General features: G+C 52.2%; 51 protein-coding genes (1 of these 51 running past the window's edge). 33 read left to right on the top strand and 18 right to left on the bottom strand.

Features of this window, described 5'->3' with window-relative positions; translation table 11 throughout:
• The first annotated feature begins 9 nt into the window (after nt 1-9).
• Nucleotides 10-90, top strand: coding sequence for a hypothetical protein (locus tag SPM24T3_RS26085; RefSeq protein ID WP_369699980.1), 81 nt, complete (start codon nt 10-12; stop codon nt 88-90).
• Here the strand turns inward: SPM24T3_RS26085 and SPM24T3_RS24225 are convergent.
• Complete coding sequence (locus SPM24T3_RS24225; RefSeq protein WP_009635296.1) at nt 87-620, bottom strand: winged helix-turn-helix domain-containing protein; 534 nt, start codon at nt 618-620, stop codon at nt 87-89. The genes SPM24T3_RS26085 and SPM24T3_RS24225 overlap by 4 nt on opposite strands.
• 918 nt (nt 621-1538) lie before the next feature.
• On the opposite strand from SPM24T3_RS24225, the gene SPM24T3_RS03405 reads away from it, so the two are divergent.
• From SPM24T3_RS03405 to astE, 5 genes are read left to right on the top strand one after another with little or no spacing between them, the layout of a single operon-like run.
• Complete coding sequence (locus tag SPM24T3_RS03405; protein WP_009635297.1) at nt 1539-2747, top strand: aspartate aminotransferase family protein; 1209 nt, start codon at nt 1539-1541, stop codon at nt 2745-2747.
• A gap of 35 nt (nt 2748-2782) precedes the next feature.
• The gene (astA, locus tag SPM24T3_RS03410; protein ID WP_009635298.1) at nt 2783-3856 is read left to right on the top strand and encodes an arginine N-succinyltransferase; all 1074 of its coding nucleotides are present in this window, start codon (nt 2783-2785) and stop codon (nt 3854-3856) included.
• Entirely contained in the window at nt 3853-5334 is a 1482-nt protein-coding gene (astD, locus tag SPM24T3_RS03415) for a succinylglutamate-semialdehyde dehydrogenase (RefSeq protein ID WP_009635299.1), read from the top strand. Before astA ends, astD begins: the two co-directional genes overlap by 4 nt.
• 27 nt (nt 5335-5361) lie before the next feature.
• Nucleotides 5362-6708: an N-succinylarginine dihydrolase gene (gene astB / locus SPM24T3_RS03420; RefSeq protein WP_009635300.1), complete on the top strand. Its 1347-nt coding sequence runs from the start codon at nt 5362-5364 to the stop codon at nt 6706-6708.
• A gap of 35 nt (nt 6709-6743) precedes the next feature.
• Nucleotides 6744-7724 (top strand): succinylglutamate desuccinylase, encoded by a 981-nt coding sequence (astE, locus tag SPM24T3_RS03425; protein WP_009635301.1) that lies wholly within the window; start codon nt 6744-6746, stop codon nt 7722-7724.
• A gap of 21 nt (nt 7725-7745) precedes the next feature.
• Here the strand turns inward: astE and SPM24T3_RS03430 are convergent, their stop codons facing one another.
• The gene (locus SPM24T3_RS03430; protein WP_009635302.1) at nt 7746-8519 is read right to left on the bottom strand and encodes a GntR family transcriptional regulator; all 774 of its coding nucleotides are present in this window, start codon (nt 8517-8519) and stop codon (nt 7746-7748) included.
• 77 nt (nt 8520-8596) lie between these two features.
• Between SPM24T3_RS03430 and SPM24T3_RS03435 the strand changes: the two genes are divergently transcribed.
• From SPM24T3_RS03435 to SPM24T3_RS03470, 8 genes are all read left to right on the top strand, one after another.
• Nucleotides 8597-9865, top strand: a complete 1269-nt coding sequence (locus SPM24T3_RS03435; RefSeq protein ID WP_037377477.1) for a M20 family metallopeptidase — start codon at nt 8597-8599, stop codon at nt 9863-9865.
• Nucleotides 9866-9945: 80 nt separating this feature from the next.
• On the top strand, nt 9946-11541 hold the full coding sequence (locus SPM24T3_RS03440; protein WP_009635304.1) for an ABC transporter substrate-binding protein: 1596 nt from the start codon (nt 9946-9948) through the stop codon (nt 11539-11541).
• Nucleotides 11542-11553: 12 nt separating this feature from the next.
• Nucleotides 11554-12501: an ABC transporter permease gene (locus tag SPM24T3_RS03445; RefSeq protein WP_009635305.1), complete on the top strand. Its 948-nt coding sequence runs from the start codon at nt 11554-11556 to the stop codon at nt 12499-12501.
• Nucleotides 12494-13321, top strand: a complete 828-nt coding sequence (locus SPM24T3_RS03450; protein ID WP_009635306.1) for an ABC transporter permease — start codon at nt 12494-12496, stop codon at nt 13319-13321. The genes SPM24T3_RS03445 and SPM24T3_RS03450 overlap by 8 nt, the downstream gene beginning before the upstream one ends.
• Nucleotides 13321-14988, top strand: coding sequence for an ABC transporter ATP-binding protein (locus tag SPM24T3_RS03455; protein WP_009635307.1), 1668 nt, complete (start codon nt 13321-13323; stop codon nt 14986-14988). The genes SPM24T3_RS03450 and SPM24T3_RS03455 overlap by 1 nt, the downstream gene beginning before the upstream one ends.
• A 15-nt stretch (nt 14989-15003) precedes the next feature.
• Nucleotides 15004-16230 carry a M20 family metallopeptidase gene (locus tag SPM24T3_RS03460; RefSeq protein ID WP_037377480.1) on the top strand — a complete coding sequence of 409 codons (1227 nt, stop codon included), beginning with the start codon at nt 15004-15006 and terminating at the stop codon, nt 16228-16230.
• A gap of 3 nt (nt 16231-16233) precedes the next feature.
• The gene (locus SPM24T3_RS03465) at nt 16234-17349 is read left to right on the top strand and encodes a Xaa-Pro peptidase family protein (protein WP_009635309.1); all 1116 of its coding nucleotides are present in this window, start codon (nt 16234-16236) and stop codon (nt 17347-17349) included.
• Between the two features lie 114 nt (nt 17350-17463).
• A complete protein-coding gene (locus tag SPM24T3_RS03470; protein WP_009635310.1) occupies nt 17464-19152 on the top strand; it encodes a chloride channel protein in 1689 nt (562 codons plus the stop codon).
• 23 nt (nt 19153-19175) lie between these two features.
• On the opposite strand, the gene SPM24T3_RS03475 is transcribed toward SPM24T3_RS03470, so the two are convergent.
• From SPM24T3_RS03475 to SPM24T3_RS03505, 7 genes are read right to left on the bottom strand one after another with little or no spacing between them, the layout of a single operon-like run.
• The gene (locus SPM24T3_RS03475; protein WP_009635311.1) at nt 19176-20528 is read right to left on the bottom strand and encodes an amidase; all 1353 of its coding nucleotides are present in this window, start codon (nt 20526-20528) and stop codon (nt 19176-19178) included.
• Between the two features lie 15 nt (nt 20529-20543).
• Complete coding sequence (locus tag SPM24T3_RS03480) at nt 20544-21938, bottom strand: amidase (protein WP_009635312.1); 1395 nt, start codon at nt 21936-21938, stop codon at nt 20544-20546.
• Nucleotides 21935-22126, bottom strand: coding sequence for a hypothetical protein (locus SPM24T3_RS03485; RefSeq protein ID WP_009635313.1), 192 nt, complete (start codon nt 22124-22126; stop codon nt 21935-21937). The genes SPM24T3_RS03480 and SPM24T3_RS03485 overlap by 4 nt, the downstream gene beginning before the upstream one ends.
• A gap of 57 nt (nt 22127-22183) precedes the next feature.
• Nucleotides 22184-23206, bottom strand: a complete 1023-nt coding sequence (locus SPM24T3_RS03490) for an ABC transporter substrate-binding protein (RefSeq protein ID WP_009635314.1) — start codon at nt 23204-23206, stop codon at nt 22184-22186.
• Nucleotides 23206-24096, bottom strand: coding sequence for an ABC transporter permease (locus SPM24T3_RS03495; RefSeq protein ID WP_009635315.1), 891 nt, complete (start codon nt 24094-24096; stop codon nt 23206-23208). Before SPM24T3_RS03495 ends, SPM24T3_RS03490 begins: the two co-directional genes overlap by 1 nt.
• Before the next feature lie 19 nt (nt 24097-24115).
• Nucleotides 24116-24895, bottom strand: a complete 780-nt coding sequence (locus SPM24T3_RS03500; protein WP_009635316.1) for an ABC transporter ATP-binding protein — start codon at nt 24893-24895, stop codon at nt 24116-24118.
• Between the two features lie 3 nt (nt 24896-24898).
• Nucleotides 24899-25807, bottom strand: a complete 909-nt coding sequence (locus SPM24T3_RS03505; protein WP_009635317.1) for a carbon-nitrogen hydrolase family protein — start codon at nt 25805-25807, stop codon at nt 24899-24901.
• A 472-nt stretch (nt 25808-26279) separates the two neighbouring features.
• Between SPM24T3_RS03505 and SPM24T3_RS03510 the strand changes: the two genes are divergently transcribed.
• Complete coding sequence (locus tag SPM24T3_RS03510; protein ID WP_009635318.1) at nt 26280-28001, top strand: ABC transporter ATP-binding protein; 1722 nt, start codon at nt 26280-26282, stop codon at nt 27999-28001.
• Nucleotides 28002-28050: 49 nt separating this feature from the next.
• On the opposite strand, the gene SPM24T3_RS03515 is transcribed toward SPM24T3_RS03510, so the two are convergent.
• Entirely contained in the window at nt 28051-28965 is a 915-nt protein-coding gene (locus tag SPM24T3_RS03515; RefSeq protein WP_009635319.1) for a LysR family transcriptional regulator, read from the bottom strand.
• 118 nt (nt 28966-29083) lie between these two features.
• Here SPM24T3_RS03515 and SPM24T3_RS03520 point away from each other — a divergent pair, with 118 nt between their 5' ends.
• From SPM24T3_RS03520 to SPM24T3_RS03590, 16 genes are all read left to right on the top strand, one after another.
• On the top strand, nt 29084-29527 hold the full coding sequence (locus SPM24T3_RS03520; RefSeq protein WP_009635320.1) for an ester cyclase: 444 nt from the start codon (nt 29084-29086) through the stop codon (nt 29525-29527).
• Between the two features lie 722 nt (nt 29528-30249).
• Nucleotides 30250-31353, top strand: coding sequence for a porin OmpC (locus SPM24T3_RS03525; RefSeq protein WP_009635321.1), 1104 nt, complete (start codon nt 30250-30252; stop codon nt 31351-31353).
• Between the two features lie 429 nt (nt 31354-31782).
• Nucleotides 31783-33126: a four-carbon acid sugar kinase family protein gene (locus tag SPM24T3_RS03530; RefSeq protein WP_237712968.1), complete on the top strand. Its 1344-nt coding sequence runs from the start codon at nt 31783-31785 to the stop codon at nt 33124-33126.
• The gene (locus SPM24T3_RS03535) at nt 33119-34099 is read left to right on the top strand and encodes a D-threonate 4-phosphate dehydrogenase (protein ID WP_009635323.1); all 981 of its coding nucleotides are present in this window, start codon (nt 33119-33121) and stop codon (nt 34097-34099) included. The genes SPM24T3_RS03530 and SPM24T3_RS03535 overlap by 8 nt, the downstream gene beginning before the upstream one ends.
• A gap of 36 nt (nt 34100-34135) precedes the next feature.
• Nucleotides 34136-34894, top strand: coding sequence for a DeoR/GlpR family DNA-binding transcription regulator (locus tag SPM24T3_RS03540; protein WP_009635324.1), 759 nt, complete (start codon nt 34136-34138; stop codon nt 34892-34894).
• A gap of 146 nt (nt 34895-35040) precedes the next feature.
• Nucleotides 35041-36054, top strand: coding sequence for an N-acetyltransferase DgcN (dgcN, locus tag SPM24T3_RS03545; RefSeq protein WP_009635325.1), 1014 nt, complete (start codon nt 35041-35043; stop codon nt 36052-36054).
• Nucleotides 36051-37016 carry an N-acetyl-D-Glu racemase DgcA gene (gene dgcA, locus SPM24T3_RS03550; RefSeq protein ID WP_009635326.1) on the top strand — a complete coding sequence of 322 codons (966 nt, stop codon included), beginning with the start codon at nt 36051-36053 and terminating at the stop codon, nt 37014-37016. Before dgcN ends, dgcA begins: the two co-directional genes overlap by 4 nt.
• A 29-nt stretch (nt 37017-37045) precedes the next feature.
• Nucleotides 37046-38962 (top strand): ABC transporter ATP-binding protein, encoded by a 1917-nt coding sequence (locus SPM24T3_RS03555; RefSeq protein ID WP_009635327.1) that lies wholly within the window; start codon nt 37046-37048, stop codon nt 38960-38962.
• A 60-nt stretch (nt 38963-39022) separates the two neighbouring features.
• Nucleotides 39023-40567, top strand: coding sequence for a glutathione ABC transporter substrate-binding protein (locus SPM24T3_RS03560; protein ID WP_009635328.1), 1545 nt, complete (start codon nt 39023-39025; stop codon nt 40565-40567).
• A 150-nt stretch (nt 40568-40717) separates the two neighbouring features.
• Nucleotides 40718-41638 (top strand): ABC transporter permease, encoded by a 921-nt coding sequence (locus SPM24T3_RS03565; protein ID WP_009635329.1) that lies wholly within the window; start codon nt 40718-40720, stop codon nt 41636-41638.
• 8 nt (nt 41639-41646) lie between these two features.
• A complete protein-coding gene (locus SPM24T3_RS03570; RefSeq protein WP_009635330.1) occupies nt 41647-42561 on the top strand; it encodes an ABC transporter permease subunit in 915 nt (304 codons plus the stop codon).
• A gap of 91 nt (nt 42562-42652) precedes the next feature.
• Nucleotides 42653-43708, top strand: coding sequence for a P1 family peptidase (locus SPM24T3_RS03575; protein WP_009635331.1), 1056 nt, complete (start codon nt 42653-42655; stop codon nt 43706-43708).
• Nucleotides 43709-43724: 16 nt separating this feature from the next.
• Complete coding sequence (locus tag SPM24T3_RS03580) at nt 43725-44546, top strand: M55 family metallopeptidase (RefSeq protein ID WP_009635332.1); 822 nt, start codon at nt 43725-43727, stop codon at nt 44544-44546.
• Nucleotides 44547-44685: 139 nt separating this feature from the next.
• Nucleotides 44686-44919 carry a DUF4160 domain-containing protein gene (locus tag SPM24T3_RS24495; RefSeq protein WP_009635333.1) on the top strand — a complete coding sequence of 78 codons (234 nt, stop codon included), beginning with the start codon at nt 44686-44688 and terminating at the stop codon, nt 44917-44919.
• The gene (locus SPM24T3_RS03585; RefSeq protein WP_009635334.1) at nt 44903-45175 is read left to right on the top strand and encodes a DUF2442 domain-containing protein; all 273 of its coding nucleotides are present in this window, start codon (nt 44903-44905) and stop codon (nt 45173-45175) included. The genes SPM24T3_RS24495 and SPM24T3_RS03585 overlap by 17 nt, the downstream gene beginning before the upstream one ends.
• Nucleotides 45176-45276: 101 nt before the next feature.
• Entirely contained in the window at nt 45277-46161 is an 885-nt protein-coding gene (locus tag SPM24T3_RS03590; protein WP_009635335.1) for a LysR family transcriptional regulator, read from the top strand.
• A gap of 100 nt (nt 46162-46261) precedes the next feature.
• On the opposite strand, the gene SPM24T3_RS03595 is transcribed toward SPM24T3_RS03590, so the two are convergent.
• The 3 genes from SPM24T3_RS03595 to SPM24T3_RS03605 are packed head-to-tail and all read right to left on the bottom strand — an operon-like array spanning nt 46262 to nt 50046.
• On the bottom strand, nt 46262-47497 hold the full coding sequence (locus tag SPM24T3_RS03595) for a cytochrome c (protein WP_009635336.1): 1236 nt from the start codon (nt 47495-47497) through the stop codon (nt 46262-46264).
• The gene (locus SPM24T3_RS03600; protein WP_009635337.1) at nt 47494-49257 is read right to left on the bottom strand and encodes a GMC family oxidoreductase; all 1764 of its coding nucleotides are present in this window, start codon (nt 49255-49257) and stop codon (nt 47494-47496) included. Before SPM24T3_RS03600 ends, SPM24T3_RS03595 begins: the two co-directional genes overlap by 4 nt.
• An 18-nt stretch (nt 49258-49275) precedes the next feature.
• Entirely contained in the window at nt 49276-50046 is a 771-nt protein-coding gene (locus SPM24T3_RS03605) for a gluconate 2-dehydrogenase subunit 3 family protein (RefSeq protein ID WP_009635338.1), read from the bottom strand.
• A gap of 521 nt (nt 50047-50567) precedes the next feature.
• Between SPM24T3_RS03605 and SPM24T3_RS03610 the strand changes: the two genes are divergently transcribed.
• Nucleotides 50568-52088 carry a YchO/YchP family invasin gene (locus SPM24T3_RS03610; RefSeq protein WP_009635339.1) on the top strand — a complete coding sequence of 507 codons (1521 nt, stop codon included), beginning with the start codon at nt 50568-50570 and terminating at the stop codon, nt 52086-52088.
• Between the two features lie 136 nt (nt 52089-52224).
• Complete coding sequence (locus SPM24T3_RS03615) at nt 52225-53313, top strand: iron-containing alcohol dehydrogenase family protein (RefSeq protein WP_009635340.1); 1089 nt, start codon at nt 52225-52227, stop codon at nt 53311-53313.
• A gap of 129 nt (nt 53314-53442) precedes the next feature.
• Here the strand turns inward: SPM24T3_RS03615 and SPM24T3_RS03620 are convergent, their stop codons facing one another.
• The 5 genes from SPM24T3_RS03620 to SPM24T3_RS03640 form a co-directional block, all read right to left on the bottom strand.
• The gene (locus tag SPM24T3_RS03620) at nt 53443-54726 is read right to left on the bottom strand and encodes an MFS transporter (protein ID WP_009635341.1); all 1284 of its coding nucleotides are present in this window, start codon (nt 54724-54726) and stop codon (nt 53443-53445) included.
• Nucleotides 54727-54943: 217 nt separating this feature from the next.
• Nucleotides 54944-55318, bottom strand: coding sequence for a hypothetical protein (locus tag SPM24T3_RS03625; RefSeq protein WP_009635342.1), 375 nt, complete (start codon nt 55316-55318; stop codon nt 54944-54946).
• Between the two features lie 126 nt (nt 55319-55444).
• Nucleotides 55445-56200, bottom strand: a complete 756-nt coding sequence (fhuF, locus tag SPM24T3_RS03630; RefSeq protein ID WP_009635343.1) for a siderophore-iron reductase FhuF — start codon at nt 56198-56200, stop codon at nt 55445-55447.
• Between the two features lie 175 nt (nt 56201-56375).
• Nucleotides 56376-57281, bottom strand: a complete 906-nt coding sequence (locus SPM24T3_RS03635) for a dihydrodipicolinate synthase family protein (RefSeq protein ID WP_009635344.1) — start codon at nt 57279-57281, stop codon at nt 56376-56378.
• Nucleotides 57282-57447: 166 nt separating this feature from the next.
• Nucleotides 57448-57671, bottom strand: the end of a protein-coding gene (locus SPM24T3_RS03640; protein ID WP_009635345.1) for a gamma-glutamyltransferase family protein. 1378 nt of this gene lie beyond the right edge of the window; only the last 224 of its 1602 coding nucleotides appear in the window; its start codon lies off the right edge, out of view; it ends in the stop codon at nt 57448-57450.

Below are 57671 nucleotides of genomic sequence, written 5' to 3' on the forward strand. Positions count from 1 at the left end.
TCAAATTCAATATACGATAACATGGTGAAAGTTCTATCGAGCACCATTAGTACACTGGCTGAAATGAGCAAGAGATACTTTTCTTTTTAATTATCACCCACCATTGACTCATTAACTTTCTTTTTTTTGCTAAATAACTCATTGGTGGGCAGCAATATTTTTACGTCAATTGCAGCATGCTGTTGCCCTAAAATTTCGATAAAAGATACTCCTTTTCCAAACAGGCTCTCTAAAATTTCCTGATATGAAATACTCGGTTCAGCTTTAACTAATTCTTTTTCAATGGGAAGGTGTTCACAAACTTCTGCAACGAAAATGTAACCCTTTGAATAAATTGTTTGAATGTAGTTATTGCTTTTATTTTGTTTAAATAACTTTCTCAATACATATATACAACGAGCCAGGGATTCCTCTGACACCATTGCACAACCCCAAACCTTGTCGAGCAAGTCATTTTTATCAACAACTGTTCCAGCAGATTCAATTAAAACTCTTAAAACAGATAGCTCTTTAGCTCCTGTTCTTATGAACTTACTGTTTTGTATAAGTTGATTATCTTTTGTGAGGATATAGTCATGAAATTTGTACTCCACATTGTTAACTCCTTTTTTCTTTAACATACTATTCCCTTGTAGTGAGTTAAAAAGTCAGATCGTTTCCGAGCCATAGAGTTTTACAATAATATTCTTTTGTCAAAACGAGTGTTTGTTTTACTCGAGTTAATTATTGCTATCATGGCTGTCAATTGTTTTTAATTAACCTTTGAATTATACCTATAACTATTGGAATATGTGATGGGCTAACGAAAATTATTTGCTTTATTTTTTATTCAGGCCGATAAGTTGTCATTTTGAGAGTTGCATCAATCTTCGTTTTAATTATTTAAAGAATCAAGCTTTCCGGATTTAACTGTAACCTTAGATAATCTTCTCTTTTAACGCTAATTACCAACATCTTGATAAATTCAAAAGGAGTTAATCGCGTTGCAGGCTTCTTTTTGGTGCTTAACTGGCACTATAAGAGTGCATAATTGATTTTAGCTAAACAAGTGCATGAGTTATAGATCACAAATATTGAAGATTTTTAAGTTTTTTTTAGTTGCATACTCATTCTTTAACAATCGCGCCAGTAAAGAGGTTTTTCATAAATATTCACTTTTTATGCAAGTAAAGTGAATAATGGATGCGTTTAACTTGTTGTTTTTCCGTGTGTCGATCGTTTTTATTCACTTTTTTCCTTTGCTGGCATGATGTCTGCACCCTATTATCAATCCAACGGATTCGAATCCCTAGTATTCCAACTTCCTCAAAACTGTGGAAGGGAACGCACATCAGAGCAGTACTTCAGCAGCATTCAAGGACTGTTTATAAATAAATGTTTTCACAGAGCTTCTTTTTCTCATTGTTAAGGTTGGGTGAGCCTAAAGCTGAAATTAGAGCAATTTTGATTTATGACCCCTAACAATGTCTGGCATTGAATTCAGGTGATTTACTGCCAGTGACAGGAAATGACTTAAGCACATTAACGATGAGGTTGATATGGAACAGCGTGTAACTCGCCAGCAGTTTAATGACTACTTAGTCCCAGTTTATGCACCTGCGGAATTTATTCCAGTGCGTGGTGAGGGATCATGTTTATGGGACCAAACGGGGAAAGATTATATCGATTTTGCAGGTGGAATTGCCGTTAACGCTTTGGGCCACCGTCATCCAGAGGTGTTGCGCGCGTTAACTGAACAGGCTGATAAGGTATGGCATCTTGGAAATGGTTATACCAATGAGCCGGTCTTGCGATTGGCCAAACAGCTGGTTGATGCGACCTTTGCCGATAAGGTTTTTTTCTGTAACTCCGGGGCTGAAGCTAATGAAGCTGCCCTTAAACTTGCGCGCCTTGTCGGTCACTCTAAAAAGCCGAATGAAAAAAATGAAATCATTGCCTTTAAGAATGCCTTCCATGGTCGCACTCTCTTTACCGTTACGGCTGGGGGACAACCCAAATATTCTCAAGATTTCGCTCCGTTGCCACCGGCTATAACCCATCTGCCGTTCAATGATTTACAAGCGGTTGCCGAGCATATCTCCGCACGAACCTGCGCCGTAATTGTTGAGCCGGTGCAGGGTGAAGGCGGTGTTGTACCAGCCAATCCTGAATTCCTGGCCGGGCTGCGTGAACTTTGTTCTCAGCATGACGCCGTGCTGATTTTTGATGAAGTCCAAACCGGTGTCGGCAGAACGGGTGACCTTTACGCCTACCAAACTTACGGTGTTGTTCCCGATATTCTGACCAGTGCCAAAGCCTTGGGAGGCGGTTTCCCAATCGGCGCGATGCTAACAGTCGACAGCCTTGCTAGCCATTTCCAACCGGGTACGCATGGCACAACTTATGGTGGCAACCCCTTGGCAACTGCGGTGGCAGGCAAAGTGGTCGAAATTATCAATACTCCGGAAGTTCTCGGCGGTGTGGCTCTGCGCCATCAGTGGTTTATCGAAAGGCTTAATCAAATCAATCACCAATTCCACGTGTTTTCTGAAATACGCGGGTTAGGCCTGCTGCTTGGTGCCGAGATGAGCGAGCGTTATGCCGGACAGGCCAAGCACTTGACCCAGTTGGCTGCTGAAGAAGGGCTTATCGCGCTGATTGCCGGAACCAATGTTTTACGTTTTGCTCCTTCGTTGATTATCCCGCAGGAAGATATCGAAGAGGGACTCAACCGACTGGAACGTGCCGTTGCCAGACTCTGTGCCTGAAGCGGGCGTCATCCATTAGTAATGAGGTAATTATCATGATGTTGATTCGTCCTGTGAGGCTCGGCGATGTTGCCGATATCCTGCTGTTGTCAGGCAAGACCGGCATCGGTTTGACGTCTCTGCCTAAAGATGAAGCGCATTTACGCAGGCGCATCGAACGATCGATTGCAACCTGGAATGGCCATCTGGATAGGTCAGAGCAGGGATACCTGTTTGTGCTCGAGGATGTGAGTCAGCAGAAAGTGGTCGGCGTCAGTGCGCTGGAAGTGGCCGTTGGTCTGAGCGAGCCTTGGTATAATTTCCGGCTTGGTACATTGGTTCATGCCTCAAAAAGCCTGAATATCTATAAACCGGTGCCTACCTTGTTTCTCAGCAACGATCACACCGGTTACAGCGAGCTGTGCACGTTATTCCTTGATCCTGACTATCGGCACAGCAGAAACGGACAATTATTGTCAAAAGTTCGCTTCCTGTTTATGGCCGCGTTTCGCGATCGTTTCTCACCTAAAGTTATTGCCGAAATGCGCGGCGTTTCTGACGATAACGGGCATTCGCCTTTCTGGGACAGTCTCGGGCAGCATTTCTTCGGCATGGAATTCGCTGAAGCCGATCGACTCACCGGCATGGGGCAAAAATCCTTTATCGCCGAGCTGATGCCGAAACATCCGCTGTACACCGATTTGCTTAGCCCGCAGGCGAGAGCCGTGATTGGGGAGGTGCATCCGCAAACCGCCCCAGCGAGGTCATTGCTTGAGACCGAAGGCCTGCGCTATCAGGGATATGTCGATATTTTTGATGCTGGCCCAACCCTCGAAGGAGAGGTTGACCAGCTTAGAGCCGTCAAAGAAAGCCAGCTTATACCGGCGACCATAGCCTCTCGTGAATCCTCGCAAGAGGATGCTTTCTATCTGGTCGCTAATGAAAAGTATGCCGATTTCCGGGCAGCCTTAGTCATGGGGCCTGCCGATATCGAACACCTAACCCTTGATCCGCACACCGCAGAGATACTCGATATTGCCTCCGGTGCCGCCATACGCGTGGTCCCGCTTTTCCCGCAGTCCGGGCAAAGCGCCGCTACCCGACAATTATCACAAGCGAGTGAATTATGACCCATCCAGCGTTATTTATTAATGGACAGTGGCGCAGCGGACAAGGCGCGCTGCTGGAAAAGTCTAATCCTGTCAGCAATGAGAAACTGTGGTCAGCTCTGAGCGCCAGTACTGAAGATGTTGAATCTGCCTGCCTGGCGGCCCGAGAAGCCTTTCCGGCCTGGGCGCGTCAAACCGTGGCGCAACGAGCTGAAGTTATCCAACGCTTTGCTACATTATTAACCGAAAACAAGGCTAAGCTGGCCGAGATTATTAGCCTTGAAACCAGCAAGCCGCGTTGGGAAACGTTAACTGAAGTGCAGGCAATGATAGGTAAAGTGGCAATATCACTGGATGCCAACCAGCAGCGTACCGGTGAAAAACAGACACCAATGCCTGATGGGCAAGCGGTACTGCGTCATCGTCCGCACGGGGTATTGGCGGTGTTCGGACCCTATAATTTCCCCGGCCATTTGCCAAATGGTCATATTGTTCCGGCATTGCTGGCCGGAAATACGCTGGTGTTCAAGCCCAGCGAACTGACGCCTTTCACTGCAGAGGAGACTCTCAAGCTTTGGCAACAGGCTGGATTACCGGCTGGCGTGCTGAATCTGGTTCAAGGTGGGCGCTCAACCGGTGAAGCTCTGGCCGCGTCTTCACAGATTGACGGATTACTGTTCACCGGCAGTGCGAATACTGGCTATCATCTGCATCGCCAACTAGCTGGACAGCCGGAGAAAATACTGGCGCTGGAAATGGGCGGAAATAATGCGCTCATTGTCGAGCCGGTAAACGATGTGGATGCTGCAGTTAATCTGGCGATTCAGTCGGCGTTTATTTCGGCTGGCCAGCGCTGTACCTGCGCCCGTCGTCTGCTGGTGAAGCAGGGAGCGGCCGGTGATGCCTTCCTCAAACGCCTGATTGAGGTCACGGCTACTCTGCGAGTAGGGGCATGGAATGATGAGCCGCAGCCGTTTATCGGTGGCGTTATCTCTGACGGCGCAGCCCGCAATTTACTAAAAGCGCAAGATAATCTGCTGCAATTGGGCGGGAAGTCTCTGCTGACTTTGACCCGTCCTGACCCTCAAAGCACGTTATTAACCCCCGGCATCATCGATCTAACCGATATTAGCGGCGTTCCTGATGAAGAATATTTTGGACCGCTGCTTAGCGTAATTCGCTATAGCGATTTTGATCAGGCGATCGAGTTGGCTAATCAGACTCGCTTTGGCTTGGCAACCGGGCTTATCTCGCAACAGCGCGAACAGTTTGACCGCCTGCTGCTGGAAGCCAGAGCCGGGATAGTTAACTGGAATAAACCTTTGACCGGTGCTTCGAGCAATGCGCCATTCGGTGGCATTGGGGCATCCGGCAATCATAGGCCAAGCGCCTATTATGCCGCAGATTATTGCGCCTGGCCGATGGCTTCTCTGGAAAGCGAAACTTTGGAGTTGCCCGCTGCGCTTTCCCCAGGAATCGAGTTTTCCGCGCAACGTTAACCCTCGCCATCAGCAATGGAGATCATGATGTCTGGATATGAAGTAAACTTTGATGGCCTGGTCGGACTGACACACCATTACGCAGGTCTGTCGTTTGGCAATGAGGCTTCAACTCGCAATCAGAGTGCGGTAGCAAACCCCAAACTGGCCGCCAGGCAGGGTTTGTTGAAAATGAAAGCCTTGGCAGATTTAGGCTTTAAGCAGGGAGTTTTGCCGCCGCATGAACGGCCGCACCTTGCCACTCTGCGCCAAATGGGTTTTCACGGCAACGACGCTCAAATATTGGCGCAGGCCAATGCCTATTCACCTCGGCTGTTGTCCTCTTTGAGCTCTGCTTCAGCGATGTGGGTTGCCAATGCGGCCACTGTTTCCCCTTCGGCTGATAGTGCCGATAGACGCGTGCATTTCACCGTGGCGAATCTGAACAACAAGTTTCACCGCGCGATTGAGGCGGAAACTACCTCTGCTATTTTGCAGGCGACCTTCAAGAATTCACAGCATTTCGCTCACCATTCTGCCCTGCCGCAGGTAGCGAGTCTGGGTGACGAAGGGGCGGCCAACCATAACCGCCTTTGCGCCGAGTATGACAAGCCCGGCGTGCAGGTGTTTGTTTACGGTCGTGACGGGTTAGTCAATGGTGAAAATGAACCCGTGCGATATCCGGCCAGACAAACCCGTCTGGCGAGTGACGCAATTGCCCGTTTGCATCAGCTGGACGCCAGTCAAACGGTGTTTGTGCAGCAAAATCCTACAGCTATCGACCACGGCGTATTTCACAATGATGTGATTTCAGTCAGTAATCGTCAGGTGTTGTTTCATCACCAGCAGGCGTTTGTTAATCAGCAAAGTGCGTTCGACGAGATCCGTCGCAAAATGGCGAAACTGGAATGTGAGTTTCAGCCAATTGAAGTGCCTCAGGCGCGTGTGACTCTTGATGATGCCGTCGCAACTTATCTGTTTAACAGTCAGCTGCTGAGCCGGGCGGACGGTAAAATGACTATCGTGGTGCCAGAGGAATCGCGCCAGCACAAGGCTGTGTGGGATTATCTATCCGACTTGCGTGACAGCGGTGGTCCAATCGATCAGATTCAGGTCTTTGATTTGCGTGAAAGTATGCGCAACGGCGGCGGTCCAGCCTGTTTGCGCCTGCGCGTGGCACTTAACGATGACGAACTGCACGCGGTGAACCGTGGCTCGCTGATCGATGAAACATTGTTTAATCGCCTCAATCAGTGGGTCGATAAACACTATCGCGATCGCATGCAGCAGGAAGATTTGGTCGATCCTCAGCTGTTGACTGAAGTGCGCCACGCCTTGGATGAGCTGACGCAGATCCTGCATCTGGGCAGCATTTACCCTTTCCAGCAGGGCTGAGTGCGGTGAAGTGATTTGAAAAAGGAACCTGTGTGATGTTTGATGTTTTAGCACTAACGCTGGAGGGCAGGCCGCCGTTAAATCCGGTAGGGCAATTGCCGCATCTCGACTGGCAGTGGCATGGCGAAGGGGTTCTTGAACTGTCGCCGCGCCACGCCTGCGAAAAGGCCGTGGTGATTTCAGCTGGCGTTCATGGCAATGAAACCGCCCCAATCGAGCTGCTCAATCAGCTGGTGGCCGAATTGCTCGCGGGGTCACGCCCGTTGAATGTGCGACTGCTGGTGGTGCTGGGCAATCCGCCGTCAATGCGCGCCAACAAACGTTATCTGCATGCCGATATGAACCGGATGTTTGGCGGTCGCCACGCCCGTTTCGACGTTAGCGATGAAACAGTTCGCGCGCAGGAACTTGAGCAGCTTTTAGCCGAGTTTTACCACAATGCTTCGGCGGCGGGCGCGACCCAACGATTTCACTACGATTTGCATACCGCAATCCGTGGTTCACTGCATCTGCGTTTTGGTCTATTACCTTTCCAGCCACGGCCATATTCGGCAGAGATGCTTCATTGGCTTGAACAGGCGGGGCTTGATGCGCTGGTTTACCATCGTTCCCCCGGCGGCACTTTTACGCATTTCAGCAGTGAAGTGTTTCAGGCCGAAAGCTGCACGCTGGAATTGGGCAAAGCACTGCCCTTTGGACATAACGAACTCAGCCAGTTTCGTCAGATTAGACAGGCGTTAGAAGCATTGGTGAGTGACTTGGCGCCTCCACAACGACGCGGAGAATCACTTAAGCACTATCAGGTGGTGCAGGATATTATTCGCGAACAGCCAGACTTCGTGCTCAATATTTCGCCAGAAGCTTTGAATTTTACCGCTTATCCGCAGGGTTATATTCTCGCCGAACAGAGCGGCAAGATTTATCGCGTCGAGCATGCCGAAGAGGTGGTGCTTTTCCCTAACCCCAACGTAGCGTTGGGGCTGCGGGCGGGTTTGATGCTGACGCTGAAGGATTGATAATAACCGTTAAATCAATGACTACCTGATCTCATTAACATAGATATAGTTGTCCGTGCTGAACCGGTGGTGGGCCAATATCACCGGTAAGGCACTTTGATCGAAAGATACCTCATCAATCACCATTACCGCGTGGGGCGCACTCAGTTCCAGCAGTTTAAGATCCTCTTCGTTCGCCAGCACGGCGGTGATTTGCTCACGCACTGCCGCCACCCGCACGCCATATTTCTCCAGCAAAAAACGATACAGCAGCGGCGGCAGATGTTCCGCAGTCGGGAAATCTGGCAACCGCTCGGCGGCCAACACCATTTGCTCGTGCATCGTAGGCGCATCTTTGATTTTACGCAGGCGTTTAAGGCGAATAACCGTTGCTCCAACGGCAATGTGTAGCTTTTCTGCCTCGTACTCGCTGGCTGGACCGGTCTGATAATCCAACAGCGTGGTGTGAGAATGCACCAAAGAGCCGTCGCGCCCGTGCAGGCGAAAATATTGAAAGAAATAGCTCAAATTATGCAGCGGTGCCCAGCCGGTAACGACTGTGCCGGTTTTACGTCGCCGCATTAATAAACCTTCGGTGGTCAGTGATGACAGCGCCTTGCGCACTGTACCTACCGAAACGCCAAAATCTGCTGCCAGCGCATTCTCGCTAGGCAACACCATTCCCGGCGTGAGCTGACCCATCAAGATCGACTCACTGATATGGCGCTTGACCACCTCATGCAATGGGGCACTTTCCCTGTCGCTTAAACGAGCAAAGCTGCTGACTTCTTGCTCACCTTGTTTTTGCTGGCTCATACCTGATTACCTATTGACCTGAAGGGATATCTGTTTTATCTATAAACTATATAGAAATGAGATTAAGCGAGTATAGCATGTCGTGCGCAGGAAGTTTGCCAATAGCATTAGACTCAATCACTCAGGATTCAGAGGCCATTTTAGAGGATCTTGGGCGAATGCTTGCGATCGATACCTGTTTCCCGCCGGGCAGTGGATATCCCGCATTTGCTGACTTGATGCAGAACCTGCTTGAGCCGATGGGCTTCACTTTTTCACGGGTAGTGGTTCCCGAGTCGCTATGGCAAACCCCTGACGGCAGCGCGCAAGGTGAACGCGTTAACCTGATAGCCAGTCTGGATAGCGGGGCGAGCGAAGCCTGCAATCTTTATTTTCATGTCGATACTGTTCCAGCAGGTGACGGCTGGAATTATCCCCCGCTGGCACTGACCCAGGTTGGTGACAAACTGATTGGTCGCGGCAGTGCCGATATGAAGGGAACCATTGCCGCCACGCTGGCGGCCCTGCGCGCAGCACAACGCATGAAACTCGCACTGCAATTTAATCCGGTTTTACTGCTCTGTACCGACGAAGAGGGCGGACTTTATCCCGGCGTGCGCTACCTTGCCGAGCAACAATTATTTAGCGGCCACCTGTTGAGCTTTAACGGTGGCGCAGTGCCGCGAATCTGGGGTGGCTGCTTCGGCAGTATCGACCTGAAAGTCACGGTCACGGGGCGTTCGGCGCATTCTGGAGACCCGGTGGGTGGGATTAACGCTATCGAACACAGCCTGCCGTTGTTAAATGCGCTTAATGTTTTGAAAACAGAAGTTGAGCAGCGCACCTCTGCCATGCCTGCACCACCGCACTTTCAGGGGCAACCGCTGACCTCGCGCCTGACACTGGCCGCTGTTCAGGGCGGCAGCAAAGGGTCAACAATTCCGGCGCGTTTTGACTTGTTGATTAACCGCCGTTATTCGCCGGAAGAACCTTTTGAGGCCGTATGGGATGAGCTGACTTCTTGTATCGACCAAGCCATGGCGGGTTCAGCGGCTTTAAATGTGGAATACCATCTGATCGGCCATCTTGCTCCGGTCAGTGATCCCACGGGTCCTCACTGGCCGCGCTGGCTTGCGGCGCTGAGCCAGGGTTTTGGCTTTGACGCAAACGATTTCGCCGTGTGGGGCTCATCAACCAGTTCAGATATGGGCTGGGTACAGCAGGCGGGTATTCAGGAAATTCTGCTCGGCGGCCTGGCTCGTCCAGAGAATCGAATCCACGCCAGCGATGAATTCACCACCCGGCAAGACGTCGTAGCTTTGGCGCAGTCGATATTGTCCTATCTAGCGGCTGATTTTCATCACTAAGCCGTTTCATCACTAAAAAAACAATAAAACAATTTATTCGACATTCAGGGTATTTCTGACTAACCAGTGAGGAAGCAATCATGTGTGCAATGAAAGACGTAAACCGCCGCCAGTTCATCGCCGGTAGTAGCGCATTAACAGGTGCGGCGATGCTGCCCTGGTCAGCCAGAGCGGCAACGCCAGCGACCAGCTCGACGCCCGCCAGCGGCCAGCCCCGTCGCGGCGGCGTGTTGCGAATCAGTGTCGATCAGGCGGCTAATATGCTCAATCCGCAACAGGCAAGGGTCAATCCTGAATACCTGCTGGCCGAACTGTTGTACAGCGGACTCACGCGCCTCACCCAGGATATGAAAGCCGAGGGCGATCTGGCCGAGTCGTGGAAATCGAACGCCGATCTTTCTCGGTGGACTTTTACTCTGCGCAAAGGACTGACCTTTCACGACGGTTCAAACTGTCGTGCGCAAGACGTAGTCGCCAGCCTGAACGCCATTCTCGACAGCAAAAATGCTTCACCTGGTTTGCGTAATATTGGCCCGATTAAAACCGTGAGTGCCAGCGACGATCTGACCGTAGTCATTGCTACCGACGGCTCATACGCCGATCTGCCAGTAATGCTGGCCTATCCCGATGCCAAAATTATTCCAGCCGCCATTGCCGAAGGACAGCTGTCGCGCTTAAGCAAAGAGGCTGTCGGTACTGGTCCGTTCAAACTGGTCTCTTTTGATCCTGAACGGCTGATTGTGGTCGAGCGCAATCCGCATTATTACGACCCACAACGCCCGTATCTCGACCGTGTGGAGGTGGTGGTCTATCCGGATGCGATTGCCGAAGGTTCGGCGCTGATTTCGGGTGATACCGATCTGATGCAGGCAGTACAATCTACTGAGTTTCCAAGGCTTTCCAAATCTTCAGGCGTTATTCCGCTACGCGTTGCAGCAGGGCAGTTTCTTAACGTGAACATGGCCTGTGACGCCAAACCGTTTAACGACGTTCGCGTGCGTCAGGCGTTGGCATTGTGTGTCGATCGCGCCGCCATGGTCGATTTTGTTGCCAACGGCTTTGGTACTCCGGGCAATGATACGCCGCTTAATTCAGCCTATCAGTATTTCCTGCCACAAACTTTAAAGCAGGCTGACTACGCCAAAGCCAAGGCGCTGTTGGCCGAAGCGGGCTATCCGGGCGGCCTGGACCTGACACTTATCGCTTCTGACAAACCGTCTACTCGCACCCAGCTAGGCGTTGCGCTGCGCGAGATGGCGAAACCAGCCGGATTTCGTATCAATGTGCAGACCATGGCCAACAGTACTTATCTGGATCAAGTGTGGAAAAAAGGCAATTTTTACGTTGGCTTCTACAACATGCAGGCCACGGCTGACGCGGTATTCTCCTTACTCTATACCTCGACGGCGTCATGGAATGAAACCCGCTGGAACAACGCTAATTTCGACAAGGCAGTGCAGGGGGCGCGCGAAACTGACGATGCCGGCAAACGCAGCGCGCTTTACGGCCAGGCGCAAAAACTGATGCACGATCAGGTGCCGTCCATGATCCCGACCTTTTTCGATTTACTGGCCGCCAGCCGCGATTATGTCGCCGGTTATCAGCTTAATCCGCGCGGCGCAGTATTTCGCCTCGACCACGTTTGGCTGACCACAAAAGCGCCAAACCGCAAATAGGCAGGGGGCAGTGTGACGGCGATTTATCTGTTAAAACGTTTGATGCTGGTTGTCTACACCTTGCTGGTGGTGTCGTTGCTGGTTTTCGGCATCACCCAGCTGCTGCCAGCCGATGCGGCAGTCACGCTGCTCGGTCAGAATGCCACGCCGGAAGCGCTGGCCGCAGTGCGGACCCGTTTGGGGCTGGACGAACCCGCATGGCTGCAGTACTGGCATTGGCTGCACGGCGTGTTGCACGGAGATTTCGGCCTGTCGATGCGTAACGGGTTGCCGGTTGCGCCGACTATTCTCGCGGCGTTGGCAAGATCGCTGCTGCTGGCCGCCTGCGCCCTGGTGCTGATGCTGGTGGTTGCTATCCCGCTTGGCGTCTGGGCCGCGGTACGCCGGGGAAAGATGGCCGATATGCTGGTCAGCGTGCTGTCCTACATAGGGATTTCGTTCCCCGAGTTTGTTACCGCCACGCTGCTGTTACTGCTGTTTGCCGACGTTTGGCAAATTTTGCCTGCTACCGGTTATATCCCGCTTGGCGAAGATTTCTGGGGCGGCGTTAGCCACCTGATTTTGCCGTCGATGACCGTAGCGCTCATCCTGGTTGCTCATGTTTCACGCATGGTGCGGTCTGAAATGGTCGACGTGCTGCAAACCGACTATATCCGCGCCGCCTATCTCAAAGGCCTGTCGAAACGACGAGTCTTGTGGCGACACGCGCTGCGCAACGGCCTGTTGCCGACGATTACTATCGTCGCACTCGACGTTGGCTATCTGCTTGGCGGCATTGTGGTGGTGGAGGAAATTTTTGCCATCCCCGGTATTGGGCGCGAGCTTATCGTTGCCGTGCAGGCCAGAGATCTGCCGACTATTCAGGCTGGCGTGTTAATCCTGGCCGCCACTTATTCGATTGTTAATTTCCTGGCCGATTTGGCCTATGTCTATCTCGATAAGCGGATTAGCTATGCGTGATGTTATGAAGCATTTAGTCCGCTCTCCACAGGGTGCTGTCGGGCTGGTTATCTTGATTATTGCCACGCTGATGGTTTTGGGGGGCGCGCATATTGCGCCTTACGACCCAGATGCGTTATCGATTATGTCGCGTTACAAGCCGCCGGGACTTGAGCACTGGCTAGGCACTGACCAGCTTGGTCGCGATATTTTTAGCCGGGTTATGATAGGCGCGCGCGCCACTATTGTCCTTTCACTGCTGGCCACGCTGCTGGCAATGGTGATTGGCGCGGTGGTCGGCACTGCCAGTGCTTATTTGGGCGGAAAAATTGATGAGGCAATCATGCGCACTATGGATGCTGTGATGTCGATCCCAAGCCTGTTATTTGCCTTGTTAATTGTCAGCACGTTGGGGCAGAGCAGTTTCAACGCCGTATTGGCGATTACCATTGCTTTTATACCCGGCATGGTGCGCATCGCGCGCAGCGTATCTCTCGCCGCGCGACAGCAAGATTATGTCAATGCGGCGATTGCCCGCGGTGAATCTACGGCCTATATCATCTTGCGCGAGATGCTGCCCAATATCGTGGCGCCTATTATTGTCGAGGCGACTATTCGCGTGGCATTCGCCATCATGCTATTTGCCACCCTGAGTTTTCTCGGCCTTGGCGCTCAGCCACCTGAGCCTGAATGGGGGCTGATGGTCTCCGACGGTCGCGCCTATTTTTTCAATGCGCCGTGGATGATGCTGGCTCCCGGCATTGCCATTGCTCTGATTGCCATCGGTTTTAACCTGCTCGGCGACGGTCTTCGCGATGCGCTTAATCCAAGGAGCCACTGATGACTCTTGTTGCTACAAAACCTGACCTTGTATTATCAATAGAGGATTACAGCCTCGATTATCTCTTGCCCAAGGGCGGCGTGTTGCAGGTTTTACAGAACATCAATCTTAATGTGAAGCGCGGCGAGGTTGTGGGGCTGGTGGGTGAGTCAGGCTCAGGGAAAACCACGCTGGGTTGGGCAATCATGCGCTATTTGGCGGCCAATGCTCGCGAACGCGGTGGCAAAATCGTGTTGCAGGGCCATGACCTGCGCCAGATACCGCAAAATCAAATTGAAAACCTGCGCGGTGGCAAGCTGGGGATGATATTTCAGGACCCCAGCGCCTCGTTAAATCCGACGTTAACTCTGGGTGAGCAAGTTACCGAGGTGCTGATCCGCCATCGTGGACTCAACGGCAAGCAGGCGCTGGAGCTGGGTATTCAGTTGCTTACCGACGTCGAGCTCAAAAATCCGGCGGCGATGATGCGGCGTTATCCACATCAGGTTTCCGGCGGTGAAAAGCAGCGTGTGTTGATAGCGACTGCATTTGCCTGCCAACCTGACTGCCTGATTTTTGACGAACCGACTACCGCGTTAGACGTTATCAGCTCAGCACAGATTCTTGAACTGTTTGCCCGCCTGCGTGAGGAAACCGGCGTTGCTTCATTATATATTTCTCATGATTTAGCTCTGGTTTCTTCAGTGGCAGAGAGTGTTTGCGTGCTGGAAAACGGCCAGATTGTCGAGCAGGCGGCGGCTAAAAGCCTCTTCAGCGCGCCGCAGCATGCTTACACCAAAAAGCTGGTAGCTGCCGTTCCTGACCCACTGCTGCGGCTGGTGGAGAATAAACCAGTCTCGAACCAGCCTTTGCTTGGGCTGGAAAAATTGTGCATCAATTACGGGCATCACGGCATTATCGGTAGGCTGCTGGGTCGTGAAAATCCTCAGACTCGCGCCGCCTCTGACGTCAGTTTCACCGTTCATCAGGGCGAGATTTTGGGTATCGTCGGTGAATCAGGCTCGGGTAAATCCACGCTAGCCAAGGCTTTGACCGGGTTGGTGCCGTTTAGCGGCAAGCTCGACTTCAAAGGCTATAACCTGTTTGGCAAGGCCGATATGGATAAGGATTACCGCCGCCGGGTGCAGATGATCTTCCAGCACCCGGATGCTTCGTTGAATCCGCGCCAGCGAATCGGCCAAATCATTGCCCGGCCGCTGCGACTGTACGGCTTGCCAAAAGGTGAAACAGAATCGCAAGCCGTGGCCAGATTGCTGAGGGATGTGCGTCTGCCAATCGATTTTGCCAGTCGTTTTCCTCATGAACTTTCCGGCGGGCAGAAGCAACGGGTGGCTATTGCTCGTGCCTTCGCTCATCCTCCCGATTTAGTTATTTGCGATGAAATCACCGCCGCGCTGGATGTCTCGGTGCAGGCCACGGTGATTGAGCTACTGCTCGAGCTACGCCGCCGCTATGGCACCGCCTATCTGTTTATTACCCACGACCTCAATCTGGTGCGGCAAATTGCCCATCGTGTCGCCGTGATGTATCGCGGCGATCTGGTAGAAATATTACCGGGCGAGGCAATGCAACAGCATGCAACACACCCTTATACCCGCGCGCTGTTAGCGGCGGTGCATACCCCCGACGCCAGCCCGGCTGACGCAAACCCTGTTGAAATCTGCTGAATGAAAGGTTTATCGATGAACACTGAACAGCTGTTGGCCTCGATTGATGATGAATATTGCCTGAGTTTTTTGGCGCGTATGGTGCAGCACAAAAGCTACAGCGCCACCGACGGTGAGCGAAAACTGGCGGAATATATGGCCAGTCAAATGCAGATGCTGGGGCTGGAGACTCAACTGCAACCGGTGCCGGGCGACCGCCTGAATGCGATTGGCAAACTGCCCGGCGCAGGAGGCGGCGGCAACAGTCTGTTGTTTAATGGTCATCTGGATACTAATCCGGTGACTGAAGGCTGGACCGTTGACCCGTGGGAAGGGAAAATCGACGACGAGTTTATCTACGGTATCGGTGTTTCAAATATGAAAGCCGGTGACGCAGCCTATTTTTGTGCGCTAAAAACGCTCATTGATGCGGGCATCAAGCTCAAGGGTGATGTGATTCTGACCTACGTGGTTGGCGAGTTGCAGGGCGGCGTCGGCACTATCGCTGCCATAGAGCAGGGTATCAAGGCCGATTATTTTATCAATTCCGAGCCCACCGACGTGCAGGCACTGACCATGCATTCTGGCTCGCTGATGTTCACCATTGAACTGACCGGCGATACTCGCCATCTTTCTAAACGTGAAGAGGCGGTAGATGCCATCGTCGCGGCCATTGAGTTGATCCCGCAGATTAACGCCATGACATTTACCGGCGCTGAAACTGCCGATCATCTGAAAATCAACCGCGGGCATATTGGTTCAATCCACGGCGCGCTGGGGCGTGAGTTGCAGGACTGGCGACCGCCGCAGGTGTCAGATTTTGTGCGACTGAAAGGCTCGGCACGTTTTGCTCCGGGGCAAACGGTTGAGGGCGTGCTGGCCGATATACAGGCCTTGCTCAATGCACTTTGCACCAAATATCCCGGTTTAAAAGCTGAACTTTTTGATGATGGTAAACGCGATCGCCCGACCATGATGCCGTTTGAAGTTTCCCCTCAATCACCGATAGTCCAGGCAGTAGGGCGTGCCTATCGCCAAGTTCGCGGAGAAGATCAGCCTATCGGAGTCATCACTCCTCCGGCTTTTTACGGCACCGACGCCGCGCATTTTTATCAGCTGCTCGGCATGGAAGGTATTGTCTGCGGTCCCGGCGGCAAATTTAATACCATGCCTGACGAGCGAGTGCATATTCGCGACTTTCTCGATATCGTGCGCATCTATTTACTGGCAATCCTTGAGATTTGTCAGCCGGTGGAGGCGTAATTTATGCGCCCTGAGGTTAACGTTGCCGCGCTCGAACGTACTCGCGCCGCTATGCAGCAGGCTGGCGTCGAATTGCTGATTATCGATCACGCCGAAATGCTGGTATGGCTCACTGGCTTTACCGTTTCGGAAACAATGTATCGTGCCTGTATGCTTCCCCTTGGCGGAGAGCCTTGGTTTGTACTGCGCCACCTCGATGCGCCGCCGTGCCGGAAAATGAGCTGGGTAACGGATATTGTGACCTTCAACGACGACGAAGATCCGTGGCAATGCGTTGCCGACAGCATCAAAAATCGCGGTTTTCAATACGCCGTGCTCGGTTGCGACGATAACTCATATGGCATGACGGTATTTACCCGCCAGCGACTGGCAAGCCAATTACCCAAGGTTCAATGGGTAGCAATCAATGGCATCAGCGACCAGCTGCGGCAGGTTAAACTCCCGACCGAACTGGCGGCGTTGCAGCAGGCTGCGCTGATTGGCGACCAGGCGTATCAGGCGATCGCCGAACAGGTCAGTAGTGGTTGGCGGGTGCGCGATGTTGCCGCGTTGTGTGCCTCTATTTTTCTAAAGCAGGGCGCTGACAGCGGTGAAACCGGTCCGATCGTTCGCTCGGCGGGCGACAGCGGTTTTCTTCACGCGCAGAGCCACGATGAAACCTTGGCCCACGGAGATATCCTTCACGTCGAGCTTACCCCCAAGGTGCGTTATTACAGCGCGCGATTGATGCGGCCTTTTGTTATCGGTGGCCCCACGGTGCATCAGCGAGAGGTGGCAGAAAAGCTGATTGCGCTGCAAGACAGTCAAATTGCGGCGATGAAACCGGGCGCCACTGCCGCCGAGGTCGATGCGATTGTACGCAATGGCGTGCTTGATGCCGGTCTGCGCGCTGAATACGGGAATATCACCGGTTATACCTTGGGACTGTATGGCCGCACGCCGCGGCCCAGCGATTTTTCATGCAGTTTCTCGCCAGCGGCTCAGTGGATATTGCAGGAAAACACGGTCTTTCATATGTATATTTCGGCTCAGGGACTGGCCTTTAGCGAGAGCGTGGTGGTGACCGCCAACGGCGGCGTGCGCCTGAGTCAGTTGCCGCGACAGATTTTCTCGTTATAGCTGTTATCGCCAATTTCGATGATGTTTCAAAAGTTCTTATTCCACCATTAGTGAGTAATGCTATGATTTGTTCTAAAGAAATTTGCCATTACTCGCTAATCAATTTGGGAAATAATGAGCTTTAAAGCCCTGCAAAAATCCGATTGGGTGAATCTGTTGATTGCCATTCCTGCCGGGATCATAGCCGCGTTGGTGACAATCGGTTTTCGTCTCGCCATTAGCGGCATTAACGGGCTGATGTTTACCGACGGCAGCGATATCACTCGCGCTTTCAACGAATATCCAAGGCTAGTCTGGCCGATTATCACCACCGTTGGCGGTATCATTGCCGGATTTATTCTCTATTGGGCGCTGCGCTATGAATCCCGCAACGGCAAAATGCCCGACTATCTTGACGTAATCGATAAACGTCTGCCGGGCATTCCGGTCGTCAGCACGCTGCTGCGTTCACTGTCTTCACTGGCCAGTATCGCCAGCGGAGGATCAATAGGCCGTGAGGGGGCGATGGTGCAGCTTTCCGCGCTCAGCGGCAGCCTGCTGGGGCGCTTTACTCGTTTTACTTCGTTACATCAGTCCGACGTGGTGGCGATGGCCGCCGCAGGTGGCTTGGCTGCGGTTTACCACGCGCCTTTTGCCGGAGCGCTGTTCGTGGCCGAGATTGCCTTTGGCGTCACCGCCGTCCAGCGACTGATCCCGCTATTTATCTCTGCCTCGGTGGCAGTGCTTACCGTTCGTTCATTGACCCATTACGCACCGCTGTACCTCTATTCTTCCGCCATTTTCAGCCCAACGCCAGGCGCGATTTTTACCGTGCTGGCCATTGGTGCGGCGACCGGGATCATGGGGCCGATGTTTATTGCCGCTATCGACAGAGTGCGTAAAACTCTGCAGCCAATCTCACATCCGGCGCTGCGTCTCGGGGTGGGGGGACTGGCGGTCGGGCTGGTTGCGATGGTATCACCGCTGGTACTCGGCAACGGTTTTGAAGTAATCGATTTGATTTTGAATAATGGCAATCTTCACACCTCACTGCTGGTATTGCTGGTGCTGAAAATTGTGGCAACCGCGATCACCGTGGGTTCCGGTGCGGTCGGTGGGTTATTTACTCCGTCACTGCTGATTGGCGCGGCAAGCGGGGCGTTGGTCTGCACCTGCCTGCAATGGCTTGGATTTGATCCCGGACCGATGGGGTTGTATGCGGCGATCGGCATGAGCGCGCTGCTTGCCGCTACCAGCCACGCGCCGCTAATGTCGATCATGATGGCGTTTGAAATGACGCTAAACAGTTCACTGCTGTTCCCGCTGATGCTGGCGACTGCCATTTCCTATGTCGTGGCCTCGCGCTTCAAGGCCAGTGGAACCTATCCGGTGCTGACGCGCCACAATGCGCGCTTTATGGCAAAAAGTGATTTTGAGAACGGAACCGTCGAGCTGCTGATCTGCCCGTGCTCCAAGATGTATATCGATTCCTCGCTCGCCGAAGTCGTCAGCGAAGGGTTAAAGCAGCGCACTCGTTATGTCTATATTGTCGATCGCGATGAGCGGTTCCTCGGGGTCGTCGCAACCAACGTGCTGGCGAGCGGCATTATCGAGGGTTGTCTGGATAAGCAGGGCGGAATTGAGACTTATATCGAGCACGAATTTACCGTGCTATATCAAGGGTCAAGCTACGAGCAGGCCTGGGCGGTGTTCAGCACTTCACCGCTTGAGCGCTTGCCAGTGCTGGAAAACGCGCAGTCACGCCGTCTGTTGGGGGTGATTACCAAGGCCTCGCTGTTGAGCAAGGCCAAGGATTTTCTCTAGCTATTGCGGCGCGGAAAATGCGCTCACTCAAAGCCGGGCGGTACGGTTTGCCAATCGCCTTGCCGTTCCAAGGCTTCAGCCAGCGCCAGCAGCGTGCTTTCCCCCTCGGCAGCGGCAATCAGCTGCATGCCAATCGGCAATCCGGCAGAAGAAAGCGCTACGGGAAGCGAAATCGCACAGCCATCAAGATAGTTGACTCCACGGGTGAAGGTTGCAAGTGCGGCCTTTTGCTCGTCAACGTCGGAAAGTGGGATTGCGGTCATGCTTAGAGTCGGGGTCAGAATCGCATCAACGTCGAGCATCATTGTGGCAAAAGCCTGTTGATATTGACGCCGGGTTTCCATCGCGCAAAGGTAGGCCTGACTGCTGGTGGACTGCCCCTGCATCAGCTTGCCGAAAATCACCGGGTCATAGCTTTCGGGATGAGCCTGCAAATCTTGACAATGGTAAGCGTAGGCGTCGGCCGTGATAATTTCTCCGCTCAGGCGTGACAGCTCGGGCAGTGAGAAGGGAGCCTTGATGGTAACAACCTCAATCCCGCACTGACGTAAGTCATACTGTGTCTTTTCAAACGTTTGTAAAATCTCGGGCTCTACCGCAACCCCGTCCATATCACCCTGCAAAATGGCGACTCGCATCCTTCCAACCTGCGGTTTAGCCAGCGTGACGCCACTCATCAACTCAAACAGCAAAGCGGCATCTTTTACCGTGCGAGTTAGCGGTCCGATGGAGTCCAGGTTTACCGACAGCGGAATACAGCCCTGATTGCTGACCCGTCGTTGTGTGGGTTTTAATCCTACCAGGCCATTTAACGCGGCAGGAATGCGTACTGAACCGCCGGTATCGGTTCCCAACGAGGCCGGCACCAGCCCGGCAGCCACGGCGACCGCAGAACCGCTGGACGATCCGCCGGGAATGCGATGGCATTTTTTATCCCACGGATTCCACGGTGCGGTAAAGCGTGGATTGGTGCCCCAGCCGCCGAAGGCAAACTCAACCAACTGGGTCTTGCCGACAATGTTCATGCCACCCGCATGCAGCCGTTTTACCACCTCGGCGGTTTCGTCGGAGATTACCCCTTTCAACAGGTTTGACCCGGCGCTGCACGGTGTCCCTTGCCAATGCAACAAATCCTTGATGCCAATCGGCAGCCCCTGAAGAGGGCCGAGATTGACACCCGCCGCCAGCAAATTGTCCTGACCTTCGGCCGCGTCCAGCGCCCGCTGCTCAAAAACGCTGACGAACGAAGCCAGTTGCGGATCAAAACGGTTGATTCGTTCCAAAAAATGGGCAGCGATAGCGACGGCAGTGATCTCGCCGTCGTCAAGTTGCTGCTTCAATTCAGTCAGCGAGCTAAAAGCGTTAATTATCGGCATGAGGCGAGCAAGCCCTTAATGGTTAAGCAGAGGAGGAAGGCGCAGGTGATGCGTCGAACGGCGCTGGTACTGATGAGCGGCGCGTAAAAGCAGCGCTTCCTGACCCGGCGCGGCCATCAATTGCAGGCCAACCGGCAGACCCAATGAATCGAATCCGGCAGGGAAGCTTATCGCGGGTAGCACCGCCAGACTCGGGATACAGGTAAAAATCAGATTACCCAGCAAGGTTGAGACTTCGCCGTCACCTATTGGCAGCGTTTCCTGACCAATCAACGGCGCGGTAAAGGGCAGCGTTGGGGTGATAATCATATCGACCTGAGTAAACAGCTCGTTGAATTTGTCGCGCAGCCAGGTGCGATAACGCTGGGCCTGCAAATATTCCACTGCGGTAAAGGTCAATCCGGCCTGAAGCAGAATACGCACGTCGTCGCCGTAATCACTGGCGCGATCTTTGAGCCAGGGCCAATGAATGGCGCTAGGTTCGCAGGCGTCGACAATAATCTGCGCATCCACCGCATTTTCCAGCCCCTCGACTTTAAGACTGACAATCTCGACGCCGTGCTGTTTTTCGAAATCGCTTAATGCACCGCGCAAAGTCTTTTCAACACCCGGCTGCAAACTGTAAAAGCTGTAGGGATCAAGCACGCCGATACGCAAACCTTTCAACGGGCGCGCCAGCTGCTGGTCGATATTCGCACGCTGTTTGGCATCGGCACCTGAAAGCGTGGCGTATAAAATGGCGCAATCTGCGGAACGAGCTGCCAGCGGCCCGACGGTATCCATGCTCCAGGCCAGCGGAAATACGCCGTCGGTGCTGATATTGCCCACTGTCGGGCGCAAACCTGTGACACCGTTTAGCGCCGCAGGTAAGCGCACCGAGCCGCCAGTGTCGGTTCCCAATGTGGCAAAGGCACTGCGCACGGCGGCCACGACGCCCGATCCGCCGCTGGATCCTGCGGGCACGCGCTGCGTATCCCACGGATTACGGCACGCCCCAAAGTGCGGATTATTGGTGGTGCCGCCCCAGGCAAACTCGTGCATGTTGGTGGTGCCAAGAATAATCGCCCCGGCCTGCTTGAGAAGGCGAGTCACCGTCGCATCCTGACTGGCGATATTGCCCTGCAAAATTTTGCTGCCGGCATTCATCTCCTGCCCGCAGATATCAATATTAGCTTTCAACCCCAGCGGAATACCCTGCAAGGGTCCCAGGTCATAACCGTTTTCCAGCAGGGTTTGCTGCGCCTGCGCCAGCTTGATTGCCGGTTCGGCGTAAACTTCCAGCCAGCCGTTCAGCTCGCGCGTTTTCTGTTCTCTGTCGAGGCAGGCGCTGACTAATTCGGGAAAACTGGTTTCCCCTGCACGGACTTTGGCACCGGCTTCGGCAATCGATAAATTCAGCAATTCGGTCATGATGTTTTCACCGCCGGAGAGATAAATACGGTAATGGGGGCGACCTCGGGGCCGATATTGGCATTTACAAAATCACTCAGCGCGCTGGCGCGTTCTGCCCAGTCAAGCACGGTAGGCAAAACCGTCTCGGCGTGCGCTGGCGTCAAAGGGGTAATGGCTTTAAGGCGTAGGGAGTGGTGGTCAGTCATAGAGGCACACCTTGAGTCAGAAAGGCGGGGCAGGCAGGAGGCGCTGCCCCGTTGGGGTTATTTCATTGCATCAACCGCGGCTTTGGCCTTGGTGGCCAGCTCGGTGTTGACGTTGGTTTTATAAGACGTGGCGTCAGACGGGTAGGCCTTGATATTTTTCGCATACAGCGAAATTTTCATGTTGTTATCCCAGGCTTTCTGACTGACCAACACGTTTTCCGGGTAACCCTTGGCATCGATCTCGCGTTTCACGGCTTCACGGACGATGTCTTTTGGCAGGTTCGGGAAGTATTTGGCGGCGATATTTACGGTGTCGTCAAAATTGCTGTAGATATAACGCGAGGCTTCCTCAAACGCTGTCACGACGGCCTGCGCCGCTGCCGGATTCTTGTCGATGTAGGCTTGAGTTGTGGTCAGGCTGGAGAAGGCAAACGGATACCAGTCCTGTGCCGCCGAAAACGAATACACCATGTGCAGCCCGTTTTGACGGATTGCCATGGTTGTTTGCGGCTCTACCGCCAACGCATAGTCGGCACGACCCGCCACTACCGCCGGGATTTCGTTACCGATTGATACGTGTACCAGTTTCACGTCTTTGAGGTTTTGCTGCTTGACCAGATAGCTCATAAACGCCCAGGTGGTATCCGGCTCAGGGCTGGTGACCACGCGTTTATTGGCCAATGCTGCCAGATTATTTTGCAGGTTGGTGCCGTTTTTGCCGAAGATAAACACCGTTGGCGCATTCTGCACGCCAGCCACGACTACGCCACCGCCGCCGTTTTCATGAGATTTCGGCACAAACACCGGGTCTTGAATCGAAAAATCCGCCGAACCGCCAATCACCGCCGACCACGACTGCGCGCCGCCGCCGCCGGTGCTGATTTGTACCTTCACGCCTTGCTGGGTGAAGAAGCCTTTTTCCTGCGCGACGTACAGTGGCAGGTAAAGCAGTGACTGGAATGCCTGGTTGATGCGAACCGGTGTTTCAGCGGCGCTGGCCGGTTGCAATGCAAGTGAAACCAATAAACAGCAGGCCGTAGAAGCAGCCAATGTGAAGCCTTTAACTGAGGAGATTGTCATTATTTTACCCTTTCCCATGAGAGAATCAGTCGTTCGAGGAACATCACCACTACGTTAAATACCAGCATCATCAACATCACCAGGACGATACCGGCCAACACGATATTCATGCCAAAATTGGAGCTGCCGAGCAGGATCATGTGGCCCACGCCGACGTCTGAAGAGATGTATTCGCCGACAATAGCGCCGACCAGCGCGAAACCAACGTTAAGGCGCAATCCTGAAACCACCCATAACATCGCTGAGGGCACCACCAGCTTGATGAAGATTTTTGAGCGCGAGGCGTCAAAGGATCGCATCAGGTTAATTAAGTCTGGATCAGTACGAACCGCGCCTTTGAAGGAAGTCGTCAGCGACACCACGATGCAGGAGAAGGCGACAATGACTACCTTCGACAGCATGTCAGTGCCAAACCAGATGATAGTAATCGGCGCGATCGCCAGAACAGGAATCGAACCAATTGCGGCGATAAACGGCGCAGTCAGGTCAGAGATAAACTTCGAATACCACAGCAGCAGGCCCAGAATCGAGCCGCCAACGGCACCAATCACGAAACCAATCACCGTTTCCAGCGCGGTGGTACCAATATCGGTAAACAGCTCGCCTGACTGAAAACGTTGTACCAACACGTCCCAGACCATGCTTGGACTGGCAAACAGAAACTTGCTGATGAAACCTTCTCGCGCGCCGATTTCCCAATACAGCAGCAGTGCAGCGACGATCGTCACCTGCAAAATCAGCAATACGTAACGACGAGAAGTCGGACTTTTGAAAAAGTTGGCTTCCTGAGCCGGCATGCGCGGGGAAATATGTCGCGTGGTGCCCGCTGGCGCTGGCTCGGCGTCTGCTGGTGTATCTTTCAAGGTTTGTTCAGAAGAAAGCGTGCTCATAAGTGAATCCCCGTAAAGGTCAGAACACCACTGGTGCAGCGCCAATGCTGCGCCAGATTAATTCGTAGTAATCGTTAAAACGCGGCGACAAACGGCGTTCGGGAATAATTCGGCTGTCGGTTTCCAAATCAACATTGATTTCATGAATGATTTCCCCAGGCCGTGCCTTCATGACATAGACACGGTCGGACAACGTCACCGCTTCTTCAATGTCATGGGTGATAAAAATTACCGTCTTTTTCTGTTCCTTGACCACGTTCAGCAATTCACTTTCCAAAGAGATCTTCAGTGGATAGTCGAGGGCTTTATAGGCTTCATCCATCAGGATGATTTCCGGATCGGTTATCATCGTGCGCATCAATGCCACCCGCTGTTTCATGCCGCCGGAGAGCTGGGCTGGGTATTTATCTTCATAGCCCTGCATGTGATAGGTATTTAATAATTCCCTCGCGCGTTCTCGAGCATCTTTCTTATTTATGCCGCGTATTTCCAGCCCCAGAATTACGTTCTGGATCACCGTTCGCCATGGGAAGAGCAAATCCTTTTGCAGCACATAACCCATTTTTTCTGAGGCGCTGCCGGTGGTTTCTTTATCACTAATTAAAATGTGCCCATTATCAGGCATTAAAAGACCAGTGATAATATTGAACAGTGTCGATTTACCGCAGCCGCTCGGCCCAACAAATGAAATAAACTCATTCGCATCAGCGTGAAAATTGAGTTCTTTAAGCACCGTGACGTTACCGGCAGCCGTTGAATATTCTTTGGAAATATTAATTGCTTCAAGCGCATGTGCCATAAATTACTCCCTTGAAGATTTAACGTGGCGTTGAGAAACCGTTAATGGGGAAGGCGGCGCATTAACCGGGACATAATCTTTCAGGAAGTGATAGCCGATATAGGCGACGCTGCGAGCCTTGATAATTTCAGCGGAAACATCGACGGTAGCCATTGCGATACCGCTGGCAAATCCGGTATCGGCGATAATTTTTCCGTGCGGATCAATAATGCGGCTGTGCCCGTGATAGTTGAGTTTGCCGTGCGGGCCAAACAGGTTAGATTCAACCATCCAGCACTGATTTTCCAGCGCGCGCACTCGGCCAAACAGGGTATAGGTATCCACCATATAATCCTGCTCCGGATCTTCGGTATCGCCCGCCAAACCCCATGCAGTGGGCATAATCATAATGTCGGCGCCTTTTAGTGCCAGCTCGCGGGTGCTTTCCGGAAACACCTTGTCATAGCAAATCAGCATGCCGATCCGGCCAATTTTGGTTGCGAACACCGGAAAGTTGTCGCCAGGATAATAAATATGCTTTTCATCTCCGGGCTGGTGGACTTTACGATAGCGGCCAATCTCGCCCTCTGGTCCCAGCAACACGACACAGTTATATAAAACTTCTGCACGCTCGGCGTCTCTTTCGGTCAATCCTATTACCGCGTGGACCTGAAGCTTCTTTACTTCCTGTATTAGCACAGCAATACATTCACCCTGCGGTATTATTTCAGCTTGGTCAAATTGGTAAGCAACATTCTCGAAATCATAATTAAGCGTGTCGGATAAATACCCTTGCAGACTTTGCTCAGGAAATACAATCAGATCGGCTCCTTCGCTGGCAGCCTGATTTAAATCTTTAATCATACGACGCATATTTTGCTGTTTATCGTAAACCGCGGGCATGGCGACGGTAGCAATAGTTATTTTGCTCATAACACTCCCTGGAATACAGCCAGAATTCAAGCTAAGTTGGCGGCTCATTGATAATGACGGTTGGCGTTAATAACTGGCCGCAACTCTCAATTAACCTGAAAAATAGTTGCAAAGAATATGCCAGTTATCATCAATCCCAAATAATGGAACTTAGCCAAAAATACAATTTAACCGAGGTGAATAACGCTTATTAAGCGAAATTTTAATTTAGTGATTGTATTAATTTCACAGTTTGGAATTTTTAAAATCCCCAGCAAACAATGTGGTTTTTTTTAGTGCAGTCAAAGCAGCTAACTCGGTGCATCGTGGTCTAGACCAGAGATAATAATTATATTGATAATTATTTTCATTTAGAATGGATGCGTATCGTTTCCGATTTCGATATTGATAAGGATCTGAATGTGGGGCAGGCGCTCTTGAGGTTGAAGAGCAGACTACCCGGAAAACTCATTTTCTATTTTAAGGATGCATGATGCTCCGCCGTTTCTTCTCTTATTACACTCCTTATAAGAAGCTGTTTTACCTCGACTTTGGCTGCGCGATCCTCGGTGGCTTGTTGGAGCTGGGTTTCCCGATGGCGGTAAAGCTTTTTATCGATAAGTTGCTGCCCGCGCACGACTGGGTACTTATCCTTACCGCCGCCGTCGTGCTGCTGTTTATTTATCTGCTCAATACGGCGTTAATGGCAATCGTCAATTATTGGGGACACGCACTGGGGGTTGGCATTGAAACCGATATGCGCGAGCAGGCGTTTAATCATCTGCAAAAGTTGTCTTTCCGTTATTACGACAATACCAAAACCGGGCATATCATTACTCACGTCACAAAAGACCTTGAAGAAGTCGGCGAGATAGCGCACCACGGGCCGGAAGATCTGTTTATTGCCGTAATGACCTTTATTGGCGCGTTTATCCTGATGGCTACGGTGCATCTGCAGTTGGCGTTGATGACTATTATTATCGTACCGTTTATGGGCTGGTTGGTAGGACGTTACGGTGCGCAGATGACGGAAACCTGGCGACGCCTGTTCGGGCAGGTGGGCAACTTTAACGCCCGCGTTGCGGAAAGTATTGGCGGCATACGCGTGGTAAAAGCCTTTGCCAATGAACAGCATGAAGAGAAACTGTTTGCCGGCGACAACAGCAACTATCGCGATACCAAACTTCGCGCCTATCGGATAATGACCGCCAGCATTACTCTCAGTTATTTAAGTACGCGACTGGTGCAGCTGGTGGTGATGATTGCCGGCACCTGGTATGTGGTGAATGGGTCTCTGAGCTATGGCGGTTTTGTCGGTTTCTTGCTGCTGGTAGAAGTATTTTTCCGCCCGGTGGCGAAAATTACCTCGGTAATGGAAAGTTATCCGAAAGGTATTGCTGGTTTTAAGCGCTTTACTCAACTAATCGATACGGCACCGGATATTGTCGATAAACCCGACGCGGTCGAGATGGAACATTTACACGGCGATATCTGCTATCGCGACGTTGTATTTGGCTACACGCCTGCCAGCACTATTCTTGACGGCATTAATCTGCGAATCAAAGCCGGTGAAACACTGGCTTTTGTCGGCCCGTCAGGCGCGGGTAAAACCACGCTGTGCTCTTTGTTACCGCGTTTTTACGATATTAATAGTGGCGCTATCACTATCGACGGTGTCGATATTCGCGATATGACTCAGCGCTCGTTGCGCCATAACATTGGCATCGTGCAGCAGGACGTTTTCCTGTTTGGCGGCAGCATTCGTGAAAACATTCTTTATGGACGACTCGATGCCAGCGATGCTGATATCTGGGAAGCGGCCAGGCGGGCGCGTCTCGATGAAATGATCGCCGAGCTGCCGCAGGGCATGGAGACCATCATTGGTGAACGAGGTGTCAAACTTAGCGGCGGGCAGAAGCAGCGGCTCTCCATTGCCCGCATCTTCCTCAAGAATCCCCCGATCCTGATCCTCGACGAGGCAACCTCAGCGCTGGATACCGCCACTGAGCAGGCGATACAGCAGTCGCTGTCCGAGCTTGCGCAGGGGAGAACCACGCTGGTCATTGCGCACCGTTTGGCGACCATCCAAAATGCTGACCGTATTGTGGTCGTCGATAAAGAAGGAATAATAGAGCAGGGTACTCATCAGGCATTGTTGGCGAAAGCCGGGCGTTATGCCGCATTGCATGCCGCGCAGTTTAGAGATCCGAGCTAGAAGAAACGTTTGCAGCCGAAGGCGCAGGTAGCACCTCGGCTGCCAATAATCAGCTCAACTCATTGCATTGCGCACAAATCAATTTTCTCAGCCATTGCTGCGCGTGGCTTTCATTTGAGCGTCGGTGCCAGAAAAGGTGAAACTGTATTTCTGGCAGACTAAGCGGCGGTTGCAGCATTAAGATATCTTCATCCAGATAGTTGAGCAAAACACTGCGTTTTAAAACCGTTGCAACAAAATCGGTGTGCTTAACAATTTCTGTGACAGCAAACATAGTGGGCAACGTCAGCCGCAGTTCCCGACTCAGACCCAACTCTTTTAGCCGTTCATCGACCAGTCCAAAATGATGGCCTTCCGGGGAGACCAAAACATGGCGCATTGCGAGATAGGTTTCCAATGTCATGCCATTTCGAACCGCCTCGCTGTCCCTGCGAACCAGAGTGACAAATTCATCACTGAATAACGGCCGAGAAAATATTCTGCTTTCAGTTTGTGTGGGTGCAATGCCGATCACCAGGTCAATTTTGCCGCTATCAAGCATAGCCACCGACTCATCGCGGTCGATAAATGTGCGTACATGAATTGTCACGCCCGGTGCCTGCAGATTGACAGCCTTCATTATACTGGGCAATAGCACCATCAATGCGTACTCGGGCATTCCCAGTGTGAAGGAGAGGCTGCTATGTTGTGGAAAGAAAGCTTCGCCGTTGGCCAACAGGTTACTGAGTTCACTCAACGCGCGTGAAACGTGCTGGCCAATCTCTTTCGCCCGAACAGTGGGCTGGAGCCCCGAGGCGCTGCGAATAAACAGCGGGTCGGCAAAATGCGTGCGCAGCCTTGAAAGTGCAGCGCTCATTGCGGGTTGGCTGACCGCCGCTTTTATGGCTGCGCGGGTGACGTTTCGTTCTTCCATCAGCGCATCAAAAGCGACCAGCAAATTGAGATCCAAGCCCTTAAAATCCATAAAACGTATATTCCTCTATATGGTTTTTCTATTTCAATTATTGCTGATCCGAATGGGATACTGGCTGCGTACCCCAGATTAATCACATTAAAACGCCATAAGTTAGAGGAACAGAGAGATGTCAGATAATCAAGAGATAACAAATCGTCTCATAAAAGAGCGCAGGGCAGTTGAAACCATTTATCAGGCCTTCAGCCTGCATAATCCCGACTTGATTGATGAAGCCGTGACGCCGGACTGGGAGGACATTCCCCTTGCTCCCGGCCAGGCTGCGGGCCCGGAAGGACTCAAGCCAATTATTAGAGGGTTTATTGCTGCCTTCCCGGATGTACAAATCGTCATTCACGATTTGCTACAGGTGCCGGGGCAGATTGCAGTTCGTGCTGAAATCACCGGTACGCACCAAGGGATTTTCATGGGGATTGAGCCGACCGGTAAATTTGTCAGCATTCGGTTGCATGAGTTCCATCAATTGAACGGTGAGCGAATCACTTCAACCTGGCATCTGGAGGACTGGTTTGGTCTATTTATGCAGTTAGGCCAGTTTCCTACGGTTGAATAAAGAATCCCTTCCAGGCGCTGAAAAACTCGTGAGCTAGCGAGCCAGGCGCCATTTTTTCCCCCATGCCCCTCACTTCTCTGCCTGGTGTTAATAGCAATGCCGCCCGAATTGTCTATTATTCGAACAAATTAGAGCTTTCAACTTGCCTATCATTGTTCAGTTTAATAACTCTGGTAATTATGATCTAAATAAAGTGATTTAATATTTGGCTTTATTTTTTACACTATTACTGAAGATAAAAAATATGACTTATACCAATAACAATATTGTTTACTCGTTAATTTGCATAGCCACCTAATGAATACAAAATAATTACTCTGCTATGCACTTTTTAAAGGCAGGTGATCTATTTCTCATTTAATTTTTTTAACGATTGTTAACAGAAAAAAATGCTTTGAAAAACGTGGCATACAGCACAGTAAAAACACAGTTCTTTAAGCTTTTTGTGGCATAAAATGGCATTGCACTATTTTGGTGCAATTGGTTATGCGAAAATCGCATAAAATCAGTGAGTTACAACAATTAAAAATACACTTTTTGTTACATATCTTTACTCAATTTTGACCAATTGAACCGAACTTTTCCATTTTAACTTTTCGTGCTTAGTGCTAAGGTTCAAATCGATTTACAGATAGCATCAATTATAAATATTAAGAAACTCGCAGCCTGATATTTAAAATTTGGCACGGGAAACCTATACCTAAATTCTAGGAACTTAAATAATGATGAAGCGCAGTGTTTTGGCCGTAGCGGTCTCTTTAATTGTTGTAACCACTGGGGCGAATGCCGTAGAAATTTATAACAAAGATGGCAACCAGTTAGACCTGTATGGCCGCGTGAATGGCAAACATTATTTCAGCGACAATAAAAGCAATAATGGTGACGGTTCATACATGCGTTTCGGCTTTAAGGGCCAAACTAAAATTAGCGATACTTTGACGGGTTATGGCCAGTGGGAATATCAAAACAGCCTGGCTAACTCCGAAGGCTCGGACGCACAGAGCGGCAATAAAACCCGTCTCGGTTTCGCCGGTCTGAAATTTGCCAAGTTTGGTTCATTGGATTACGGTCGTAACTACGGCGTGGTTTACGATGCTATCGGTTACACTGACATGCTGCCAGAATACGGCGGTGACTCGGCTAACACGGATAACTTCATGGTCGGTCGTTCAAGCAGCCTGGCAACGTATCGTAACAAGAACTTCTTTGGCCTGGTTGACGGCTTGCACCTTGCCTTGCAGTACCAGGCAAAAAACGAAGCAACCAGCTCCAGCAGCACTTCCCGTCCTAACAGCCGCTCAAATGGCGACGGTTACGGCGCATCTCTGACTTACGAAGATATTGGCGGCACGGGTATTGCGGCAGTTATCGCCGGTTCACGTTCTGACCGCACCAATGCTCAGTCTGCGGCGGCCATCGGCGGTGGCAGCGAAGCTTCTGCATGGTCAGCGGCCGTTAAATACGACGCCAATCAGATTTATCTGGCCACCATGGTTGAACAAACTCACAAACAAACCAGCATCACCGCCAACGGTATCTCTGGTTATGCCAACAAAACGCAGATCTTTGAAGCCGTTGCCCAGTACCAGTTCCTGAACGGTTTCCGCCCATCGCTGGGTTATGTGACCAACAAAGCGAAAGACGTAGAGGGTGTGGGCGATGCTTACCTTTATAAATACGTTTCTGTAGGTGCTTACTACTACTTCAACAAAAACATGTACACCTACGTTGACTACAAAATCAACACTCTGAGCAACAGCGACAGCGCTAAACTGGGCGGCAACAAGAAAGACGTGACCACCGTTTCTCTGACCTACCGTTTCTAAGGTTTAAAACGCTTAAGAGTCATCGTATTACCCCTATCTGTGTCTGAAAAAGGTAATCTCAAAGGCAGGGCCAGTGGCTCTGCCTTTTTTAACATTAAAAAAGCCAGCCCGAAGTTCGGGCGATGAATCTAAACCAGGGCCTCGAGTTGATAATAATCAATGCGGGGCTTCTTGCTTTCTGCTCCTTATATAAATTGACTCCATGCTTTGAACCTCGTAAATCGAAACCTTTAAAACAGGTCATGATCGACGGCACGCAGTCTTGGTAAGAGTGAATTTAATCATTGAAAATCGACAGTCTTCAAATCAACAGGAGAATTTATCAATAATATTGAAGTTGAATAATTTGACGTTGCTCACATATAATCAACTGTGATTGAATATAATCATGATCGAGCAAGTTAATCTGACACACTTCATTGCGGAGCCATGATGGCTGAAATAGTGACAATTGCCGAACTGCCGATCCCACCTCAGATGCTGGTGATAGCGGATGACTTTACCGGGGCTAATGATACTGGAGTGGCGTTGGTAGGCAGAGGTTTAAAGGTTTGTGTGCAATTTGATGTTGCAGAAAATAAACCTATTGCTGGTCAGGCCCAGATTTATAGCACCGACAGTCGGGCATTAATGCCGATCCAGGCTGCGATCAGGGTAACTAAAGTTATTCAGTCGACCATAGCAGGGCTATCAGACAGCAGCTGGGTATTCAAAAAAATGGATTCAACGCTGCGGGGGAATCCTGGAGCAGAAACCGAAGCTGCTCTGAGTGCTCTTGATTGTCGATTGGCAATAGTAGCGACGGCAGTGCCAGAGTTGGGGCGCATCGTGACGGGCGGTTACTGCTACGTCAATGGCTGTCTGCTGACGGATACCGAGTTCGCCACAGACCCAAAAACGCCAGTCAATACCGCCAGTGTCGGTGAATGCTTTGCCGAACAAACCACTCTTCGTCAGCATCATATTTCCCTGGATGCACTGCGATCCGCTGACTTTTCGCAGCGCCTTGCTGCGCTGGCAAACTCTGGCGTGCGCATGGTGATTGTCGATAGTCACACGTCCGCTGACCTGGCACTCATCGTCAAGGCGGCAGAAAGCCTGCCGTTCAGACCGCTGCTGGTCGGGGCTTCAGGATTGAGTCACGCGCTGGCGGAGCACTGCCTTAGTGTTCGGGAGATTTCTGCAACAGTTGTCGGGAGTGAAACCGCACCGGTACTGGCGGTGATCGGTTCGATGAGTGAAACCGCCGCCAGCCAGATTGCCTTTGCATGCCAGCATCGACCGACGACGGTCATTGATATTGACATCCTTGAGCTGTTTTCTCCTGATGCACAAAGGCTGTTGCCAACACTGTGCGCTCAAATTTGTCGCGCGATGGGGCAGGGTAAACACTGCATCGTGAGCACCTGCCAGAACGGCCAGCAGCGCCAGGAAGTCGCTATGTTTTGCCAGCAAAAAAAAATCAGTCGCTCACAAATGGGAGAGCGCATTGCTGCGTTTCTCGGGCAACTTACTCAGCAGGTTTTTGAGGATTCTCCGGTTATGCCCGGCGGACTTTTTTTGTCCGGCGGTGATATTGCATTGGCCGTTGCACGCGCACTGGGTGCCACCGGTTTTGAGATTAAAGGGCAGATTGCAGGTTGCGTTCCGTGGGGATATTTGCTCGATAGCCAGTTTCAGCGGCTGCCAGTAATGACTAAAGCGGGCGGATTCGGCGCTGAAAATACACTATTTGACGTTTTACGCTTTATTGAGGAGAAGTTGAGTGACTAAAATTATCGCAGTAACCATGGGTGATCCTGCCGGTATTGGCCCTGAAATCATCATTAAAGCCTTGGCTGAAGGTGAGTTGTCTGGAACACCTGCCGTGGTCGTTGGCTGCGCCGCCACTCTGCGTCGAGTCCTGGCATTGGGCATCACGCCGGCCGCGGAACTACGCATTATCGATAAAGTTTCTCAAGCAAGTTTCGCGCCCGGGGTGATTAACGTTATTGATGAGCCGCTGGCAAATCCTGAAGCGCTTGTTCCCGGAAAAGTACAAAAAGAAGCGGGTGATCTTGCCTATCGTTGCGTAAAACGTGCCACCGAGCTTGCGATGGCTGGCGAGGTTCAGGGTATCGCCACCGCGCCGCTCAATAAAGAGGCGCTGCATTCTGCTGGTCATATTTATCCGGGGCATACTGAGTTGTTGGCGAAACTGACGCATAGCCGTGACTATGCGATGGTGTTGTTCACCGATAAACTGAAAGTCATTCACGTTACAACGCACATAGCCCTGCGCAAGTTTCTCGATACGCTTAATCATGAACGTGTAGAAACCGTGATTCAGATGGCAGATACTTTCCTGCGCCGTGTCGGCTATCAAAATCCGCGCATTGCGGTGGCGGGTGTCAATCCTCATGCGGGTGAAAACGGTTTATTCGGCGATGAGGAGATCAAAATTGTTGGGCCATCGGTGGAAAAAATGAAAGCCAGCGGGATTAACGTGACCGGCCCGTGTCCGCCGGATACCGTGTTCCTGCAAACCTATGAAGGCATGTATGACATCGTGGTGGCAATGTATCACGACCAAGGGCATATCCCTTTGAAACTCATGGGATTCTACGACGGCGTAAACATTACTGCGGGCCTGCCGTTTATTCGCACCTCCGCCGATCACGGTACGGCGTTTGATATTGCATGGACAGGAAAAGCCAAGTCTGAGAGCATGGCCATCTCAATTCAGTTAGCCGTACAATTGGCGTAATAAAACGCCAGTGGCGCAGGGAAAAAAGGAATCACGTTGACCGGACAAAGCCGCCTCGATCAGATTATGGACTATCTGAAAAGTCATAATCTGGTCACTGTTGAACAACTGGTTGCCGCTATCACGGCATCTCCGGCGACCATTCGCCGTGATTTGATAAAACTTGATGAGCAAGGCGTGATTAGCCGTAGTCACGGTGGCGTCACGCTTAATCGTTTTATCCCTAACCAACCGACTACCAACGAAAAGCTGCAGCTTAGCCTGCCCGAAAAGCAGGCTATAGCCCAAGTTGCTGCCGCAATGGTTAAACCGGGCGATGCCGTGGTCCTTGATGCGGGTACCACCATGCTTGAGTTGGCGCGTAATCTGACTCATTATCCGCTGCGAGTCATCACCGCGGATTTACGTATTGCACTGTTTTTATCCGAATTTAAGCAGATTGAAGTGACTATTATTGGTGGGCGCATCGACGACAGCAGCCAGTCTTGCGTCGGCGAACATGGCCGCAGATTATTGAGAAGCATTTATCCCGATGTCGCTTTTATCAGCTGTAATTCGTGGAGTCTGGAGAAAGGGATCACCACACCTACAGAAGAAAAAGCCGGCATCAAGCAAGGCTTGTCTGAAAATGCGCGACGTCGGGTATTGCTGGCTGACAGCAGTAAATACGGGGCTTACTCACTGTTTTGCGTCAACCCGTTGGCTGATATGACCGATATAATTACCGATAAAGGGCTTAGCGCCGAGATCCAGCATTTGTTAGTTGGTCAGCCTTTTACCTTGACGCTGGCCTGAAAGCGCCGCGAGGCGCTTTTTCCCCTATAACCTAAAGTTATACCCCCCCGCCAAACAAGTATTCGCCGCATTCTCCCCGTCATGAAATAGTCATTAGGTCAGGCAACATCGGTTGCTACCCCTACAACAATTGACGAGAGAAACTCATGCAACAAATCCCGATGCCGTATCTGCTGTTCTTAGGTGATGTGATGGACCCGCTGGCGGCAAAAACGGCGCGCGGTATTCACGTATTTCGCCCTGAGTCCTGTGTGGGCCAGATCCGTCTGGCGACCGATTCCGTATCGCTCGGTCTGGAAGAAATGGATATCGCCACGGCTACAGCGCGCGGTGCAAAAACCATGGTATTGGGCACGGCCAACGCAGGAGGCAAGCTGCCAGCACACTGGATTGAGTCAATCAAAACCGCTATCCGCGCGGGTCTTAATGTGGCAAATGGCCTGCATCAGGGCCTGAATGAGATCCCTGAGCTGGTGGAATTAGCCGCAGAGCACCAGGTGCAGCTGTTCGACGTGCGCCACATGCGCCCGGAACTGGACGTCGGCAGCGGTAAAAAACGCAGCGGCAAACGCATTCTGACCGTTGGCACCGACTGTTCGGTCGGCAAAATGTACACCTCATTGGCGTTGGAATCAGCGATGCGTGAGATCGGCATGAAAGCTGATTTCCGTGCTACCGGCCAGACTGGCGTGCTGGTTGCAGGCGCGGGTATTGCAATCGATGCAGTCATTGCCGACTTTATTTCTGGCGCGGTGGAATCACTCTCTCCTGCCAATGAAGAGGACCACTGGGACATTATTGAAGGGCAGGGATCGCTTTATCACCCGTCTTTCGCTGGTGTCAGCATGGGCCTGATCCACGGCGCACAGGCACATCTGCTGGTCATGTGTCACGAGCTGGGGCGCAAACATATGCGTCATTTACCTCATCAATTTATGCCGACCCTCAAGCAGTGTGTGGATACCAACCTGGCGGCCGCCAGCCTGACTAATCCAGACGTAAAACTGGCGGGCTTCTCGTTGAACACCTCTGGAGTTGACGAAGCAGAAGCCAAAGCGGCGCTGGCAGAAATCAGCCGTGAGTTTGGCGTTCCTGCCACCGATCCGGTGCGTTTTGGTATCAGCGAGCTGGCGCAATCAATCAAGGACCGTGGCTTATGATCAAGATGGATTTCCAGACCATCGAGCTGCCATTGGCCCGTCCTTTTGCCATTTCTCGCGGTGTGCGCACTGCGGTAACGGTGGTGCGCGTGACCCTGACCGAGGGTCAGTTTGTGGCGTTGGGAGAATGCACGCCGACGGCGCGTTATCAGGAATCGGCAGACAGCGTGTGCGAGCAGTTGGAAAACGTCCGCGCTCAGGTTGAAGCCGGTTTATCCCGCGAAGCTTTACAGCAGGCGTTGCCGATCGGTTCTGCCCGTAATGCCCTCGATTGTGCAATGTGGCGTCTCGATGCTGCAAAACAGGGCAAGTCAGTTTGGCAACTGCTTGAAATGCAAGCACCTGACAGCGTTATTACGGCAGAAACCCTCAGTCTCGATACGCTGGAAAATATGGCGAAAGTTGCCGCCGATGCCGTGTCGCGCGGTGCAAAACTGCTGAAAATAAAACTCGATCGCGAGCAGATCATCGAGAAAGTGGCGGCTATCCGCGATGCGGCTCCACATGTCACGCTGGTGATTGATGCCAATGAAGCCTGGCATGGTCTGGACCTCGAAAGCCTGTTCCATGCGCTACAAGAATTTAATATTGCGATGATCGAACAGCCATTACCTGCGGGGCAAGATGCAGACTTGGTGCGTTGTTTGCATCCGATCCCTGTCTGTGCCGATGAGAGTTGCCACCAGCGTTCAGATATTGCAGCACTTCGTGACCGATACGAGATGATTAACATCAAGCTCGACAAGTGTGGCGGGCTGACTGAGGCATTGGCGATGGTCACCGAAGCCAAGGCGCTTGGCCTGCGGGTGATGGTCGGGTGCATGCTGGGCTCTTCGCTGGCGATGGAAGCGGCGCTGCCCATAGCGGTACAGTCCGAACGCGTCGATCTGGACGGGCCTATCTGGCTGGCTCAAGACTATCAACCGGCGTTGCGCTATGAGCGTGGTGAAGTCTGGCTTTAATCTTTTTTAAAACAAGGAGCACGCTTTTGATGACTGAAATGCCCGTTAGTAAGGCGCCCTCAACCGAGTCTGCTGACCCGTCGCTGTCGGAAAGCCGCAACAGGCCCATTCTTCAGGTAAAAGATTTGTCGGTGAGTTTTGCTGGCCGACATGGAAAGACTCAGGCACTCAAAGGCGTCTCTTTTTCTATTAATAAAGGTGAGGTGGTCGCGGTAGTCGGCGAAAGCGGCTCCGGAAAATCGGTAACTTCGCTAAGCATCATGGGTTTACTGGCCGATTCGGCGCACATTGACGGCGGCAGCATTGAATTTACCAACCGCAGCGGTGTGAAACATTCACTGGTCAAGATGGGCCCCGATGCTCGTCGCAAACTGCGCGGTCAGGAAATGTCGATGATTTTCCAGGAACCGATGACCTCGCTGAACCCGGTATTACGGGTGGGCGATCAGCTTACCGAAGGCTTGATCGACCACGGCATCAGCAATAAATCCGCTGCATTGAACAAGGCGCGCCAGCTATTGAAACAGGTGCGTATCCCGGATGTTGAACGCATCCTCAAGTGTTATCCCCACGAACTTTCCGGCGGCATGCGCCAAAGGGTGATGATCGCCCAGGCGCTGGCCTGCGATCCGGCGTTGCTGATTGCCGATGAGCCAACCACCGCGCTGGATGTCACCGTGCAGGCGCGTATTTTACAAATCCTGCGTGACCTGCAACGCGGCTCGGATATGGCGGTGCTGTTTATCACCCATGACATGGGGGTTGTCGCGGAAATCGCCGATCGCGTGGTGGTGATGTATCACGGTGAGGTGGTGGAGGAGGGCAGTGTGGAGCAAGTTTTTGCTCACGCACGTCATCCTTATACTCGCGCGCTGCTGGCAGCCGTTCCAAAACTCGGTGACATGCAGGGATTGGAATGGCCGCGTCGTTTTCCGCTGATCCAGAAAGAAGGCACCCCGTTGGTGCAAATTACCGAACCGGCGGCTTTCGGCGATCAAAAAACTGCGGATTACAACGCTGCGCCATTACTCGACGTTCGCGGCCTGCGGGTGTGTTATCCAATCCGTTCAGGGATTTTATCCCGCGTTACTCAGGAAGTGCACGCCGTTGAACAAATTGATTTCTCTATCTGGCCTGGTGAAACGCTGGCGCTGGTAGGGGAAAGCGGCTGCGGGAAATCGACCACCGGACGTGCGATTTTGCGTCTTGTCGGCAGTGAGTCGGAAAGTATTCATCTCGAGGGCAAAGAGATCACTCTGCTGCGCGACAAGCCTTTTCAGGCAGTGCGGCGTCAGATTCAGATGGTCTTTCAAGACCCCTATGCTTCGTTAAATCCGCGTCTGACGGTGGGTTTTTCGATTGCCGAGCCATTATTGATCCACGGGATGGCGCGTTCGCTGAAAGACGCCACGCCAAAGGTTAACAAGCTGTTGAAAAGCGTAGGTTTAGACCCGTCTGTTGCCCGTCGTTATCCGCATGAGTTTTCCGGCGGTCAGCGCCAGCGAATCGCGATTGCTCGCGCGATGGCATTGCAACCGCAGGTCATTATTGCCGATGAAGCCGTTTCGGCGCTGGACGTTTCGATTCAGGCGCAGGTAGTGAATCTGATGATGGATTTACAGCGCGACACCGGTGTGGCCTGGCTATTTATTTCTCATGACATGGCGGTGGTGGAACGTATCGCCAATCGCGTCGCGGTGATGTATCTCGGGCAAATTGTCGAAATTGGCCCACGCGACGCCATTTTTAGCAATCCGCAACATCCTTACACCCAACGTTTGCTCAAGTCTGTGCCAATTGCCGATCCCACCAAAAGGACGGCCCGCAGTTTTGATGACGCCGAAGTGAAGTCGCCGGTTCATCCGGCCGGTTTACAAGTAGAAAAAGTGAAATACCGTCAGGTGTCTCTACACCATTGGGTAGCAGAAGATGCTCTTCGTTTTTAAACGAACGGTCTAATTATTCAGTTCATTTTGCACGTTTCGGGATACTCACAGGAGAAGTTCATGCATTCGATGTTAAACCGCAAGACACTATTAGCTGCCAGCCTGGCACTGTGCTTTACCACTTCGGCGCTGGCCAAAGATCTGAGTATCTCGATGTATGCGGATGTCACGGGTTTTGACCCGCACGATACTACCGACACGCTGAGCTATTCGGTGCAAACGGGTATTTTCCAGCGTCTGTTTGAATTTGATAACCAGATGAAGATTATCCCTGTGTTGGCGACTGACTACACCAGCAATGACACGGCGACGGTGTTCACCATTAATCTGCGTCAGGGCATCACTTTCCAGGACGGCACGCCGTTCAATGCCGAGGCGGTGAAAGTTAACCTCGATCGTCTGGCTAATCCAGCGAATCACCTTAAGCGTAACGGATTGTTTAGTATGATTAAAACCGTTGAGGTGACCTCGCCTTACCAGGTCAAAATCACGCTTAACAAACCTTTCGGCGCGATGATTAACACTCTGGCGCACCCTTCTGCGGTGATGCATAGCCCGGCATCACTTAAAGCTTATCCAAACGAAGCAGATCTCAGCGTGCATCCAGTGGGCACAGGTCCGTTTAAATTCGTTGAGTGGCAGCAGGGTAAAGACGTCAAGCTGGTTAAATACGATAACTACTGGCAGAAGGGTTGGCCAAAAGTTGACTCTGTAACGTTCTATCCAACGCCAGAAGATTCGACTCAGGTTGCCAAGCTCAAGTCTGGCGCGGTGCAGGCGGTGTATCCATTGCCGTCAGATCTGGTTGATACGGTGAAAAACGATCCGAAACTGGATATTCAGCGCGACCCGGGCATCTACCTTTATTACATCGCGTTCAATACGCAGATGAAAGAATTCAAGGATGCACGCGTTCGCCAGGCGATCAACTATGCGATTGACCGCAATCTGTGGCTGAGAGTCGGTTTTGCCGGTATGGGTGAGACATCGACCTCGCCATTGCCGAGCCACGTCCAGTTCTATCAGAAACAGACTACACCGGATTACAGCTACAACATCGCCAAAGCGAAGGAACTGCTGAAGGAAGCGGGTTATCCGAACGGCTTTGACGTTGAGATGTGGAGTTCGAACAAAACCGACCGCATTCGCACCGGCCAGTTCATCAAGCAGCAGTTGGGGCTGATTGGCGTGCGCGTGAAGTTTGTACCCATGGATGCGGGCAGTATCAACCAGCGTCTGTGGAGCACGCCGAATCCGGCCGATGCCAAGGTGCAGATGTATTACGGTTCGTGGTCAACGTCCACCGGTGATGCTGACTGGGCGCTGCGTCCGCTGTTTGCCACCGAATCCTTTATTCCTAAAGGCTACAACGTTTCTTACTACAGTAACAAAGCGGTAGACGCGGACATAACTGCTGCGCTGCAAACAGCGGATATGACTAAGCGCAAAGCCTCTTACGATGATGCGCAGAAACTGCTGTGGGCTGACGCGCCGGTCGCCTTCCTGGGTTCTCCGGACAACCTGGTCGGTAAAACCAAAGACCTGTCAGGCGTGTTTATGCTGGCTGACGGCACGCTGTTGTTTAATCAGGCACAGTTTAAATAAGTTTTATTAGCGAAGTTTACAGGCAGGTTGCCAACTGAGTCGAGATACACGGGGCTGGCGCACCCGAAGGAGATTTCCCTTAAACGCGCTTATAGATTGTCTGGATTGCAGGCGGTTGGACGTAGATTTGTAATCGGGGAATGGGATTTTATGCTGACATATTTTATCCGCCGAATACTGGAAATGATCCCGGTTCTGCTGGTGGTGTCATTACTGATATTTGGTTTTATCAAGCTGCTGCCGGGTGACCCTGCGCGTATCTATGCGGGGCAGGATGCGACATTGGGGCAGGTAGAGTCAGCGCGGCAACTGCTTGGTTTAAACGATCCTCTCCCGGCGCAGTATTGGCACTGGATAAGCGGAGTGTTTCACGGCGATCTGGGTACTACCTATCGCACTCGCCAGCCGGTGTTAAGCGTTATTGAAGCGGGTTTTATGCCAACGCTGTATCTGGCAATGGCCGGATTTGCCTGGTCAGTGGTGTTGGGGTTGGTGATTGGTGTCTGGTCGGCCTTGAAACGCGGTAAATGGCAAGACTGGACACTAATGAGTTTTGCAATCGGCGGGATTTCGATGCCGCCGTTTTGGCTGGGGCTGCTGCTGATTCAGTTTGTCGCCATGCCGTTTGGCATTTTCTCGGTCAGCGGCTTCAACAAACCCAGCGATATTATTTTGCCGGCAATCACTCTGGGATCGTCGGTGGCAGCAGTGATGGCTCGTTTTACCCGTTCGGCATTTCTTGATGTTGCGCAGGAAGACTATGTACGCACCGCCAATGCCAAAGGCCTGCGCGCGCGGTTGGTGACCTGGAAGCACATCATGCGCAACGCGCTGATCCCGGTGATCACCATGCTGGGGTTACAGTTTGGGTTCCTGCTCGGCGGCTCGATTATTGTCGAGGCAGTATTCAGTTGGCCCGGTCTGGGTTGGTTGCTTATTCAGTCGATTCAAACGCAGGACCAGCCGGTCATTCAGGCATTGGTGATGCTGTTTGTATTCGAGTTTATTGTGATTAATACGCTGGTTGACCTGCTTTATGCTGTGGTTAATCCGTCGATTCGACTGAGTTAGGAGCATCTATGGTTCAGCCTGCAAATACCCTGCCGCCGTTGGATCCTGCCGAGGTGGCGATCAGTTCGAAAGATGACATCCGCTCGCCGTGGCTAGATTTTTTCCAGAGTTTTATTCGTCATCCGATGGCGATTGTCTCTTCGATTTTTATTCTGTTACTGGTGCTGGTGGCAATTTTTGCCCCGTGGATAGCGCCGTACGATCCGCAGGTGCCAGACTGGATGGCGTTAGGCGCCGGGCCTTCTGCCGCGCACTGGTTTGGCACCGATGACCTCGGGCGCGACGTGCTGAGTCGTATTATTTACGGTGCGCGTATTTCACTTTATGTCGGCCTGCTATCGGTAACCCTGGGCATGGTGGCGGGGGTTATTCTCGGCCTGCTTGCGGGTTATTACGGCAAATGGCTCGATATGTTGATCATGCGCGGCTCAGACGTGCTGTTTGCTTTCCCCGGCGTAATGCTGGCGATTGCGGTGGTTGCCATCCTCGGCCCGGGTTTAAACAATGTGATTATCGCAGTGGCGGTATTCAGCGTGCCGGTTTTTGCCCGCATCGTGCGCGCTTCAACCCTGTCGATTAAGCAAAGTGCCTATGTCGAGGCGGTGCGCTGCGTGGGCGCGCCGGACAGAGTCGTCATTTTGCGCCATATTTTGCCGGGCACGCTGTCGAACGTGATTGTCTATTTCACCATGCGTATCGGCACCAGTATTTTAACCGCAGCCAGCCTGAGTTTCATCGGCCTCGGCCCGGAGCCCGACGTGCCTGAGTGGGGCAATATTTTGGCAATGAGCCGCAACATGATGATGGCTGGAAAATGGAACGTCTCGGTGTTCCCGGGGCTGGCAATTTTCCTCACCGTGCTGGCATTTAATCTTTTGGGTGACGCTTTACGCGACACTCTAGACCCTAAATTGAAGAAGTAAATCACCGCCGTCATTAACCTAGCCGTGGCGATCGCTTGACGTTTTGCGGCAGAGTCAATGACGTAGTTGATTGATTCGTAAGGATACAACGATGTCTTTAGATGTATTTAACCAGCGTGGCGTGGATGCCTTGCTGGAGCGTTGGCGTGAAAGGCGGCTACTGTTTACCCCGCGTTTACCGACCGGTGCCACCAACAGCATCAGCGATATTGCAGGCGTGACGGTAGGTCATAGCACGCTGTCAGCGGGCGAGATTCAGACTGGCGTGACGGCGATTGTCCCGCCCGGTGCCAATCTTTATACCCATCCTTTACCCTGTGGCGCGGCGGTGTTGAACGGTTTTGCCAAACCTGTCGGCCTGACGCAGGTGATGGAGCTGGGCGAGCTGCAAACCCCAATCCTGCTGGGCAATACGTTTTCTGTTGGCACACTGTTTAACGCCATGGTGCGACAGAGCTGTGCTGATTTTCCGCAGATTGGGCGTGGCAGTGCGACGATCAATCCACTGGTTTTAGAATGCAATGACGCCTATCTGAATGATATTCAGGCGATGGCGCTAAGTGAAGAAAATGCCATAGCGGCATTAAATTCTGCCTCAACTGACTTTGCTCGTGGCAGCGTCGGCGCGGGACGAGGAATGAGCTGTTTTGGTCTTAAAGGCGGGATTGGCACAGCGTCGCGCCACGATGAAAAGCTAGACACGCAGATTGGCGTGTTGGTACTCGCCAACTTTGGCGTGCTTTCTGAGTTGACCCTGGACGGTGTGCGTATTGGTGCTGAAATCGAGCAACTATTGCCGGAGCTGGCACCGCAGGTTGATGCCGGTTCAATCATTATTATCATGGCCTGCGATCGCCATCTCGATAGTCGCCAGCTGACGCGGATTGCGCGCCGTGCCGGAGCAGGGCTGGGGCGACTCGGCAGCTATTGGGGCCATGGGTCGGGCGATATTGCGGTGGCATTTTCCACTTGCCGTGAGGGCGAGCTTTTAGCCGATGAACAGCTTGAACCGCTGCTGGCGATGGCCGCCGATGCCACCGAACAGGCGGTGCTTGATGCGATGTTGGCCGCTGAAACGGTCATCGGTTTCCAAAAACATTTCCGTTTAGGACTGGCAGGCGTACTCGACAGTCTGGCGACCCGTTAATTTAAAGAGATAATTGATGAAAGTATTTATATCCGCCGACATTGAAGGTATCGCGGGAGTGATGCGTCCAGAGCAGTGCAGTCCGGGTAACGTTGAATATGAAACCGCTCGCGGGCTGATGGAGCAAGAAGTTAACGCGGCGATTGCCGGAGCTTTCGAGGGCGGCGCAACCCAAGTCGTCGTCGCCGATAGCCATGCGATGATGCAGAACTTGCGCGCGGCCAATATTGACTCGCGTGCGCGTCTGGTGCAGGGAAAACCGCGTGGGCTATCGATGCTGGAAGGGCTCGAGCAGGGCGGCTATGACGGCATGATGTTTGTCGGTTTTCACAGCGCAGCCGGTGAGTTTGGCGTGCTGGCGCATACTATTAATGGTCGGGCGTTTTATCGTATCAAAATTAATGGCAGCGTAATGGGTGAGACCGACCTCTATGCCGCGCTGGGTGCCGAGCTTGATGTCCCGCTGTGGATGGTCACCGGGGACGATCAGCTTGAAAAATGGGTAATGCGCCATTATCCCGCAGCGGATTACGTTTGCGTCAAGCGAGCGATTTCTGCCAATGCGGCCGAATCAATAAGTCCTGAATTCGCCCGCGATAAAATTCGTCAGCAGGCGGCTAAAAGTGTAAAAAATGCCGGTAAAGGCGTCGAACGTCGCTTTGGTTGTCCCTACAGGCTTGAGCTGATGGTCGCCAAACCCGTATTGGCCGATCTATTTTGTATGATACCCGGCGTTGAGCGCATTGATGCTATCACCGTAGGCTATTCCAGCCCGCAGATCGCGGCGATTATAAGCCTGCTCGGCACGTTCTCTTATCTGGCGACCACCCAGAAATGATTTAAGCGCTTTGCGATAATGGTATTTTTGAAGATGAATTAGAATTGGCTCCCAGTACCGGTCCTTAATTATTTCTGTTTGCTGCTCATTTTTGCTACGAAATAGCTCATGTACCGGGTTCAACGCAGGGAAGTCAATAATGCCAACAATTTTAAGGATCGGCGGTTTTCGTTTCTATTTCTATAGCCACGAGCCCAACGAGCCAGCTCATATTCATATTGATAAGGGCTGCGCAACGGCTAAAATATGGTTACATAATCTGAGCATAGCAAGTAGTGTGGGATATCGTTCACATGAACTGCGAACAATTCAACGTATGGTCTCAGATCATCGAACCGTTTTACAGGAGGCTTGGGATGCTTATTTTATGTAAGGAAAATGACCTGCGCGTAATGAATGTGCGAATTGATGATAGCCGTCTGTCGGTGGATTTGATGGATGGCAGAACAATTAGCGTGCCCATCGCATGGTATCCTCGCCTCTATGCAGGCACTCCCGAGCAACGAAATAATTGGGAACTGGCAGGCGCTGGATTAGGCATACATTGGCCAGATCTTGATGAAGACCTGAGCACAGAAGGATTGCTGATGGGGATTAAGGGTGTTGCTGGTCTTTTACCTCGCCATTAGAAAATCTCCTAACTTAATAAAGCAAGGCATGATGCTTTTTGGTATTTTCGTTACCTGCTTTTATTTTTTTGCAGATACGGGACATCTAAGGGAAAACCAGCATGCGTTTGCGTCATATTGAAGTGTTTCAGGCGGTTTTGCAGGCAGGCAGCGTCAGCGGTGCTGCCCGGTTGCTTAATGTGTCGCAGCCTAATGTCAGCCGAGTCCTGAACCATGCCGAACAGCAGCTTGGTTTTAACCTGTTTGACCGCACTCCGCAGGGCCTGATCATTACTCCGGAAGGGCGCAGGTTAATGCCCGAGGTAGAGGCGCTGTTCAGTCACATTCAGTCGATCGGATTCCTGGCCGAGCAGTTGCGCCAGGGGGCGGGTCAACACGTCAGAATTGGGTCCGCTCACGCTCTGGGGCATAGCGTGATGGCGCCGGTGTTGGTTGATTTTCACCGCAAAACGCCAGCGGGCAGTGTTGAACTGGTGACCGGGCACTTTAATACCCTGAGTCAGGATTTGATACAGTACAAAATGGATTTCGCGTTGGCCTTTGGCGAGCAGGCTTCTGCCGAGCTGGTTTCGGAAACGCTTTATTCGGCCAACATGGTGGCATTGTTGCCGCTGGATTGCCCGGTTGAAGGTCCGGTAACGCTGAAATGGTTAAGTGAAAATGATTTGCTGATGCTGCAACAGCAAGACCCGCTGGGGCAGGTGCTTAATCGGGTATTGCGCGAACAGGGGCTGACCCCGCACGCGTCGTTGCATATCAAAACTTACTCGGTGATTGCCGATATGGTGCTAGCCGGCGGTGGCGTCGGCGTTGTCGATACCTTCACCGCCCAACGATATGTCAATCAGCTAAAAATTGTTCCAGTGGTGGATGCTTTGCCGTTTGAGGTGATCCTGCTGAGCCGCCGCGATCAGCCACAGTCGCAGGTTGGTCTGGCCTTACAGCAGTCAATCAGGCACAAGCTTTGGGAGCTGGGGGAGTCTTGAGAAAAGTCACCCGCTTGTGTGCATAAACAGAACGCCAGATACCTACTCACCTGTTGTCTATCTGGCGTTCTGTTCATGGAACATCGGCTTGAATCAAAAACTATTCCCGCAGTTTATCCCGTAAGTCCTTCACGTCCCCGCTGCTAACCGCCGACGCCGAGTTGCCCCAGCTGTTGCGAATATAGGTCAGCACGTTGGCTACGTCGGCATCACTCATGTTGCCACCAAACGACGGCATGCCCGGTGCCGTTGGGGCTGCATCGGTATCAACCGGTCGGCTGCCCGCCAGCACTACGTGAATCAGCGAGGTCGCATTGCTGCTAACGATTAACGGTGAATCAGCCAGTCGAGGGAACAGGCCTTCCTGACCTTTGCCATCAGGGGTATGGCAGCCGGAACAACGGTCGGCATAAATGGCTTTGCCAGCTATCATACTGCTGTCATTGGCTTTTATTGGTTCCGGTGGCTGACTGCCACTGTCGTGCCCGCTGTCCTTCAGGTAAACCGCCACCGCTTTCAAATCCGCGTCAGTCCAGTGATTCGACGAGTTTTTAACTTCTTCAGCCATTGGGCCAGAGGCCATATCGTAGCGGTTTATCCCATTTTTTAAGTACGCGGTGATGTCTTCTACCGTCCATTTGCCAATGCCGGTGTGATTGTTGACGGTGATATCTGGCGCCATCCAGCCTTCAACTACGCCGCCTTGCAGATACTGACTGTTTTTATCACCACCTAACAGGTTCTTCGGCGTATGGCAGGTGCCGCAGTGCCCTAATCCGGCAACAATATAAGCGCCGCGATTCCAGTCGGCAGACTTTTTCAGGTCAGGAATAAACGCGCCCTGTTCGAAATTCATCCAGTTCCAGACGATCAGACTGGTGCGAATATTAAACGGGAAGGGGAGTTGGTTAGATATCACGGTGTTATGCACCGGCTGTAGCGTCTGCAAATATTCCCAAATTGCCCGATTATCCTCGCGGGTGACTTTGGTATAGGCAGTAAACGGCATCGCGCCATAAAGACGAACGCCGTCGTGGCCGATGCCATGAGACATCGCGCGCTGGAAATCGTCAAAGGTCCACTTGCCGATGCCGGTATCAGGGTCCGGGGTAATGTTAGCCCCCATCAGTAAACCAAACGGGGTCTGGAGTGCTACACCACCGGCATAAGGTTTACTGCCTTGAACGCCCGAGGTATGGCAGGCGGCGCAGTCGCCTAACGTGGCCAGATAACGGCCACGCTCAACCTGTGAGTAATCGCCGTTACCCCCCGCGTGCGCCAGGGCACTGATGCCCAGCGCCAATAATCCTAGTGAAAAAGATGCCAGTTTTTTCATACAATCATCTCCCCAGGATTTTTAAGATAACGATCGCGGATCGCTTCGGCAGCCTTGAATGCCAAGGCACCCACGGTACCGGTTGGGTTGTATCCCGGGTTCTGCGGGAAGGCAGAAGCCCCCACCACAAACAGGTTTGGCACATCCCAGACTTGCAGATATTTATTCACCGAGCTGGTAGACGGGTCGGCACCCATCACAAATCCGCCGCAAACGTGCGAGGACTGATAAGGGGTTCCGTTCCAATGGCCCTTGGTCGGGCTTTCAACGTACTGGCGCGGATTCATTGCCTTGGCGATTTCGCCGACTTTGCTGGTACAGTACTGGGCCATTTTCAGGTCATTTTGCGGAAAGTCGAAGGTGACGCGCAGCAGTGGCCGGCCCAGTGGATCTTTATAGGTCGGATCCAGCGACAGATAGTTGGTGCGGATGGTGTAACTGCTGGCTTCACAGCCGATCGACATGCTGCTGAGGTAGTTCTTGACCGTGGTTTGCTTCCATTCTTTACCCCATTTTGGCGTTCCAGGCGGCACCGGGCGATAGCCAATCGGAGCTGCGCCGATAGGCGTTACTCGAATGCTGCCGCCGCCGAAGAAGCCAAGCCCGCTGTGGTCAAAGTTATCGTTGTTAAATTCGTCGATACCCATGCCCACCGCACCCGCGCCGATAAACGGGTTGAAGTTTTTGTCGTCGAAGAAAAGCTGCACGCCGTTCGCCGTCTGATAAGCATAGTTACGGCCGGTGGTGCCGCTGTTGCTTACTGGATCATAAGGTTTGCCGATGCCGGAAAGCAGCATCAGGCGAACGTTCTCGAAAGTGTAGGCGCTAACGACTACCAGGTCAGCAGGCTGTTCCCACTCGTCGCCGGAGGAGTCGATATAAATCACCCCGGTGGCTTTTTTACCGCTGGCATCCATCACGACTTTCATCACTTCACAGCTGGTGCGCGCTTCAAAATTATCCTTGCGGATCAATGCAGGAAGTACAGTAGTGATTGCGCTGGCCTTGGAATAGTTGGCGCAGCCGTAGTTGGTACAAAAGCCGCAGAAAGTGCAGGGGCCCATTTTGATGCCCAACGGGTTGGTGTAAGGCTCAGAAATGAGCGATGACGGCACAGGGAAAGCCTTGTAACCCATGTTGCGTGCGGCTTCGGCAAACAGAGTTGGCCCGTAAGGTTGATCCATAGGGCGTGTTGGATATTCAATAGATCGCATGCCTTCAAACGGATTACCGCCTTCGTGATGTTCGCCGTTGACGTTCGAGGCTTTGCCCGACACGCCAGCCAACTGTTCAAACTTGGCGTAATGCGGTTCCATCTCGCTCCAGTCGGTGCCCCAGTCTTGCAGCACCAGCTCGGGTGGCATTTCCTTGGCGCCATACTTATCAAGCAGATAAGTACGTAATTGAAACTCGTGGGGCTGGAAGCGGAAAGTAATACCTGCCCAATGGTTGCCAGCGCCGCCAGTACCGTTACCCGGATGGAACGAGCCCCATTCGCGCATCGGTAGCGCGGTTTGCGACGGATTATTACGGATAGTGATGGTGTTTTGCCGGTTGCGCAGCATCAGCTCTTCGCGGGTGTTGTAGCGCAGTTCGTCAGCCACGGTAGCAATGTTAAAATCACGCGCGGTATCGCGCCATGGGCCGCGTTCAATAGCAACAACATCAAGCCCGGCATCGGCCAGTTCATGGGCAATAATCGATCCAGCCCAGCCGAGACCAATCACGACTACGTCGGTCTTAGGGAGTTTTTTCGCCATTTTTCTAGTCCTTAACCCTTAGCTTTTGGAAATCTTCCATGCATCGCCGCCGGAGATGCTGAGAGGTTCGAGATCGAGTTTCTGATTATGTTTGCCGATGTACTCGCGGTAGTCATAGCGCGCGCCAGGGAAACCCAGCATTTTCCACGACACCATGTTGCGATTACCGCCATAAATCGGGTCGGCAAAGAAACCTTCCATAGTGTTTTTCAGCACGATGGCGAAAAACATTTTGGAGTCGATCTGATTCTTGAAGCTTGAGGAGTCAAGGGCAATCTTGCCGCTTTCCAGCCCTTTCAGGACATCGTCCTGCTGGTCGCCGGTAAGATCCTTGAAGGATTTTTTGAAGGTTGCCTGAGTGTATTCTTCCAGTGCGGCAAGGCCGATACGATAGCGCTGCTGAGGTACCAGTGGGGATTGATCGCCCTGTTCTGGCGTACCGGGCTGGAAGGGGCCTTGCATATATAGGCGATCAAACGTGCCGTAAAATCCGGCCAGCTGATGGTCGATAAACACTGCACAGCCTGCGTCTTTGCCACCGACGCTGAGATTGTCGGCGGGCACCAGACGATCGACGATGGCTTCAACCGCTGCGGCCTCTGCATCGGTAAAGAAGACCCAACCATCAGTTTCAATTTTTGGCGGTGGGCTGCTGTCGAAAGGACTCCAGACTGGCGTACCTTTAAGGCTGACGGCATTTGCCGCCTTGGCCGCGCCGAGAACGGCGGAAGCAGCGGTAAACGACAGAATTTGCCGACGCGAAATGCCCGGCAAGGTCTTCTTGCTCATAAAGTTCCCCTGTTAATTATAAATAAGGCAATCGCCTCTTTTTAATACGTTGAACTTGAAAGGGAGTGATGCTTTCAACGAAATTCTGGAAACGTTAAGACAGAAAAATGACGCCCTGAACGATCAACGTGTTCAGTCGGGTGGTGACATTTTTCAAGAGTGCATAGCAAGAATAGGATATTAAGTTATGTAAATGAAATGTGTATTTTTGTTGTTTAGGTGTAAATCTCATTTTGTGGATGTAATTTTTGGAGATTTTTTATGGATTTATAGGCAATGCGCTTAGCCATCAACTCGCCTTCAAAGGCTTATTAATTAGAAGGTTATAGCTTGTTTTTTAGTCATTTAAACCATGGGTTTTGCAAGGGAATTAAGCGACTGTTTCTGCAATGAAAAAATCACACGAATTGCAACAACTCTCAGAGCTTTGAGCGTAATTTGCCGAGGTTTACAAAATCCTTACCCTTGTAATTCTGACCTCGTTCGGTAAGATCTCATTTTGATGGCCAAATATGTGGATTATGACCGACGTCACAAAAAATTTTTACAGTTTTGTTAAGAGCCCTCTGTGCCCTCTGAAGTTAGCAGTCGGCATTGTGATTTCTTGTGCCCTGATCCCGCTTGACGCGCAGGCGTTGATCACTGATTCCGCCTTGCTGCTAAACCCTGGCACTGATTATTCCGCTCCGGCTTCAACCTATAATTCGATTTTTAACCAGCCGGTCAGTAATCCCAATGCCTTGCCCGATCTCGGCAGTTCACTGAATAAAAATCCAGCGGCGAAGAGCCAGGCGTTTGAGACCAAGGTTGCCACTACCCTTAAACAGTTTGGCGAAGACAGCACGGCCAGCGGCAGTGATGACCCTTTAAGAGAGCAGGCGGAAACGCTGGCACTGGAGCAGGCTGCGCGTCTGGTCAAACAGGAAACCACCAGTCTGCTTTCTCCGCTGGGGACGACAACTATTAATTTCGACGTCAGCGGCGGTAACTTGAGCGGGAGTTCGGCAACCTTGCTGAGCCCGTTGTATGCCAGCAAATCGCTGCTGACTTACAGCCAGGTGGGGATCCAGCATCAGAGTGGAGCCGATGTCGGCAATTTTGGTCTCGGCCAGCGTTGGTCAACCGGAGCCTGGATGCTTGGATACAATGCTTTTATCGATGATGATTTTGTCAGCGATCTGAAACGCGGTAGCGTTGGTGCCGAAGCATGGACCGATTACCTGCATTTATCGGCTAACTATTACCAACCGCTGTCTGGCTATAATGCCGAGTCGCAGGGTTCTGCAACGATGCGCCGCATGGCCTCGGGATATGACATCCGCACCAAGGCTTATCTGCCGTTTTATCGCCAGATTGGTGCCACCCTCAGTTATGAACAGTATCGTGGCGATCGGGTTGACCTGTTTGGCGACGGCAATTATCAGAGCAACCCTTCGGCGCTGTCACTGGGTGTTAACTACACGCCGGTGCCGCTGTTTACCGTGAGCGCCGAGCGGCAACAGGGTCAAAGTGGCGATAATCAGGATCTGGTGCAGTTATCCCTGACCTACAAACTTGGCGTGCCGCTAAACCAGCAGCTTTCGCCAAATTATGTCGCCGAAGCCCATTCACTGCGCGGCAGCCGTTTTGATGCCGTCGATCGTAACAATATTCCTGTCATGGAGTTCCGCCAACGCAAAACGCTGTCCGTTTATCTGGCGACACCGCCCTGGACATTGCAAGGCGGGGAAAGCCTGCCGTTGAAGCTCGAAATCCACGCGGTCAACAAAATACAGGCGCTAAGCTGGCAGGGTGATACTCAGGCTCTCAGCCTGACTTCAGCAAAATCCAACAGCGATGCCGACGGTTGGACTGTGATTGTGCCGAAATGGGACGACAGCCCCGGCGCAAGCAATAGTTATCGCCTCTCGGTGACGGCAGTGGACAGCAAACAGCAGAACGTGACTTCAAACTGGATCACTCTCAACGTTTCGCCGCCGTTGAGTGCCTATCCGCAGCAGGACGATCTGAGTTTCAGCTCTTCGTCCAGCTCCGGCCATTAATCTGCTCTTTCCTTTAATCAGCCTGTGCAGCTAATCAGCCTGTGCAACATCATTTCGCCAGACTGTTAACCCGGCGCAGGCTTTTTTAGATTTCCTCTTCCATAATGAGTGTAGGGTTTTCCACATCTGGAGCGTTATGTTCACTCATCGACTGGTTTTTCCGGGCAGCGTGCTGCGCGGGCGTGGAGCAATCAAACACCTTGGCGCGATGTGCGGCCGTTTAGGGCAACGCGCGCTATTGGTCGGTGGTGAGCGGGGGATTGCCAGCGTGGAGGCAAAAGTCGCCGACCAGTTAGACCAGCAAATGGTCAGTTATCTCGGACATGAAAAACTGGCAGGCCAATGCTGCGAGCAGGAAATCAAACGTCTGGCCGATCGTCTTAAAATGCAGGGTGTTGAAGTTGTGATTGCCACCGGCGGCGGCCGTGCTTTAGATACCGCCAAGGCCGCAGGCGTGTTGTGTAATATTCCGGTTGTGACATTGCCAAGCATTGCCGGGACCTGCTCGGCGGTCACACCGCTGGCGTTTCGTTATCATCAAAACGGCCAGTTTCGCGATATGTTTCCTCTGGCCTGTGGGCCTGCTGCAGTAGTAATCGATGCAGATTTACTGGCCACCGCGCCACTACACTGGTTGTCTGCAGGCATGGGCGATACGCTGGCAAAATGGTATGAATATCGCGCCATCAGCGATTTAAATCTGTTGTCAGGTCTCGCCGGTGTCGCACGCACCAACAGCGAACTCTGCTTTAGGCTGATCCAGCATTATGCTGCTGACGCCTGCGAAGCAGTCCGCGCCGGGCAGGCCAACCTGGCGCTGGAGCAGGTACTGGATGCCATTTTCCTTTACGCCGGACTGACTTCCATCATGAGCAATGGTGCGCACACTGGCGCGGCTCATGCCCTTTACGATGGTTTTACCGCCTGTGCAAAAACTCGGCCGGTTGCTCACGGATTGCTGGTGGGGTTTGGCAATCTTTGCCTGCTGGCTTTGGAAAATCGTCCTGATTCAGAGCTGCTTGCCGCCATTGAACTTGCGCGCGCCTGCGCCATACCGGTGGACCTCAAGGCGATTGCCAGCGGTCTGGATGAAGCCGATTTACAGCTGATCGTCGAGCAAAGCCTCAAGACGCCCGACATGGCCAATATGCCAATGGAAGTCACGAATCAGCAAATGCATGAGGCGATTGCGCGAGTCGAGCGCTTGAGTCTGGTCAAAGCTTAAACAGACATTTTAAAGTTATCGCGGCACCGCTTTTTAATGGATTGATCATATAATCATCAGCTTGATCAAACATGATATTCAGCAAAAAGGAGCTGGGCATTGCAGCTTCACTCCTTCCTCAATCATTATCTAAAAATCTTCCTGCCTGTGCGCATTTCCCCGCAGGGTCATCAGCGCAAATAAACTCACCACACAGGTCGCAACCACATAATAAGCCGGAATATCCAGATTGCCGGTTTCCTTGATAAGGCCGGTGATAATCAGTCCGGCACAGCCAGAGAAAACGGCGTTGGAAAGTGAATAGGAAAGCCCCAGGCCGGTATAGCGCGTGTGGGTCGGGAACATCTCGGCCAGCATCGCAGGGCCAGGTCCGGCAACGACACCGATAGCAGCACCGGCAATCAGCACGGCAATTCCCTTGGCCATCAGGCTGCTTTGTGTGTCCTGCAGCAGGTGCAGTAAAGGGAAGGTCAGGATGATAATGACCAGCATTGCGGCGACCATCACGGCTTTACGACCTATTTTGTCACTGAGTTTACCCGCCGGAAGGATAGCCAGCGCAAACCCGACATTCGCCAGCACGGTAGCCACTAGCGCCTGCAGGAAAGTCGCGTGCAACGAGGTCTGCAGATACGAGGGCATGACCACCAAAAAAGTATAACCACCGGCTGACCAGCCCATCATGCGGCCAATCCCCAATGCAATTGCCTTGATAGTCTGCCCCGGAGAGGCTTTTAGCGGCTTTGATTCAATGCTTTTAGCCTGTTTAAACGCCGGAGTTTCGTCGAGCTGCAAACGCAGCCACAGCGCCACCAGCCCCATCGGCAATGCCAGCAAGAACGGAATACGCCAGCCCCACTGAGTTAACTGTGTCGCAGTGAGAAAATGTGCCAGCAATGCAACCAGACCTACGCCAGTCAGCAGCCCTAAAGAAACGGTGAAAGACTGCCAGGCACCATAAATTCCGCGTTTACCCTTGGGGGCGAATTCGGTCATCAGTGACACCGCACCGCCGAACTCGCCTCCGGCAAACAGCCCTTGCAGCATACGCATCAGGGTTAACAACAGCGGAGCGGCGACGCCGATCGCCGCGTAGGTCGGCAGCAGGCCGATAATTGCCGTGGCAACGGTCATCAGCAGCACGACAGCAATCAGCGTCGGCTTGCGGCCAATCTTGTCGCCGATTCGGCCAAAGATGATGGCACCAATCGGGCGGCAAAAGAATGCCAGCGCAAAAGAGGCGTAAGTCAGAATCAGGCCGGTTAGCCCGCTTTGCCCATCGAGAGTAAAGAAGTTACCGGCAATCACTGTCGCGAGATAGCCGTAAACGCCAAATTCATACCATTCAATAAAATTGCCGACGGAGCCTGCGACCAGCGCACGCCGCGATTGTCCTGCCGTAACGGTTAGCATCATCATTTCCATTTTATTATTAATACACTTGCGTAAGTGATTAATTTTTAAGCCGATAGGGAAATAATGTCAATGAAATTCATTGTATTGACAGAGACGTGTGCGGATTTGGCGAAATACAAATGATGAGGAGACAAAGCGAGAGTTGCGCGAATGCGAGCAATGGTGGCGGGAGGTGAGTCGCCGATCCCTGGCGTACCGAATCACCGCTAATTATCTAGAGGGTATGAATATCGATACCGTCGCCAATATTGCTTTTCTGATAGTAAGCGCGTGGCACTTCTACCTGATACTGTTGATCACCGTAGGCAACTTCAAGAATGTATTTTTCATTCTCGTAAGACTCGATGGGAATAAATCCGAAGAAACCCTCTGCCACGCTGATAGTGCGCGATGACGGCACCGCGTAGCGATGAACAATCTTGGCTCGAAGCGGCTCTTGCTTGCCAAGAATGTGGTTCCAGACCTGATTCACCGGCTGCGACAGGGTGTTTAAAACCCCGGTAGCCAATGAGTTAAGGTCGTTCAGATTGGTTTTCAGCGCTGAGGATGAATACCAGGCAGTTCGATCGTCGGGCTGTTGTTTAGACATATTCATTATCCCCTAGCTGTTTATATAACCTAATTACTATATTTTTCTGCCGCTAAGATCCAATCATTTTTTCAACTAAGTTAAGCCAAACAGTAAAAAAGTGTCGATAAATTGTGTGCCAATAGTTCATCGGGTGGGAATTCGGCGACGTTTTTCTGCCAGCAACAGCGGGCAGGAAGGGCACATGGCGACGTCGGGCAAGTCGTAACGCAGGCAGCATTGACGGCGATAAAGCGTACTGGCCGGATCGCAGGGATTTTCCGGGCGCAGCGGCTGGAACAGCGGATTTTTCCTGCCTGCCGACAGTTCGCGTGCGTCAATTAGCGCTTTGCCCTCACGGGTATCGATATTCAGCAACTCAGCCTGCTGAATGCCCCAGTTGACGCGAACCGCCGCATTGCCCCAATAAATACCTGGCTTGAGGTCGGACACTGCCGCCAGCGCCTGACAAACCGGGCGTAAGTGTTGCTCAATCATCTCTTCAAAACGATAAAATGGCGCGTCATCATGGGCAACAAACGCCTCGCCTTCGCTCTGTAGGTAAATCTGACTTGGCAGACCCTCTTCCTGCAAACTCAGATAAAGCTGGTCAGGGCGGATGGGCAACTGCCAGTTATGGGTTAGAGAGATAATGACCCAGCTTGGCAGAACATTGGCGAAATACCATTGAGACCACATTGAGATGCGGGCGCGGCGTTGATCGATTTGGCGGACTTCTTGCGCATGCGCAGTTAAATAGCGGTCCAACAGGCTGGCACATCCGGCCTCAGTGGTCAGCAGGCTAAGCGGCAGCGCATCGGACACATCAGAAGTCATAAACTTGAACTGGTCGGCAACCCAAGGCAGGGGGCCATCGCGGAAGCTATCGAAGAGTATCTGCATAATTCAAAGTGTTGAGTCAGCCAAAACGGTAAAGATGATTCAGAGTATCTAAATCTCAACAGAAATAATAATGATTTCTATTTGTATTGACATCGATAGCTAATCGATTGCTGAATAATTATGCAGTTCGGGCAGCCAGCGTAAGTGAGGTGCCACCTACGCATGGCTTTACTCGCTACAGCAGATTGGCCTGCTGCAAAATGGCTTTGACTTGGTCTTTTTTCGCTTCGCTCAGCGGCTGGGCGGGGCGCAAAGAGTGGACCTGCACGTCAACGCCGACCAGCTTAATCGCATGTTTAATCACGTTATAAAACGGGGTATCGAGTGCATACAGCGGCGGCAGCCAGGAAAGTTGCTGCTGCAACTGAACCGCTTTGGCAAAATCTTTATCCTGCCATGCCTGATAAATACCGCAGGTCAGCTGCGGAGCAAAATTGGCGCTGGCGGGGATAGAGCCTGCACCCCCGAGAATCAGCGTGCCAAAAAGATATTCATCGTAACCGGAAAACACCGCAAAATCAGGGCGCAGCGGCTTGACTGCCTGGAGGGTCTCACGAATATGATTCAGGCTATCGACGGTGTCTTTCAGCCCAACAATGTTGCGATATTTTTGCGCCAGGCGGGTGATGACCGAAACCGGGATCGACTGCCCGGTCAGAGCCGGAAAATTGTAAATGACAATCGGCAGGTCAAGGTTTTCAGCCAGATAGCTGTAATGCAGATAGATATTTTCTTCGGCCAGCGGATTGTAGTAAGGATTGACCACCACCACACCGTCCGCGCCGACACGCTTGGCATGGCGGGCAAAGCTCAGCGTCGCTTCAGTGCCCGGATGTGCAGCACCAATCAGCACGGGCACGCGTTTATCGACATACTGGGTGCAGAAGGTCGCTACCTCGTGGCGCAGAGCCTCGGACATGTGCGCGAATTCCCCGGCGCTGCCAAGAAAGAACAACCCATTGACGCCACCGGCAATAGTGAAATCAATCAGGTTTTTCATGCCCTGCCTGTCGAGCTGTTGGTGAGCGTCAAGCAAAGTGGGGACCGGCGGGATCACGCCGTGAAACTGGGGAGTGGTCATGAGCTTCTCCTGGATAATAAAAAAAGAACATCGTTCATTTATAGAACGATGTTTCATTTTTTTATAGAGCGCGGAGAAATTTACAGCGCCTTAACTGGAAAAGTTGAAGCGCTGTCACATCTTAGGGCATTTTATCCTCGGTCAAAGGGGGTAAAAAGAGATGGCCTTACATCACCAGCGCCTGCCCATCTTTACGCGATTCGGTCCCCGCGAGGTAATGGCCCTGCGGATGACGAACGATAACCTGTGCGCCGCCGAAGTTGTGACCCTGTAACGGATCTTCTACTATCAGCTCATGTCCCATGGCACGCAGCGCAGCGAGGGTGTTGGTGTCCAGCGTTGATTCAATGGCCACCTGACGGCCCTCAGTCACCCTCCAGCGCGGCGCAT

This window comes from Serratia sp. M24T3 (assembly GCF_000257645.1).
Classification (GTDB): Bacteria; Pseudomonadota; Gammaproteobacteria; order Enterobacterales; family Enterobacteriaceae; genus Rouxiella.

Coding starts and splice junctions, on each gene's coding strand:
- SPM24T3_RS03570 (WP_009635330.1), top strand. CDS start 41,647: ATGGTTCAGCCTGCAAATACCCTGCCGCCGTTGGATCCTGCCGAGGTG.
- SPM24T3_RS03530 (WP_237712968.1), top strand. CDS start 31,783: ATGATGGCTGAAATAGTGACAATTGCCGAACTGCCGATCCCACCTCAG.
- SPM24T3_RS24225 (WP_009635296.1), bottom strand. CDS start 620: ATGTTAAAGAAAAAAGGAGTTAACAATGTGGAGTACAAATTTCATGAC.
- astD (WP_009635299.1), top strand. CDS start 3,853: ATGACCCATCCAGCGTTATTTATTAATGGACAGTGGCGCAGCGGACAA.
- SPM24T3_RS03585 (WP_009635334.1), top strand. CDS start 44,903: ATGCTTATTTTATGTAAGGAAAATGACCTGCGCGTAATGAATGTGCGA.
- astE (WP_009635301.1), top strand. CDS start 6,744: ATGTTTGATGTTTTAGCACTAACGCTGGAGGGCAGGCCGCCGTTAAAT.
- SPM24T3_RS03485 (WP_009635313.1), bottom strand. CDS start 22,126: ATGACTGACCACCACTCCCTACGCCTTAAAGCCATTACCCCTTTGACG.
- SPM24T3_RS03525 (WP_009635321.1), top strand. CDS start 30,250: ATGATGAAGCGCAGTGTTTTGGCCGTAGCGGTCTCTTTAATTGTTGTA.
- SPM24T3_RS03605 (WP_009635338.1), bottom strand. CDS start 50,046: ATGAGCAAGAAGACCTTGCCGGGCATTTCGCGTCGGCAAATTCTGTCG.
- SPM24T3_RS03595 (WP_009635336.1), bottom strand. CDS start 47,497: ATGAAAAAACTGGCATCTTTTTCACTAGGATTATTGGCGCTGGGCATC.
- SPM24T3_RS03505 (WP_009635317.1), bottom strand. CDS start 25,807: ATGAGCAAAATAACTATTGCTACCGTCGCCATGCCCGCGGTTTACGAT.
- SPM24T3_RS03440 (WP_009635304.1), top strand. CDS start 9,946: ATGTGTGCAATGAAAGACGTAAACCGCCGCCAGTTCATCGCCGGTAGT.
- SPM24T3_RS24495 (WP_009635333.1), top strand. CDS start 44,686: ATGCCAACAATTTTAAGGATCGGCGGTTTTCGTTTCTATTTCTATAGC.
- SPM24T3_RS03480 (WP_009635312.1), bottom strand. CDS start 21,938: ATGACCGAATTGCTGAATTTATCGATTGCCGAAGCCGGTGCCAAAGTC.
- SPM24T3_RS03450 (WP_009635306.1), top strand. CDS start 12,494: ATGCGTGATGTTATGAAGCATTTAGTCCGCTCTCCACAGGGTGCTGTC.
- SPM24T3_RS03580 (WP_009635332.1), top strand. CDS start 43,725: ATGAAAGTATTTATATCCGCCGACATTGAAGGTATCGCGGGAGTGATG.
- SPM24T3_RS03615 (WP_009635340.1), top strand. CDS start 52,225: ATGTTCACTCATCGACTGGTTTTTCCGGGCAGCGTGCTGCGCGGGCGT.
- SPM24T3_RS03625 (WP_009635342.1), bottom strand. CDS start 55,318: ATGTCTAAACAACAGCCCGACGATCGAACTGCCTGGTATTCATCCTCA.
- SPM24T3_RS03635 (WP_009635344.1), bottom strand. CDS start 57,281: ATGACCACTCCCCAGTTTCACGGCGTGATCCCGCCGGTCCCCACTTTG.
- SPM24T3_RS03560 (WP_009635328.1), top strand. CDS start 39,023: ATGCATTCGATGTTAAACCGCAAGACACTATTAGCTGCCAGCCTGGCA.
- SPM24T3_RS03405 (WP_009635297.1), top strand. CDS start 1,539: ATGGAACAGCGTGTAACTCGCCAGCAGTTTAATGACTACTTAGTCCCA.
- SPM24T3_RS03460 (WP_037377480.1), top strand. CDS start 15,004: ATGAACACTGAACAGCTGTTGGCCTCGATTGATGATGAATATTGCCTG.
- dgcA (WP_009635326.1), top strand. CDS start 36,051: ATGATCAAGATGGATTTCCAGACCATCGAGCTGCCATTGGCCCGTCCT.
- SPM24T3_RS03455 (WP_009635307.1), top strand. CDS start 13,321: ATGACTCTTGTTGCTACAAAACCTGACCTTGTATTATCAATAGAGGAT.
- SPM24T3_RS03470 (WP_009635310.1), top strand. CDS start 17,464: ATGAGCTTTAAAGCCCTGCAAAAATCCGATTGGGTGAATCTGTTGATT.
- SPM24T3_RS03590 (WP_009635335.1), top strand. CDS start 45,277: ATGCGTTTGCGTCATATTGAAGTGTTTCAGGCGGTTTTGCAGGCAGGC.
- SPM24T3_RS03430 (WP_009635302.1), bottom strand. CDS start 8,519: ATGAGCCAGCAAAAACAAGGTGAGCAAGAAGTCAGCAGCTTTGCTCGT.
- dgcN (WP_009635325.1), top strand. CDS start 35,041: ATGCAACAAATCCCGATGCCGTATCTGCTGTTCTTAGGTGATGTGATG.
- SPM24T3_RS03620 (WP_009635341.1), bottom strand. CDS start 54,726: ATGCTAACCGTTACGGCAGGACAATCGCGGCGTGCGCTGGTCGCAGGC.
- SPM24T3_RS03510 (WP_009635318.1), top strand. CDS start 26,280: ATGCTCCGCCGTTTCTTCTCTTATTACACTCCTTATAAGAAGCTGTTT.
- SPM24T3_RS03465 (WP_009635309.1), top strand. CDS start 16,234: ATGCGCCCTGAGGTTAACGTTGCCGCGCTCGAACGTACTCGCGCCGCT.
- SPM24T3_RS03475 (WP_009635311.1), bottom strand. CDS start 20,528: ATGCCGATAATTAACGCTTTTAGCTCGCTGACTGAATTGAAGCAGCAA.
- SPM24T3_RS03600 (WP_009635337.1), bottom strand. CDS start 49,257: ATGGCGAAAAAACTCCCTAAGACCGACGTAGTCGTGATTGGTCTCGGC.
- SPM24T3_RS03515 (WP_009635319.1), bottom strand. CDS start 28,965: ATGGATTTTAAGGGCTTGGATCTCAATTTGCTGGTCGCTTTTGATGCG.
- SPM24T3_RS03575 (WP_009635331.1), top strand. CDS start 42,653: ATGTCTTTAGATGTATTTAACCAGCGTGGCGTGGATGCCTTGCTGGAG.
- astA (WP_009635298.1), top strand. CDS start 2,783: ATGATGTTGATTCGTCCTGTGAGGCTCGGCGATGTTGCCGATATCCTG.
- SPM24T3_RS03490 (WP_009635314.1), bottom strand. CDS start 23,206: ATGACAATCTCCTCAGTTAAAGGCTTCACATTGGCTGCTTCTACGGCC.
- SPM24T3_RS03435 (WP_037377477.1), top strand. CDS start 8,597: ATGTCGTGCGCAGGAAGTTTGCCAATAGCATTAGACTCAATCACTCAG.
- fhuF (WP_009635343.1), bottom strand. CDS start 56,200: ATGCAGATACTCTTCGATAGCTTCCGCGATGGCCCCCTGCCTTGGGTT.
- SPM24T3_RS03520 (WP_009635320.1), top strand. CDS start 29,084: ATGTCAGATAATCAAGAGATAACAAATCGTCTCATAAAAGAGCGCAGG.
- SPM24T3_RS03495 (WP_009635315.1), bottom strand. CDS start 24,096: ATGAGCACGCTTTCTTCTGAACAAACCTTGAAAGATACACCAGCAGAC.
- SPM24T3_RS03610 (WP_009635339.1), top strand. CDS start 50,568: ATGACCGACGTCACAAAAAATTTTTACAGTTTTGTTAAGAGCCCTCTG.
- SPM24T3_RS03500 (WP_009635316.1), bottom strand. CDS start 24,895: ATGGCACATGCGCTTGAAGCAATTAATATTTCCAAAGAATATTCAACG.
- SPM24T3_RS03565 (WP_009635329.1), top strand. CDS start 40,718: ATGCTGACATATTTTATCCGCCGAATACTGGAAATGATCCCGGTTCTG.
- SPM24T3_RS03555 (WP_009635327.1), top strand. CDS start 37,046: ATGACTGAAATGCCCGTTAGTAAGGCGCCCTCAACCGAGTCTGCTGAC.
- astB (WP_009635300.1), top strand. CDS start 5,362: ATGTCTGGATATGAAGTAAACTTTGATGGCCTGGTCGGACTGACACAC.